Source organism: Acinetobacter sp. ME22, assembly GCF_022012315.1.
GTDB lineage: Bacteria > Pseudomonadota > Gammaproteobacteria > Pseudomonadales > Moraxellaceae > Acinetobacter > Acinetobacter brisouii_A.
Window position 1 is genome coordinate 173,015 of the sequence record NZ_JAKLTL010000005.1, and the last position, 57,671, is coordinate 230,685.

At 43.7% G+C, this 57,671-nt stretch carries 52 protein-coding genes and 1 tRNA gene (1 of these 53 cut by a window edge); 17 read left to right on the forward strand and 36 right to left on the reverse strand.

What is annotated here, in order from left to right:
- On the reverse strand, positions 1-1,136 hold the start of the coding sequence (locus LVY74_RS09180; protein WP_237814821.1) for an exodeoxyribonuclease V subunit gamma. Its footprint begins 2,527 nt before the window's first position; the window shows 1,136 of its 3,663 coding nt (coding positions 1-1,136); the start codon lies at positions 1,134-1,136; its stop codon lies beyond the left edge, outside the window.
- Positions 1,137-1,304: 168 nt separating this feature from the next.
- Between LVY74_RS09180 and LVY74_RS09185 the strand changes: the two genes are divergently transcribed.
- Positions 1,305-1,811: a hypothetical protein gene (locus LVY74_RS09185; RefSeq protein ID WP_237814822.1), complete on the forward strand. Its 507-nt coding sequence runs from the start codon at positions 1,305-1,307 to the stop codon at positions 1,809-1,811.
- 15 nt (positions 1,812-1,826) lie between these two features.
- On the opposite strand, the gene pap is transcribed toward LVY74_RS09185, so the two are convergent.
- From pap to LVY74_RS09240, 11 genes are all read right to left on the reverse strand, one after another.
- Complete coding sequence (gene pap, locus LVY74_RS09190; RefSeq protein ID WP_237814823.1) at positions 1,827-3,245, reverse strand: polyphosphate:AMP phosphotransferase; 1,419 nt, start codon at positions 3,243-3,245, stop codon at positions 1,827-1,829.
- A 192-nt stretch (positions 3,246-3,437) separates the two neighbouring features.
- Complete coding sequence (locus tag LVY74_RS09195) at positions 3,438-4,226, reverse strand: ABC transporter ATP-binding protein (RefSeq protein ID WP_237814824.1); 789 nt, start codon at positions 4,224-4,226, stop codon at positions 3,438-3,440.
- 10 nt (positions 4,227-4,236) lie between these two features.
- The gene (ssuC, locus tag LVY74_RS09200) at positions 4,237-5,016 is read right to left on the reverse strand and encodes an aliphatic sulfonate ABC transporter permease SsuC (protein WP_151777679.1); all 780 of its coding nucleotides are present in this window, start codon (positions 5,014-5,016) and stop codon (positions 4,237-4,239) included.
- Positions 5,013-6,188 (reverse strand): FMNH2-dependent alkanesulfonate monooxygenase, encoded by a 1,176-nt coding sequence (gene ssuD, locus LVY74_RS09205; protein ID WP_151710250.1) that lies wholly within the window; start codon positions 6,186-6,188, stop codon positions 5,013-5,015. The genes ssuC and ssuD overlap by 4 nt, the downstream gene beginning before the upstream one ends.
- Before the next feature lie 57 nt (positions 6,189-6,245).
- Positions 6,246-7,238: an aliphatic sulfonate ABC transporter substrate-binding protein gene (locus LVY74_RS09210; protein WP_237814825.1), complete on the reverse strand. Its 993-nt coding sequence runs from the start codon at positions 7,236-7,238 to the stop codon at positions 6,246-6,248.
- Positions 7,239-7,249: 11 nt separating this feature from the next.
- Positions 7,250-8,245 (reverse strand): sulfonate ABC transporter substrate-binding protein, encoded by a 996-nt coding sequence (locus LVY74_RS09215; protein WP_237814826.1) that lies wholly within the window; start codon positions 8,243-8,245, stop codon positions 7,250-7,252.
- A 469-nt stretch (positions 8,246-8,714) separates the two neighbouring features.
- The gene (locus LVY74_RS09220) at positions 8,715-9,200 is read right to left on the reverse strand and encodes a nucleoside deaminase (protein WP_237814827.1); all 486 of its coding nucleotides are present in this window, start codon (positions 9,198-9,200) and stop codon (positions 8,715-8,717) included.
- 306 nt (positions 9,201-9,506) lie between these two features.
- Positions 9,507-10,424: an ABC transporter permease gene (locus LVY74_RS09225; protein ID WP_237814828.1), complete on the reverse strand. Its 918-nt coding sequence runs from the start codon at positions 10,422-10,424 to the stop codon at positions 9,507-9,509.
- Positions 10,425-10,439: 15 nt separating this feature from the next.
- Positions 10,440-11,531, reverse strand: coding sequence for an ABC transporter permease (locus LVY74_RS09230; RefSeq protein ID WP_111895387.1), 1,092 nt, complete (start codon positions 11,529-11,531; stop codon positions 10,440-10,442).
- 10 nt (positions 11,532-11,541) lie between these two features.
- Entirely contained in the window at positions 11,542-13,083 is a 1,542-nt protein-coding gene (locus tag LVY74_RS09235) for an ABC transporter ATP-binding protein (RefSeq protein ID WP_237814829.1), read from the reverse strand.
- Between the two features lie 123 nt (positions 13,084-13,206).
- The gene (locus tag LVY74_RS09240) at positions 13,207-14,238 is read right to left on the reverse strand and encodes a BMP family ABC transporter substrate-binding protein (RefSeq protein ID WP_237814880.1); all 1,032 of its coding nucleotides are present in this window, start codon (positions 14,236-14,238) and stop codon (positions 13,207-13,209) included.
- Between the two features lie 278 nt (positions 14,239-14,516).
- Between LVY74_RS09240 and LVY74_RS09245 the strand changes: the two genes are divergently transcribed.
- On the forward strand, positions 14,517-14,981 hold the full coding sequence (locus LVY74_RS09245; RefSeq protein WP_237814830.1) for a hypothetical protein: 465 nt from the start codon (positions 14,517-14,519) through the stop codon (positions 14,979-14,981).
- Positions 14,982-15,057: 76 nt separating this feature from the next.
- Here the strand turns inward: LVY74_RS09245 and LVY74_RS09250 are convergent, their stop codons facing one another.
- On the reverse strand, positions 15,058-16,272 hold the full coding sequence (locus tag LVY74_RS09250) for an MFS transporter (protein WP_237814831.1): 1,215 nt from the start codon (positions 16,270-16,272) through the stop codon (positions 15,058-15,060).
- A 277-nt stretch (positions 16,273-16,549) separates the two neighbouring features.
- Here LVY74_RS09250 and LVY74_RS09255 point away from each other — a divergent pair, with 277 nt between their 5' ends.
- Positions 16,550-18,076, forward strand: coding sequence for an amidase (locus LVY74_RS09255; protein ID WP_237814832.1), 1,527 nt, complete (start codon positions 16,550-16,552; stop codon positions 18,074-18,076).
- A 31-nt stretch (positions 18,077-18,107) separates the two neighbouring features.
- Here LVY74_RS09255 and LVY74_RS09260 read toward each other — a convergent pair whose 3' ends face one another.
- The 8 genes from LVY74_RS09260 to tpiA form a co-directional block, all read right to left on the reverse strand.
- Positions 18,108-19,043: a LysR family transcriptional regulator gene (locus LVY74_RS09260; RefSeq protein ID WP_237814833.1), complete on the reverse strand. Its 936-nt coding sequence runs from the start codon at positions 19,041-19,043 to the stop codon at positions 18,108-18,110.
- A gap of 95 nt (positions 19,044-19,138) precedes the next feature.
- On the reverse strand, positions 19,139-20,476 hold the full coding sequence (locus LVY74_RS09265) for a D-serine ammonia-lyase (protein ID WP_237814834.1): 1,338 nt from the start codon (positions 20,474-20,476) through the stop codon (positions 19,139-19,141).
- Between the two features lie 18 nt (positions 20,477-20,494).
- Positions 20,495-21,745, reverse strand: a complete 1,251-nt coding sequence (locus LVY74_RS09270) for an NAD(P)/FAD-dependent oxidoreductase (protein WP_237814835.1) — start codon at positions 21,743-21,745, stop codon at positions 20,495-20,497.
- Positions 21,746-21,748: 3 nt separating this feature from the next.
- Positions 21,749-22,084 carry a RidA family protein gene (locus tag LVY74_RS09275; protein ID WP_237814836.1) on the reverse strand — a complete coding sequence of 112 codons (336 nt, stop codon included), beginning with the start codon at positions 22,082-22,084 and terminating at the stop codon, positions 21,749-21,751.
- A gap of 10 nt (positions 22,085-22,094) precedes the next feature.
- Positions 22,095-23,384, reverse strand: coding sequence for an OprD family porin (locus tag LVY74_RS09280; protein WP_237814837.1), 1,290 nt, complete (start codon positions 23,382-23,384; stop codon positions 22,095-22,097).
- Positions 23,385-23,753: 369 nt separating this feature from the next.
- Positions 23,754-23,838, reverse strand: a tRNA-Leu gene (locus LVY74_RS09285).
- Between the two features lie 52 nt (positions 23,839-23,890).
- The gene (gene secG, locus LVY74_RS09290) at positions 23,891-24,223 is read right to left on the reverse strand and encodes a preprotein translocase subunit SecG (protein ID WP_237814838.1); all 333 of its coding nucleotides are present in this window, start codon (positions 24,221-24,223) and stop codon (positions 23,891-23,893) included.
- Between the two features lie 11 nt (positions 24,224-24,234).
- Positions 24,235-25,032: a triose-phosphate isomerase gene (gene tpiA / locus LVY74_RS09295; protein ID WP_237814839.1), complete on the reverse strand. Its 798-nt coding sequence runs from the start codon at positions 25,030-25,032 to the stop codon at positions 24,235-24,237.
- A 290-nt stretch (positions 25,033-25,322) separates the two neighbouring features.
- On the opposite strand from tpiA, the gene pilB reads away from it, so the two are divergent.
- The 4 genes from pilB to coaE are packed head-to-tail and all read left to right on the forward strand — an operon-like array spanning position 25,323 to position 29,754.
- Positions 25,323-27,029 (forward strand): type IV-A pilus assembly ATPase PilB, encoded by a 1,707-nt coding sequence (pilB, locus tag LVY74_RS09300; protein WP_237814840.1) that lies wholly within the window; start codon positions 25,323-25,325, stop codon positions 27,027-27,029.
- 31 nt (positions 27,030-27,060) lie between these two features.
- Positions 27,061-28,287 (forward strand): type II secretion system F family protein, encoded by a 1,227-nt coding sequence (locus LVY74_RS09305; RefSeq protein ID WP_237814841.1) that lies wholly within the window; start codon positions 27,061-27,063, stop codon positions 28,285-28,287.
- Complete coding sequence (locus LVY74_RS17760) at positions 28,287-29,147, forward strand: prepilin peptidase (RefSeq protein ID WP_269090987.1); 861 nt, start codon at positions 28,287-28,289, stop codon at positions 29,145-29,147. The genes LVY74_RS09305 and LVY74_RS17760 overlap by 1 nt, the downstream gene beginning before the upstream one ends.
- A gap of 1 nt (position 29,148) precedes the next feature.
- Positions 29,149-29,754 (forward strand): dephospho-CoA kinase, encoded by a 606-nt coding sequence (gene coaE / locus LVY74_RS09320; protein ID WP_237814842.1) that lies wholly within the window; start codon positions 29,149-29,151, stop codon positions 29,752-29,754.
- Here coaE and LVY74_RS09325 read toward each other — a convergent pair.
- From LVY74_RS09325 to ppnP, 3 genes are all read right to left on the reverse strand, one after another.
- Positions 29,751-30,674: a DMT family transporter gene (locus LVY74_RS09325; RefSeq protein WP_237814843.1), complete on the reverse strand. Its 924-nt coding sequence runs from the start codon at positions 30,672-30,674 to the stop codon at positions 29,751-29,753. The two genes, coaE and LVY74_RS09325, sit on opposite strands and share 4 nt — an antisense overlap.
- A gap of 19 nt (positions 30,675-30,693) precedes the next feature.
- Entirely contained in the window at positions 30,694-31,443 is a 750-nt protein-coding gene (gene rlmB, locus LVY74_RS09330; protein ID WP_151709905.1) for a 23S rRNA (guanosine(2251)-2'-O)-methyltransferase RlmB, read from the reverse strand.
- 108 nt (positions 31,444-31,551) lie between these two features.
- The gene (gene ppnP, locus LVY74_RS09335; RefSeq protein ID WP_151709904.1) at positions 31,552-31,875 is read right to left on the reverse strand and encodes a pyrimidine/purine nucleoside phosphorylase; all 324 of its coding nucleotides are present in this window, start codon (positions 31,873-31,875) and stop codon (positions 31,552-31,554) included.
- A gap of 272 nt (positions 31,876-32,147) precedes the next feature.
- Here ppnP and recN point away from each other — a divergent pair, with 272 nt between their 5' ends.
- The 3 genes from recN (at position 32,148) to ruvX (ending at position 34,906) form a co-directional block, all read left to right on the forward strand.
- Positions 32,148-33,824 (forward strand): DNA repair protein RecN, encoded by a 1,677-nt coding sequence (gene recN / locus LVY74_RS09340; RefSeq protein WP_237814844.1) that lies wholly within the window; start codon positions 32,148-32,150, stop codon positions 33,822-33,824.
- Between the two features lie 94 nt (positions 33,825-33,918).
- A complete protein-coding gene (locus LVY74_RS09345; protein WP_237814845.1) occupies positions 33,919-34,473 on the forward strand; it encodes a YqgE/AlgH family protein in 555 nt (184 codons plus the stop codon).
- Positions 34,466-34,906 (forward strand): Holliday junction resolvase RuvX, encoded by a 441-nt coding sequence (ruvX, locus tag LVY74_RS09350; protein ID WP_237814846.1) that lies wholly within the window; start codon positions 34,466-34,468, stop codon positions 34,904-34,906. Before LVY74_RS09345 ends, ruvX begins: the two co-directional genes overlap by 8 nt.
- 99 nt (positions 34,907-35,005) lie before the next feature.
- Here the strand turns inward: ruvX and LVY74_RS09355 are convergent, their stop codons facing one another.
- From LVY74_RS09355 to LVY74_RS09365, 3 genes are read right to left on the reverse strand one after another with little or no spacing between them, the layout of a single operon-like run.
- The gene (locus LVY74_RS09355; RefSeq protein WP_237814847.1) at positions 35,006-36,022 is read right to left on the reverse strand and encodes an HlyD family secretion protein; all 1,017 of its coding nucleotides are present in this window, start codon (positions 36,020-36,022) and stop codon (positions 35,006-35,008) included.
- Between the two features lie 29 nt (positions 36,023-36,051).
- Complete coding sequence (locus tag LVY74_RS09360; protein ID WP_151709899.1) at positions 36,052-36,258, reverse strand: DUF1656 domain-containing protein; 207 nt, start codon at positions 36,256-36,258, stop codon at positions 36,052-36,054.
- A gap of 2 nt (positions 36,259-36,260) precedes the next feature.
- Complete coding sequence (locus tag LVY74_RS09365) at positions 36,261-38,327, reverse strand: FUSC family protein (protein ID WP_237814848.1); 2,067 nt, start codon at positions 38,325-38,327, stop codon at positions 36,261-36,263.
- A 416-nt stretch (positions 38,328-38,743) separates the two neighbouring features.
- Here LVY74_RS09365 and LVY74_RS09370 point away from each other — a divergent pair, with 416 nt between their 5' ends.
- Positions 38,744-39,532: an IclR family transcriptional regulator gene (locus LVY74_RS09370; RefSeq protein ID WP_151709897.1), complete on the forward strand. Its 789-nt coding sequence runs from the start codon at positions 38,744-38,746 to the stop codon at positions 39,530-39,532.
- Between the two features lie 74 nt (positions 39,533-39,606).
- On the opposite strand, the gene LVY74_RS09375 is transcribed toward LVY74_RS09370, so the two are convergent.
- The 5 genes from LVY74_RS09375 to lpxO form a co-directional block, all read right to left on the reverse strand.
- Positions 39,607-41,793: a solute carrier family 23 protein gene (locus LVY74_RS09375; RefSeq protein WP_237814849.1), complete on the reverse strand. Its 2,187-nt coding sequence runs from the start codon at positions 41,791-41,793 to the stop codon at positions 39,607-39,609.
- Positions 41,794-42,144: 351 nt separating this feature from the next.
- Positions 42,145-42,732, reverse strand: a complete 588-nt coding sequence (gene pgsA / locus LVY74_RS09380) for a CDP-diacylglycerol--glycerol-3-phosphate 3-phosphatidyltransferase (protein WP_237814850.1) — start codon at positions 42,730-42,732, stop codon at positions 42,145-42,147.
- A 180-nt stretch (positions 42,733-42,912) separates the two neighbouring features.
- The gene (gene uvrC, locus LVY74_RS09385) at positions 42,913-44,712 is read right to left on the reverse strand and encodes an excinuclease ABC subunit UvrC (protein ID WP_237814851.1); all 1,800 of its coding nucleotides are present in this window, start codon (positions 44,710-44,712) and stop codon (positions 42,913-42,915) included.
- Positions 44,713-44,784: 72 nt separating this feature from the next.
- On the reverse strand, positions 44,785-45,369 hold the full coding sequence (locus LVY74_RS17855; RefSeq protein ID WP_442862787.1) for a hypothetical protein: 585 nt from the start codon (positions 45,367-45,369) through the stop codon (positions 44,785-44,787).
- Between the two features lie 146 nt (positions 45,370-45,515).
- A complete protein-coding gene (gene lpxO / locus LVY74_RS09395; protein WP_237814852.1) occupies positions 45,516-46,433 on the reverse strand; it encodes a lipid A hydroxylase LpxO in 918 nt (305 codons plus the stop codon).
- 867 nt (positions 46,434-47,300) lie between these two features.
- On the opposite strand from lpxO, the gene fadB reads away from it, so the two are divergent.
- Together fadB and fadA are read left to right on the forward strand one after the other, a co-directional pair.
- Complete coding sequence (fadB, locus tag LVY74_RS09400; RefSeq protein ID WP_237814883.1) at positions 47,301-49,454, forward strand: fatty acid oxidation complex subunit alpha FadB; 2,154 nt, start codon at positions 47,301-47,303, stop codon at positions 49,452-49,454.
- Between the two features lie 12 nt (positions 49,455-49,466).
- Positions 49,467-50,639 (forward strand): acetyl-CoA C-acyltransferase FadA, encoded by a 1,173-nt coding sequence (gene fadA, locus LVY74_RS09405; protein ID WP_237814853.1) that lies wholly within the window; start codon positions 49,467-49,469, stop codon positions 50,637-50,639.
- 45 nt (positions 50,640-50,684) lie between these two features.
- On the opposite strand, the gene LVY74_RS09410 is transcribed toward fadA, so the two are convergent.
- Genes LVY74_RS09410 through LVY74_RS09425 form a run of 4 tightly spaced genes read right to left on the reverse strand, consistent with a single transcriptional unit; the run spans position 50,685 to position 54,022 of the window.
- Positions 50,685-51,824, reverse strand: a complete 1,140-nt coding sequence (locus tag LVY74_RS09410) for a hypothetical protein (RefSeq protein WP_237814854.1) — start codon at positions 51,822-51,824, stop codon at positions 50,685-50,687.
- Between the two features lie 37 nt (positions 51,825-51,861).
- Complete coding sequence (locus LVY74_RS09415; RefSeq protein ID WP_237814855.1) at positions 51,862-52,389, reverse strand: GNAT family N-acetyltransferase; 528 nt, start codon at positions 52,387-52,389, stop codon at positions 51,862-51,864.
- Between the two features lie 47 nt (positions 52,390-52,436).
- Positions 52,437-53,384, reverse strand: a complete 948-nt coding sequence (locus tag LVY74_RS09420) for a phosphatidate cytidylyltransferase (protein WP_237814856.1) — start codon at positions 53,382-53,384, stop codon at positions 52,437-52,439.
- Complete coding sequence (locus tag LVY74_RS09425) at positions 53,381-54,022, reverse strand: lysophospholipid acyltransferase family protein (RefSeq protein ID WP_442862788.1); 642 nt, start codon at positions 54,020-54,022, stop codon at positions 53,381-53,383. The genes LVY74_RS09420 and LVY74_RS09425 overlap by 4 nt, the downstream gene beginning before the upstream one ends.
- A 311-nt stretch (positions 54,023-54,333) precedes the next feature.
- Between LVY74_RS09425 and LVY74_RS09430 the strand changes: the two genes are divergently transcribed.
- The 4 genes from LVY74_RS09430 (at position 54,334) to LVY74_RS09445 (ending at position 57,647) form a co-directional block, all read left to right on the forward strand.
- Entirely contained in the window at positions 54,334-55,029 is a 696-nt protein-coding gene (locus LVY74_RS09430; protein ID WP_151710879.1) for a DsbA family oxidoreductase, read from the forward strand.
- A 171-nt stretch (positions 55,030-55,200) separates the two neighbouring features.
- Positions 55,201-55,386, forward strand: a complete 186-nt coding sequence (locus LVY74_RS09435; protein WP_151710880.1) for a hypothetical protein — start codon at positions 55,201-55,203, stop codon at positions 55,384-55,386.
- Between the two features lie 13 nt (positions 55,387-55,399).
- The gene (locus LVY74_RS09440) at positions 55,400-56,671 is read left to right on the forward strand and encodes a hypothetical protein (protein WP_237814857.1); all 1,272 of its coding nucleotides are present in this window, start codon (positions 55,400-55,402) and stop codon (positions 56,669-56,671) included.
- A 67-nt stretch (positions 56,672-56,738) separates the two neighbouring features.
- Positions 56,739-57,647: a hypothetical protein gene (locus LVY74_RS09445; protein ID WP_237814858.1), complete on the forward strand. Its 909-nt coding sequence runs from the start codon at positions 56,739-56,741 to the stop codon at positions 57,645-57,647.
- Positions 57,648-57,671 lie beyond the last annotated feature (24 nt).

A 57,671-nucleotide genomic window follows, 5' to 3' on the forward strand; every position in this document is an offset into this window, starting at 1 on the left:
TCCCCCGAAGACAAATGCGACAACAACGAGAAATGGTCACGTGCCTGCTTGCCAAAACGGGTCAATAAGGGATGACGGGATTCACGTGCTTCGGCATTAAAATTGAGGGTAAATTCATCAAAGAAACGTTGCAGATCGGCATCGGATGCTTGAGGATGCTTTTGCAAAAAGCGCTGTTTGACCCCAAGGTCATAGCGTTTTTTCCAGTTCGGATCGACACTGTCTGCCCAATATTCCTGTGATGGGTTGTAGTGCAAGATCACCACTTCCAAGTACTGTCCCAAACGACGCAAAAATTGCAGTTGAGTCGGTGGCAAATCCAGTACGGTAAATATCAGTAACTGTTGCGGCAAGCGTTTCAAAGCGACTTTGCGACGTTCTGGGTCATCCAAAATTGCCCAGAAATCTCGGTCAATCTGCTGCATCTGCACAAAGTCAGCATGAAAGACTTCCTGCCACAGCCAGCGTTGCCATGCTTCAAGTTGCTGTACCTGCTCCAGTTGATACAGCGCAATGCCATGTTCATCGGCTTGGAAGAGTTGCTCGATGTTCAGTTCACGGTTATTGCCCCATGCTTTTAACCAGTTTTGTGGACAGCTACACGGCTCATGCCAATGGTGCTGACATTGCCCCCGATAAATCATGTAGTGACTAAAGACCCGTGACACCTGCTCTGCCACCCAGTACAGCATGTTTTGTTTTTTCAGTTGCTGCTGTAGACCTTGGCTTAAATGTGCAGCACTGTCATAAATGCGCTGCACGATGCTATACAGCGGATGCTCAGCCGATAAGCTGAGCTGTTCAGGTTCAATGTACGGTTTCAGAGCTTCATAAATGCGCCACTGCATCACCAGTCTAGGAATGTTGGCTTGGCGGACTTGGTCTTTATTGTCCAAAACCTGTTGATAGGCATACCACTGAAACGTCTGTATACGCTGATGATAAAGCTGATTGGCACTAATCCCCTGATGCTGCGAAATTTGCTGCTCTAGCCACTGCTCGACGGCTGCACTCGGCACCACAAAATGCTGCTGTTTCAGCACCTGTAAGGGATGGCGTTCTGCCTGACTGATCTGGGCTAACAGAGTTTGCAACAACAGTTCTAAACGCTGGCTTTGACAAACATGAATCCCCATAAATCACTTTTCTCGCTGTATTTTGTAGAATGTATGCAATCTAAACAAATTGACACATAGATTAGACTATTTCTTCCACATCAATTATGTCATTTTAAAAAACAATATGTTGTGATCTCACTATCTGAATTGCAAGTAAAAAATAACACCGCTAAAGGTAACAATTTTATGAAAATTGAGCATATTCCCGAATCAATTGATCCAGATCTCAATTTAGACCAAGTACGCCGTGATTGCTTAGACATGGTCAAAAAACGCGCCTATTTGTCAGCAGGCGCAGCTGTGATTCCCGTGCCATTTTTAGATGTGGTGGTCGATGTCGGAATTTTATCGAAACTGATTCCTGAAATTAATGAACAGTTTGGACTCGATCGCGAGCACATCAGCGTTTATGACCCGAAAACCCGTGAAATTCACTGGCAGGAACTACGTAAACGTGGCGTACAGTTTTCAGGGTTAATGGTGGCACGCACTGGAGTTAAAAAATCCTTTAACGGCTTTGTCGGAAAAATGCTCACCAAACAGGTGTCCAAATTTATTCCTTTAGGAGGACAGATTATTGCGGCAAGTCTGGGCTATCTGGTATTTAAAAAAATTGCCGCAGCCCATGTTGAAGACTGTTATCAGATTGCAAAACGGATTCAACTTAAGCAAAAAGCTCAAGTTGTTTCCTAAGACAGCGTAAATGAGCTAGCCTGTTTTAAGCTGTTTTAACAAGGCACGCATAATTTCAAGGCGTGCCTGTCGTTTACTGTCAGTCGAAATAATATGCCACGGCGCATAAGCCGTATTGGTCAGATAAAACATATCCGAAGCAGCACTCAAATAATCGTCCCATTTTTCCCGATTGCGCCAATCTTCACTGGTAATTTTAAAACGCTTGTGCGGTGTCTGTTCGCGAATTTTAAAACGCTCTGCCTGCTCATCTTGACTGATTGCCAACCAAAATTTGATCACGATGGTTTCAGTATCGGCAAGGTCTTTTTCAAAACGGTTAATTTCTTCATAAGCGCGTTGCCACTCAAAATCTTGTGCCAAATTTTCAATACGCTCGACCAATACCCGACCATACCAAGAACGGTCAAAAATCCTGATTTGGCTAGCACTGCCGAGTTTCGTCCAAAACCGCCATAGATACGGATGGCGGAGTTCATAACGTTCAGGTGCTGCAATACAATTGATCTCATATTCACGTGGATCAAGTTTTTTGACAATTCGCCGAATTGCCCCACCTTTACCTGCGGCATCCATCCCTTCAAATACGATGACAATTTTACGTGGATTATTTTGTAAATAATCTGTGACTTTTCGGGTAATTTTTTTCAGCTCAGCTTTGTAATGTTTTTTGCTGATTTCTGGATGTGAAATATTCAGTAAGTTTTGCGGTATCGGTGCTTGTGTCCATTGATCAGCGACCCGCCCTGTATGTTTGGGTAAGTCTTTAAATGCGAGTAATAAATGCTCTGCAAACTCTCGGTTACGCTGATGCTTATTTTCACAATCCAACACAATCCAGTCATTGCTATAGCGCTGACGTAAGCGTTGTAAGTTGTCGTATTGTTTTTTATTGCGCCAGTCCAGACCATGTAATTTATGCCATTTTTCCTGAGATGGATTCATATTATCGAGGCGCTTTTGTAGAGATTTCCACGACAAGTCAAACCAGAACTTAATCACATCGACTTGATTATTTTTCAGATCTTGCTCAAATTTGCGCATTTGGTGAATATAGGCATCGAACATAGTGTCATCTAAAGGTTTGGACACATGCATGGCAGTATTCAACAGGTCGTTATACCAGTTACTAAACAGCACCACCACCTGACCCTCGGCAGGAATCACCTGTGCATAGGGCTGCCAAAAGGGTTGCTGATTGCCTAAAAGCTGTGGTGGCTCCGCATTGACATATAAATAACGCGGGTCGACCCATTCACGCAGTTGTTTGACAGCTTCGCCTTTCCCCGCAAGTTCAATTCCACTGACAATAATCAGGACACTTTTACTGTGGTCTGAACCACGGCTATTGCGTAGGCGGTATTGGGCTTCAATAAGATCAAAAGAAAGTTGATGATCATGTTTAATTTTTTCTGGTTCTACGCTCTGATGCATGCTCGGCGACCTGTGTTTATGCTGTTTTTATCTCTAGCATGATACTACAGCTACATTTAGCTTAGACAAATCAATCCAACGCTTTCATAACGATAAATACTCAAAACAGAAAAAGGCAGGAAATCTCCTGCCTTGCTGACTGTCTGCTCTAGACATGTTTCATCATCCTAACGAACACGATCAATTTTAAATTTAGGTGGCTAAAACTGCTTGCAGTACCTGTTGTTCAAGCTCTGCAAAACGCACACCTTTTTGACGTGGTCGGGGCAGATGGACATGAAATTGTTGAGCAATATGTCCTTTGTCGAGCAAGATGATACGGTCTGCCAATTGCACTGCTTCACTGACATCATGAGTGACTAAAATGGCAGTAAAGCCTTGTTCACACCATAATTTTTCGATCAGATTCTGCATGTCTAATCGCGTCAAGGCATCCAGTGCGCCAAGCGGTTCATCTAGCAATAAAATTCGTGGACGATGTGCCAGTGCCCGTGCCAATGCTGAACGCTGACGTTGCCCACCCGAAAGTTGACTGGGCCACAATTTGGCTTTTTCTTTAAGTCCAACTTTTTCCAGTAAAGCAATCGCCTGCTCAGACTGCTGCTTCGGCAAACCGAGTTTGACATTGTCCTCAATGCTTTTCCACGGCAGTAAACGCGGGTCTTGGAACATCACCCGAATATCATCGGGCTGAATCGCCGCCGTCTGTGCAGGTGCAGTAAAACTGATTTTGCCCTGACTGGTCTGTTCTAGCCCTGCGACTAAACGCAGTAAGGTACTTTTACCACAGCCACTACGTCCCACAATCGCTAGAAACTCCCCTGCCTGAATGTCTAGATTGAGGTTTTCCAGTACCGTGACACTGCCATAGTATTTATTGAGTTGTTGAATATGGATCTCGGCACCGGTGGTGGGTGCAAGCTTCGACTTGGGTGCAGTGACCAGCTCATCTGCATAATCTGCAACACTTAAATCCGTCATGATGCTCTCCTCAATCGTGTTGATAACCTGCATGCCAGCGCAGTAAATAACGTTCTAGATATTGGGCAAAAACATCCGCCAGTTTACCCAGTAAGGCGTAGAGTAGAATCCCGACCAAAACCACATCGGTTTGCAAAAATTCACGGGCATTCATGGTCATATACCCGATGCCTGCCTGTGCAGAAATGGTTTCCGCAACGATTAATAAGACCCAGACCAAACCCAGTGCAAAACGTAAACCGACTAAAATCGAGGGCATCGCGCCAGGTAAAATAATGTCTTTATACAACTGCCAACGCGTCAAGCCGTAGCTTTTGCCCATTTCAATCAACTGCGGATCGACGGAGCGAATACCATGATAGGTATTGATATAAATCGGGAAAAAGACACCAATCGCCACCAAGAACAGTTTTGCCGATTCATCAATCCCGAACCATAAAATCACCAAAGGAATGAGCGCCAGTGCAGGAATATTACGAATCATCTGCAAGGTGGTATCCAACAGCGTTGAGGCAATTTTCGATGAACCATTCAGCAATCCGAGCAACAAGCCCAAACCACCACCGACCAATAAACCGAGCAAGGCGCGCCCTGCACTGATCTTGACATGATGCCAAAGCTCACCACTCACAGACAATGACCAGAAGGCACTAAGCACAGCCGATGGCGCAGGTAAAATCCGACTCTCCAATAATCCTGTGACTGAAGCGACTTGCCAGAAAATCACCAGTGCCACGGGCACTAGCCAAGGCAACGTGCGTTGCCCAAGCCGTTTTACCACTTGGGTCATACAGCCTCCTCTGCCCGTTGACGTTTTTTGTCTTCATCAGGCACATAGTTGTTGGCAATAATCTCGCCAAAGGGTCCAGTCAAATTGGGCTGTGACAGTTTTTTACGGGTTTCTAAAGGCAATAATGGGAATACCAATTCAGCAAAACGAATCGATTCTTCCAAATGCGGATAACCCGAGAAAATAAAGGTGCTAATGCCCAAATCAGCATATTCTTGGATACGTGCTGCCACCGTTTCAGGATCACCCACCAAGGCTGTCCCTGCACCACCGCGCACTAAGCCAATGCCTGCCCATAAGTTGGGTGATACTTCCAGTTTGTCACGGCGACCACCATGCAAAGCAGCCATACGATGCTGACCCACCGAATCCATTTGCGAGAATTTCTTCTGTGCAGCCGCAATGGTGTTGTCATCGACATATTGAATCAGTTCATTCGCCGCTGCCCATGCCTGTTCATTGGTTTCACGCACAATCACATGCAGACGGATACCGTAATTTAAGCTGCGTCCTTTGGCTTCAGCTTTGGCACGTACCACCGCAATTTTTTCTTTAACCGCAGCAGGTGGCTCACCCCAAGTCAGGTAGGTATCGACCTGTTCTGCCGCCAAATCAATCGCCACATCGGAAGACCCCCCAAACCATAGCGGTGGATACGGTTGTTGTACAGGTGGATAAAGCAGTTTGGCATCATCGACATTTAAGTGTTTACCGTGGAAACTGAATGATTCACCTGTATGCGAACGGGTTAAAACTTCACGCCAGATTTTCACGTATTCATTGGCTGTTTCATAACGGGTGGCATGATCTTCATACAAGCCATCGCCTTTCAACTCTTGCTCATCGCCCCCTGTCACCAAGTTGAGTAGCACACGACCATTGGACAAGCGGTCAAAAGTTGCTGCCATACGCGCTGCCAAGGCAGGCGTGGTCACCCCTGGGCGCAGTGCCACCAAGAATTTCAGGTTTTGCGTGGCATCAATCAGGCTTGCCGCAGTAATCCACGGATCTTCACAAGAACGTCCTGTTGGAATGAGTACCCCTTCATAGCCCAAGTTATCGACCGCAACGGCAATCTGCTTCATATAGGCATGATCCACCTGACGCGCGCCTTTGCTCGTGCCTAAATAACGACTGTCACCATGAGTGGGAATAAACCAGAAAATTTTCATTGTGTTGTTCCTTTAAATGTTAAATATCGATTTTGGTCTGTGAAACCCTGAACGTGCTTAGTGCTGCGTCCAGATAATTTGGTTGATCTCGATCTGTTTAGGGATCAACTTCTCTTGATAAAAACGATCGGCAATCTCTTGCTGCGCCTTGACCACTTCAGGCGTGATCGGCTGGGTCAATGACGGCTTATAGCGTTTGTCGAGCACACGCTGAGCGATGTCCGCATTTAAACCTGTCGCGTCCTGATACAGTTTCAACGACTCCTGAGGATGATCGACAATCCACTGTGCGGCATGATTCAATGTGTTCAAGAACTGCTTGGTTTCCTGAGAATGGGCTTTGACAAAATCAGGATTGCCAATCACAAAGTTATAGGTGGTTTCAAACGCTGTGCCGTCAATGATCGGGCGGGCATGCCCTTGTACTTCAGCGGCGCTGTAGAACGGTTCCCAAATAGCCCATGCATCGACTGATTTTTTATCTAGTGCAGCACGCGCATCGGCAGGCGCTAACCAAATCGGTTGAATGTCATTCCACGTCAGATTGGCTTTCTTCAAAACTCGCCCAAGCAAGTCATGGGCACTTGAGCCTTTTTGTACTGCAATGCGTTTGCCTTTTAGGTCAGCAATGCTTTTGATCGGGCTGTCATTGGGCACCAAAACCGCTTGCCATTTCGGATGAACATTTTCATAACCGACATACACAATACCTTTATCAGCCGCTTGGGCAAAAATCGACGGCGTATTGCCGACTGTACCCAAATCCACCGCGCCCACAGCTAAAGCTTCGAGCATTTGTGGCCCTGCGGGGAATTCTTTCCATTCAATCTTGGTTTTTGGAAACTCTTTTTCCAGTAAATGCTGCTGTTTTAAAACAATTGAATTTAAAGATGATTTTTGAAAGCCAATGCTCAGGGTTTTCAGTTCATTGTTCTGACTGGCTGCGGGCGCAGCGGCTTGTGCAGGGGCAGTTTCAGACTTTTGGCATGCTGCAAGCAACACCGTGACGCTGCTCAATGCAATCAGGCTGGTGGTTCGTAAATAGCTCATGTCTGTCCCCGTTATTTGGCTGGTGCGCTTAAAATCGCATCTTGAATATGAATTTGATTTGGAATCAGTTTTTGTTGATAGAAGGCATCAGCCACTTGCTGTTGTTCTGCGATCACTTGCTTAGAAATCGGGGTCACGCCAAAGCCCATGCGTGAGATCGAGGTTTTCAGCACGCTATAATCTAAACCTGTTGGTTTTTCCAATAATTTTGCTGCTTCATCCTGATGAGTCTTGACCCATTCGGTGGTTTGGTTCAGCTCTTTCACCACAGTGTTAAACACTTGTGGATTGTTTTGTGCAAACTTGCGATCAGCCAAATAGAACTGGTGATTGCTGACCAAGTTTTGCCCTGTCGACAACACGCGTGCCCCCAGTTGCTGCTGCGCTGCGGCAAAGAACGGATCCCAAATTACCCAAGCATCCACTGCACCTTTTTCAAAGGCAGCGCGAGCATCGGCAGGTGGTAGATACACCACTTGAATGTCATTTAAGCTGAGATGATTGGCTTCTAGAACTTTGAGCAGCAAATAATGCACATTCGAGCCTTTATTCAAGGCAATACGTTTGCCTTTTAATTGCTGAATCGAATGGATATTGGAAGTTTTCGGCACAATCAGCGCTTCTGCCTGAGGGGCAGCAGGCTGGTTTGCGACATAGACCAGATTAGCGCTCGCCGCTTGAGCAAAAATAGGCGGCGCTTCGCCTGATTCACCAATCACCACACTGCCAACATTCAGACCTTCAAGTAACTGAGGCCCCGCAGGAAACTCAACCCATTTCACCTGAACGCCTTGTGCCTGCAATGTTTTTTCTAGGTCGCCACGCGCTTTGACAATCGGCAAAAGACCATATTTCTGAAAGCCAATGCTTAAAGTTTTTAGCTCGGTTTTCGGCTGAGATGCTGCCTGCGCATTGCCCTGTGGTTGTTCAGCAGGTTTGCTACATGCGCTCAGCGCCAAACTTAACCCTGTGCAACCAATCACTGACCACTGTTGAATACGATTCATCTTGTTTACATCCTCAATATCAAGTTAATTCAAAAATATGTTTATAAAATTCAGTTACATTCGTGCAAACTGACAACACATTGCTGGCATAACCGCAAAGGATGGAAGATGAATAGATGACACCGCGAAGGTGCGAAGTGGTACACAGCGATTCATGGCTTTCTGCGCTCTTTCGACAAAAACGATCTGGAAGCCCATACCTTAATGCTTTGTCTTTTTTAGCAAAATAAAGAAAAAATGGGATAATTATGAAATTTTCTGCATAAGAGATTTTCTGCAAAGTTTTACAGAATTCGTGCTAAAGCAGCTTTAGCCTAATTCAAAAAGTAGAATAAAAAATTATTGTTATACATATATTTAGATATCTTTAATTTTTATAAAGACGTTCCACATGAATGATAAGCCTCCTGCTCAGCCACGTTCCTTGTGGCTTTTTAAGCTATGCATAGCAGAATTTCAGATATAACTTCTAACGGCTTTGCCAAAAACTCAGTTGTAAATCAGCCGTTTCCTGCTCCAGTTCAGCCACAGGGCCAATCAATTCAATGTCTTTTTGTCCATGTGCAAACACATACGCTGAAGACACGCTCATGGTTGGGTTTTCACTGTGATTGCCTGTACATTCCAGTAACCGTGCTTCACTCATGCCATACACCACCCGCCCGATGTTCGCCCAGTAAATGGTGCCTGCACACATGCAACACGGTTCAACGGCAGTATATAAAGTGCATTGCCATAAATATTCAGGTGGATAATTTGTGGCAGCGACCCGCGCCAGTGTCGATTCGGCATGATTGACCGTATCGATATTGCACTGGGTCAGCAAAACCGTTTCGTGGTCAGGTGCGACCAGTACCGCACCAAAGGGATGATGCCCTAAAGAAATGGCGCGTTTTCCCACGTCATTGGACAAGCGTAAAAAACGTAAAATTTGTTCAGAATTGGGTGTCGACATGGGATTTCCTTGAGCTGAGCATGTGATGGCTCAGACTGATTCAATCGTATTAAAATTTTGTATGTAGATACGTTTCGATATAAAAAACAAGTTGTGAAAATTGAAGCTCTCGATATGAAGAATTTGAATCTTACCCACGATGAGCTTAGATGACAGGCGGCATGGATGCCGCCACGTTGTACTGCGTTATAGGGACATAACGTCAGTACAACAAAGGATTTTTGTTACTTTTCATCCCTGAAAAGTAAAGGAATACATTCACCTAAATATCAAATTGCTACCCCTAGATTCGATCATTAACTCAAACTAAGGCAAAAAGGTCTTACCCAACGAAGCAGGCAAATTCATCTTTAACAACTTCTTATCCCGAGAAATCAGCACCAACACCAAAATGGTCGCCACATACGGCAATGCCGCTAAAAACTCGGTCGGCACATTGATGCCGAGCGCTTGAGCATGTAGCTGCAAAATAGTCACGCCACCAAACAGATACGCGCCCAACAGCAAACGCGCAGGTTTCCACGCTGCAAATACCACCAGTGCAATCGCAATCCAACCGCGACCCGCCACCATGTTTTCAATCCACATCGGGGTATAAACCGTCGATAGAAATGCCCCACCAATCCCCGCCATCGCACCGCCAAAAAGCACAGCGCCATAACGAATCGCCAATACGTGATAACCCATGGCATGTGCACTTTCAGGCGATTCCCCCACTGCTTTGAGCAGCAAGCCCAAACGGGTTTTTGCCAGTACCCACCACACCAGCACAAAAGCCAGTAAAGACAGATACACCACATAGTTTTGCTGGAACAAAATTGGGCCAATAAATGGGATCTTGGACAGCACAGGTACATTCATATTTTGCAGCCCTGGCAATGCCTGACTGACATAGTTCTGCCCGATAAAAGAGGACATTCCCATGCCAAAAATGGTCAGTGCCAAGCCACAAGCCGACTGATTGGTGCTGAGGGACAAGCTGAAAAAAGCAAAAATCAGTGCCATCAACATGCCCGCACCTGCACCCACCCACAGCGCGCTAAATACACTCAGATCAAACTGAACCGAAAGTGCAAATGCGGCAATCGCGCCCACCAGCATCATGCCTTCAACGCCAAGGTTAATCACCCCTGTACGCTCTGCCACCAGTTCGCCCAAACCTGCAAAAATCAAAGGAGTCGCAGCAGCAACTGTGGTCGCTAAAATTGCGGTGACTTCTAACATATCCGTATTCTCCTTTTAGCCTTGGGTTGCCAGCACAGTCGGTTTGGTTTTCTTTTTCAAGAAGCGGTATTTATTTTCAATAAAGGCATCGGCTGCCAGTAAAAACATCAACAATAAACCTTGGAATACGCCTGCAATCGCCACAGGAAGTTGCAACTGCATTTGTGCCATTTCCCCGCCCAAGTAAATCAGCGCCATCAGAAATGCCGAGAGTACAATCCCGATCGGGTTTAAGCGTCCCAAATACGCCACAATAATCGCGGCATAGCCATACCCTGGCGACAAGTTTGGATTGAGCTGACCAATCGGCCCTGCCACTTCACAAATCCCTGCCAAACCCGCCATCAACCCCGATAAAATCAGGCTAAACCACACGGTTTTTTTCGCTGAAAAACCTGCATATTGCGCTGCCGCAGCGGCTTGTCCACTGACTTCGAGCTGAAACACCTGCATGCTTTTTTTCACGAAAATCCAGAACACAATCACCAACAGCAAAGTCAAAAATACCGAGGCATTAATCCGTGTCGTTTCAGTAATCAACGGCAATAAACTTTGATCACTGAACATCACCGATTGCGGGAAGTTCATGCCATTTGGGTCACGCCAAGGGCCATTAATCAAATACAGTAAGATAAAACCTGCGACATAATTCAGCATCAGCGTGGTCAGGGTTTCTTCAGCATTAAATGCGGTTTTCAGTAAGGCTGGAATTGCGCCCCAGACTGCGCCACCAAGTGCGCCCATCATCAGCATCAGTGGCAATGTCCACGCGCCTTCATGCCCATAACACAAAATGGCAACGCCACCACCAAAGATCGCGCCCATGGTCAACTGACCTTCCGCCCCGATATTAAACAGCTTGGCACGAAAACCGATTGATAACCCCAAGGCAATTAAAATCAGAGGACTGGCTTTGACCACCAGTTCACTCCAACCGTACATGGTGGTGAGTGGCTCAATAAAGAAAATGTATAAGGTTTTCAGCGGTGCATAACCAAGAAAACGAAACAGAATCATGCCGACCAACAAGGTAAAGACAATCGCTAAAACGGGCGACAACCATTTCATTAAACGTGATGGATATTCGCGGGGTTGTAATAAATGCATGTCCTTGTCCTCAACTCATCTCAGCCACAGGGGCAGACTGCATCTGCTCGTGCTGGTTTAATCCTGACATCAATAAGCCGATCTGTTCGGCATTGGTACTGGCGGTTGGCATGGCAGTCGACAGTTTGCCCTGTGCCAATACACAAATTCGGTCACTAATTTCAAATAATTCTTCGAGTTCTTCCGATACCACCACAATCGCCACGCCTTGTCGGGACAGGTCAATCAGGGTTTGCCGAATAAACATGGATGCGCCAATATCGACCCCCCATGTGGGTTGGGAGATAATCAACACTTCAGGGTTTTGCAGAATTTCACGCCCGACAATAAATTTTTGTAAATTCCCGCCTGATAAGGAGCGTGCTTCTGCGGCTGCACTGCTGGCTTTCACAGTAAATTTCTCAATGCACTGTTCGGTAAAAGCTTTGACTTTGGCAAAGTTGATCAGCTTAAAACTCGTCAAACCTTTACGATGCGCAGTCAGCAAGGCATTTTGCGAGAGGGTCATATTCGGTACTGCACCGCGTCCCAAACGCTCCTCGGGTACAAAACCTAGACCAATATCACGGCGTTTGCCTGCATTCAGCGAGTTGATCCGTTGACCTTTCAACAGAATTTCACCGTGTTTGGCGAGAGTTTCTCCCGACAACAAACTCAGTAATTCTGCCTGACCATTCCCCGAAATGCCTGCGATTCCTAAAATCTCACCGGTGTTGACACTCAGATTGACCTCTTTGAGTGGCATGGCAAATGGATCATCCGAGGTAAAGCTCAGTTGCTTGACCTGAAAAATCTGCTGTGGCTCACCTGCATAAGCGGTATGGCTATAGGTCGGCAATTCACGTCCGATCATCAGGCTAGCGAGTTCACTGGTGGTCTTTTGCTTAGGATTGACATTGCCTGTGACTTTGCCTGAACGAATAATCGTGGCTTCATCACACAGCTCCTGAATTTCATGCAATTTATGGCTGATGTATAAAATCGAGACATCTTGTGCTGCAAGTTTTTTCAGGGTTTTAAACAGTTGCTTCACCGCTTGCGGAGTCAGCACCGAAGTCGGTTCATCCAAAATCAGCAACGACGGGTTTTGCAATAAACAGCGAATAATCTCGACCCGTTGTCGCTCACCCACCGACAAGCTATGCACCTCACGGCGCGGATCAATTGGCAAGCCATATTCTTCAGATACGGTTTTGATTTTTTCACTCAGCTGTTTCAGGTCAAGGCTTTTGTCTAAACCCAAATAAATATTTTCAGCAACGGTCAGGGTTTCAAACAGCGAAAAATGCTGATACACCATGCCAATGCCCAACTTTCGCGCCATCGAGGGGCTGTCGATGCTTTCTTCTTTACCATTCCAAACCAGCGAACCTTGGTCGGCTTTGACTGCGCCATAGATGATTTTCATCAGGGTGCTTTTACCTGCACCATTTTCACCCAGTACCGCGTGGATCTGCCCTGGCATTACCTTTAAATGAATCTGGTCATTGGCTTTGAGGGAGTTATAGCTTTTGCTTACCCCGATAAGCTCTAAACGTGGAACTGTGGTCATTGTCTAAATCACCCATGCTTTCAATTTCTTCATTCGTACTTGTTGTTCTAATTTGCAAGCTCTATGCCAAAAAAATGCACCCAAGTTGCGGACAACTGGGTGCAGGAGTAAAGCGCTGAGTGATTATTTTGGTAGGGATCCTTCGACACCTTTCACGTAAAAATTCATTTTACTTAAAGTATCATCGGAAAGTTTGCTGCCTTTGGCAACCACCACAGCACCTGCTTGGTTATAGATTGGGCCATCGAATGGATGTTTTTGACCTTTATGGATCGCATCACGCACAGCCAATGCTTTGGCTTTTAAAGGTGCAGGTACGGCTGGGCCAAAGTTTTCGATGTCGATCGCCCCTTGTGGTACACCCCACCAGATTTTGCTTGGTTTCCAAGTTTTATTGGCAATCTGGTTTAACAGCGGCACATAGATTTTTTCCCAGTGAATCACCGAAGCCGCCAATTGGGCTTTTGCACCGAACTTGCTCATGTCGGAATCCCAGCCAAAAGCATAAACGCCTTTTTGCTGTGCAGCCTGAACCACGGCTGGCGAGTCAGTATTTTGCATGAGGACATCAGCGCCTTGAGAAATCAAAGCCAATGCCGCGTCACGTTCTTTGCCTGGGTTAAACCATGAGTTGACCCAAATCACTTTGGTTTTGATTTTTGGATTGACGCTTTGCGCACCTAAAGTAAAGGCATCGATGTTACGCACCACTTCAGGAATCGGGAACGATGCCACCACCCCTAAGGTATTTGATTTGGTTTTGCCACCTGCCACAACCCCGAGCAAGTAAGCCCCTTCATAGGTACGTACATCGTAAGTGCCCATGTTTTTACCCATTTTGTAGCCTGTTGCATGCATAAAAATGGTGTTTGGGAACTGGCGAGCAACTTTTTCCATTTGGTTCATATAACCAAACGATGTCCCGAAAACCACTTTATTGCCTTGCTGTGCAAGGTTACGGAACACACGCTCCGCATCGGCAGTTTCAGGAACATTTTCAATATGCGATGTCGTAAATTTTCCACCTAAAGCTTTCTCTGCTTTGATTCGCCCTTGGTCATGCGAATAAGTCCAACCGTGATCGCCCGTTGGCCCGATATAAACAAATGCTGCTTTTTCCGCAGCATGGGTTACTTGCAGGCTGCCTACGCACATAGACCCGACTGCTACAACCGCTGTAGCCAGTTTTTTTAACTTCGATGAAATTGGCATTCTTGTCTTTCTCCTCATAATGTATGTCTTGCAAGCTGAAGCATTCACGACATGTGTGACAGGATTAAAGCAATATCCATTCCAATATTTTGTACTCTGCTGTTTATTGTTTTTATCATTTGGTCATGTTGAAATTACTGCTTTTTTAGAAAAAATTGCTAAAATGAAAGAGAAGTTTCCAATTATTAGAAACAATATTTTTATTACTTCTGGGGTTAAAAATGAGTCATTTCAATACATCAAATTCAGCCATTGTTGCTCAAGCCAAACAGTTGGTACTTGAGTCATATCAGCAACAATTTGATGCTGTCCCTACTCAGTTTTCTCAAGCAGATCAGTATCAACATCAGTGTATTATTGCGCTGAACATGAAAGATGCAATGGAGCTGTATAATGATCAGCAAACCACTCGCTTAGAGCTTCCGCCTATTGCCCAAATCGCAGCTTTATTCGATGTTTTTATAGACCGTGATTTAGATGAACAACTGGGCAATGACGCTTCGGACTTGGCACAGCACTTTATAGAAACACTCTCTGACACTGTTTTTTTCCAACTCAAGGCAGCCAATGGTCACGATCTTGATGACGTGATTGCTCAAGTTAAAACATTCTCGTATTGGTCACCTGTTTGGGTCTATTTAACAGGACAATGGCACGATACTTTTAAACAAAAATGCTCTGCCTAAATACACAAAAAAAAGCTCTTATCTAACAATTGATAAGAGCTTTCAACTGAATCACTTCCTTGTTTTAAATCCTATTTTAAGCTTGCGATAACTCTTTAAATTGAGGAGTTACGTTGCTTTTAACCCAGAAGCTCATAAAGAGTGAGAACACCACTGCACCAATCAAGAACATAAACACTGCTTGATACCCTGACCAACTTACCAACGCACCAATCACTACAGGGGCAACAAAACCTGCTGCCATACCACCTGTGTTGATAATGCCAAGACCACGACCAATTTGTTCTTGCGGTAATTTTTTCGCGGGTAATGCAATTACGAGTGCAAAGATCAATGATTTGAACAGGTAGACAAAACCTTGAGCAATAATCACTTGAGCAATTGTTACTGCTGAGTACATTTCATACAAACCTAAGCACATCAAGATGCAGCAAGGAATAATCAAACGGCGTTCTTTACCATCGAAGTATTTATTGACAATCCAACCACCCGCTGCGGTTGCCAAACCTGCAATCAGGAAAGGAATCGGCAACAACCAACCCACTGCTTTGAGGTTCAGACCACGCTCTGTCATCAGGTAAATTGGCATCCAAGTGTCCAGACCTTTATTGACAATACTGATACCAAACCACATCGCACAAATCGTCCATAAATATTTGTTTTTTAATACAAGGCTTGACGCAGTTTTGCTGTGATCCACTTGTTGACGAACCGCTTTGCTCGATGGTGTCAGGAAAGCAAACAAGAAAATGTAAATAAAGCCAATACCGCCAATAATCATAAAGGTATTGCGCCAGTCAAACGCCAAAATCAGGGGAGCCACAATCAAGGGTGCAATCATGCTACCAATATAGTTAGATGACACCATGGCACTGGATGCATTAGAACGTGCCACACCTGAAAAGTTTTCCGCGACACTTTTAAACGACGCGGGTGGAAAGCCGCCTTCACCCAAACCAAACAGTAAACGAATCACTAACAATGCCATTAAGGATTCAACCATGCCTGTCAGGATAGTGAACACCGACCAAAGTGCAACCGCCACTAAAATTACTTTTTTCGAGCCAATCTTATCGGCGAGCCACCCCCCAGGAATCTGCATGATGGTATAGCCAATATAAAACATACTCAGCACTGCCCCCATTTTTATAGGAGAAATCGCCAAATCTTTAATAATATGTGTTGCGCTAATGCTGATCGCGGTACGGTCAATAAACGAGATGCACCACCCCAAGTACAACAACAGAAATACTAGATATTTTCGAGCCCCAATTTTCTCGATCATCGTCATTGCCTGCCTCTCCATTGATTTAAAATTCGTCATGTTCAATATCAACATAAGTAGGCAACCCTCTTTGCTCAAGCGCATTTTACGCAATCGTCCATTGCCAAAATGGCAAGGCGCAGGCGAATCACAGCGCATCGCTAGCACCTTATTTTTCCAAATAAAAGACATGCACAAATGTTGCCAAATCAGCAATGGGGAGTTCTATTTATTCTAATTGTGAGAATCTGGAAAATGACTAAGATTTGAAGATAACGATCATGTAAACGCAGGATATTTCAGCATGTCCAAATCTTCAGAACTGGCGTATCTCAGCGCAGTTAAAATTAAACAACTCATTGAAACAAAACAAATATCTCCCGTTGAAGTTACCCAAACCTATATTGACCGTATTATTGAAATTGACCCAAAAATCAATTCATTTTGCGCTAAAAATTATGAGCAGGCACTTGAAGATGCCAAACGCCAAGAACAGCAACTTATGGCGGGGCAAGCTCAAGGCTTATTGTTCGGTTTACCGATTGGGATCAAAGACTTAGAAGACACTCAAGACCTCAATACCACCTACGGTTCAATGGCCTATCAACATTATGTCCCAAAAGCCGACAATGAACTGGTACAACGCGTGCGTAACGCAGGTGCGATTATTTTGGGCAAAACCAATGTGCCTGATATGGGTGCAGGGGCAAACACGCGTAACCCTGTGTGGGGTGCAACAGGTAACCCGTTTAACCCAAGTTTAAATGCGGGAGGTTCATCGGGGGGTTCAGCCGCAGCTTTGGCTGCCAGTCTTGCACCACTCTGTACAGGTTCAGATACAGGCGGATCGCTGCGTATTCCTGCGGCACTCTGCGGGATCTATGGTCTCCGTCCATCGGCAGGTTTAGTGCCCAGCCAGCGTAAACCGTTGGGCTGGACACCCATTTCTGTGGTCGGCCCAATGGGGCGTAACGTGGAAGATACATGGCTGCAACTGGCGGCAACCATCGGTTTATCTAAAAATGATCCGCTCAGTTACGATGCGCACATGCCTGCCGATATTCGTGACCTCCCACCGATTGACCTGTCTAAACTGAGAGTGGCTTATACCGAAGACTTTGGTTGCTGTGAAGTCGATAACAACATCCGTCAGGTCTTCCGCAACAAGATTCAAAAAATTGGCAAGCTGTTCCAAAGCTGTGAAGAAATCCAGTTCAATCTGGACGATGCACACCGCTGCTTCGATGTACTGCGTGCCGAAGCGTTTGTTGCTGGCCTGCAAAGCACCTATGAGAAAGATCCTGATCTGCTGGGGCCAAACCCGCGCATGAATTATGAAATGGGTGCGAGCATGAAATTGACCGACTGTGTCTGGGCGCAAAAAACCCAAACCCAGTACTTTAAAGATTTCCAGAAACTGTTCGATCAATACGACCTGATTTTGTCGCCTGTTACACCTGTTAGCCCATTTTCATGGCAAAACCTGTACTTAAGTGAAGTGAATGGCAAACCGCTAGAAAATTACTACCGCTGGTTATCGCTGACTTATGTAGTGACGCTAATGACCAACCCTGCACTGTCTTTCCCGCTCGGGCGTGATCATCTCAACATGCCATTTGGGTTACAGATGATCGCAGGCTTCCGCGAAGACACCACCTTGCTGCGTATGGCGGATGCCTTGGCACAGCACTGTGAAAACGATCCTGATTTGGCACAGCCACAACTCGATCTCAGTGTATTAATGCAAACGCATACCGACTTTAAAACAGGCATTGTCAATACCAGTCAGATCCGCAAGATTGAACACGATCAAACGGCATCTGCGGTTTAAGCTCCCCCCGCATAGCAGTCGTTCGCGGTTGCTATGTGTCCTGATCTTCAGTCACCATTTCAGGCACAGCCAGTTCATCATATAAATATTCTAAGAATACACGTGCTGCGTCAGGCAGGATTCGCCCACTCAACTTACACACTTCAATCGATAAAGAGTTATTTAAAATGTTGTCTTTTAACGGAATCGCCTTAATCAGATTTTGATTGAGATAAGATTTTAAAACCAGTTCGGTCGAGAGCGTGACACCTCCTGCCAGTACATAAGACAAAATCGCGCTAATAGTATTGGAGGTAAAAATCGGCTCAATCACCCCACCCTGATGACTACAACGCACATCAAACACATCACGCAGCACAATGCCGCGCGGTGGCAATGCCAAACGTACCGTTTCAAGCAGCGGTAAAGTAATACTTTTTCGATCCGCCAGTTCATGCTGCGGGGTAACAATACAATAAATCGGGGCATTTAAACGGTGTAGCACCGAAATATCGGACTGCGGCACATGATTAAAGGTCACGCCAATATCGGCAGTGCCATCTTTAAGCTGTTTAATGACATTTTTACCGCTATCGGCATGTAGAAACACTTGAATACCGGGGTAATCTGCCTGAAATTTGGCAATAATCGAGGGTAAAAAATCCAGTGAAAAACCTGTCGAACAGGCAATTTTGATACTGCCTTTATCTAAGCCTTTCAGTGCATTGATTTCATTAAAGACCCGCTCGCTATCGAGTTGTAATTTCAGCGCATAGGCCGCCAAAATTTCCCCTGCGGAGGTGGGTTTCATGCCACGGGTTTTACGCTCGAACAGCAACACATTCAGATTGGATTCCAAATGGGCAATTTGCCGACTGATCGCAGATGAAGCCACATTGAGTTTAAGCGATGCCTCGGCAATTGAGCCACAGCGCACCACTTCCAAAAAATAGCGTAACGAGGTTTCCTGAAGAATTTTAGAGTTCATTGTCCAAACTCGGGTCAATCCATGATGATTCACCCATCTTAAAAGATTGTTGCTGCACGCAGAAGCTTTTCTACGCGCAACAGTGATCGATTAAGTTAAGCAAAAGCTGTGCCTTGTGCTAAATATTTTTGCATTTCAGCTTCAGGCACCATACCACCACCTGTTGCCCAGACCAAGTGAGTGGCATTCTGTAATTGTCGTGCTGAGAAATGTTGTGCGTCCAGATAGTCTTGCGCCTGTGATACCACAACCGCACCATACATGCCTGCCAAAGCCGAAGGTTCCAGTTGAATATCTTCAACATCACTGAGTAAACGCAACATGTCATACAGACGTTGGTCATCGAGAGTGTAATAACCATCAATCAACCGCTGCATGGCACGCCCCACAAACCCCGACGCACGCCCCACCGCCAGACCATCGGCGGCAGTCAGGTTGTCAATGCCCAAATCCTGTACTGAAATCGCATCGTGTAAACCTGTACGCACACCCAGCAACATACACGGCGAATGGGTTGGCTCAGCAAAGAAACAATGCACATGATCACCAAAAGCTAGTTTCAATCCAAACGCCACGCCACCAGGGCCACCACCCACCCCACAAGGTAAATACACAAATAATGGATGATCCGCATCGACCACGAGATTCTTGTGCTGGAATTGCTGCTTTAAACGTTCGCCTGCCACCGCATAACCCAAGAACAATGTCCGTGAATTTTCATCATCAATAAAAAAGCACTGCGGATCTTGAGCCGCTAAAGCACGTCCCTGCTCCACAGCCACGCCATAATCCTGTTCGTATTCAACCACAGTTACGCCGTTGGCACGCAACTTGTCTTTTTTCCATTGACGGGCATCTGCCGACATGTGCACCGTGACGCGAAAGCCCATCTTGGCACTCATGATGCCAATCGACATCCCTAAGTTGCCTGTCGAACCGACTGCAATCGCATACTGGCTAAAGAACTGTTGAAATTCAGGTGTATATAACTTGCGATAATCATCTTCAATGCTGAGCAATCCAGCATCCAGTGCCAGTTTTTCAGCATGTGCCAACACTTCATAAATGCCGCCGCGCGCCTTGATCGAACCCGAAATCGGTAAATGGCTGTCGAGTTTTAACCAAAGCTGCCCAAAAATCTCTTGCTGAGATTGCTGTTGTAAAGCGCGTTGCATTGCAGGAATCGCCACACACTCCGACTCGATTTTGCCTTGTGTCGCTTCAAGTTCAGGAAATGCCAACATCAGATATGGGGCAAAACGCTGTAAACGGGCATGCGCCTGTGCTACATCTTCTGCGGTCAAACCCACATCTGCCAGTGCCACATCCAAGGTGGTGCTAGCAGGATTAAACCACACCGTTTCTTCTAAATTCTGTAGCTGTTTCAGCAACGGATACTCGGCAATAAGTTGATCGATTTGAATAGGTTGCATAACAGATTTCGCTCTTGATTAAACTGCAATTCGGTTCGGTGAAAAAATATTTGGATCCGCAATCAGTTGGACTTGTCCTGTCATCATTTCCGCCAATAAACGTCCACTGGCTGCACCCAAAGTAAAACCTTGGTGTCCATGCCCAAAGTTAAACCACAACCCTTTGTGTCGTGGTGCCGCACCAATATACGGTTTCATATCGACACTACACGGACGGCGACCGAGCCATGCAGGACTTGGTAAAGCTTCACCCAAGTCTAGCCAGTCACGGGCACGTTGCTGGGTTTTCTCCAGTTGCACAGGGGTTGCAGGTGCAGAAAAATGGGCAAACTCCGCACCTGTGGTCAGGCGGGTACCTTTTTTCATCGGGGCAAGCACATAGCCATATTCGGCATCGAGCATCGGACGGGTCAACTGACTACCCTGCGTATAATGTTGATGATAACCACGTTTCACAAATAACGGATTGTCATAACCCAGTTCGCTAATAAATTTCGATGACCACGGGCCGAGTGCAACAACAACATCTGGCGCAGTGAACGTCTGCCTATCGGTTTGGACTTGCCATGCATGATCTTGCTGTTTGAGTTGTTGAGTCTGGGCTTGAACCATTGTGCCACCAAGTTGTTCAAACAATCGTGCATAACGCTGCACCAGTTCACCGGGTTCAATCACACTCCACGGTTGTGTCCAGTGAATCCCACCTATTAAAGGATGATTGGTTTTCAGATTCGGTTCAAGCTGACTGATTTGACTGGCATTGAGAATCTGACTGGGTACGCCGTAACGCTGCTGACGATGCTCGGCATCACGAATCCCATCTTGCAAGGCTGCTTCACTACGATACAACTGAATCCAGCCATTTTTTAAAATCAGATCTTCCGCTTGTGCCTGAGCAATCAATTGCTGATGCTCTGCCAGTGCCACCCGAATCAGCACAGCATAATCCTGCGAAATCGCCTGATGGGTTTCTGGACTAGAATTACGCCAATATTTCAACAATGGCGCAGCATATTCAGGCAAGGCATTGAAGTGATAATTCACCGCGCTGTCTTGTTTTAGCGCAACTTTAAACAAGCTTGCCCATTCCCGCGGAAAGGCATACGGCTCAACGGCTTCACTCTGAATAATCCCTGCATTGCCATAGGAAGTTTCTGTGCCCGGCGCGGACTGATCAATCACCGTAACCGTATAGCCTTGCTGTTGCAAATGGATTGCGGTGCAAATTCCGACCATGCCTGCACCTAGCACCAAAACTTCTTTAGACATTGCTTATCCTTTTTTGGCAATCACAGTAATTTCAATTTTTGCATCAATCACTAAACCTGCAATCACGGTGGTTCTAACAGGATAAGGCTGTGCAAAAAAACGTTCGTAAACTTGGTTAAATGCCGCAAAATCTGATTTATCGGTCAAATACACGGTGACACTGATCACATCATTTAAACTGGCTGACTGCTGTGACAACGTCTGTGCAATCTTATTCAGCACCAATTCAGTTTGTGCTTCAATCCCTTCAGGAATCGTGCCATCGGCATTTAAAGGCACTTCACCTGACAGGAAAATAAATCCATGACTTTCAACGGCTTTAGAAAATGGAAGTTGCATCAGTTTTATCCTATTTTAAATGAAAGGTATACGTCAAAATAACGCGGGTTTGATCGATTCCACGATCTAGACTGGAACGAAAAGATGCCTGACGTAAGCGTAAAGATAGATTTTTAAATTTACCCGACTGTACGATATACGCCAGTTCAGTGTCACGTTCCCATTCTTTCTGCTCGGCTGAATTTCCTGAAATTTTGGCATTTGAACCATGTAAATATTTATTGGACAAGACCAAACCTGGCAAACCTATACCTGCAAAGTTATAGTCATAGCGTAACCACCACGTACTTTCATGCGGCAAGATAAAATAACTAACCATCACCGTAGTTGGTGTATAAGGCCCTGCACCTTTTAAGTAAGGCAAGGCTTCACTGCCATCAACTTTTTGATAACCCACATTAAATAAATGATGCTTGAGCTGATAGCTAAAACTCGAGGTGTACATCTGGTTGCTGATGCTGCCTGCCAGTGCCTGCCCTGAATCATAAGAATTGAAATAACGTAAATCGCTGGTGAATTTACCCTGCCCTAAGGGTTTGGTAACTTTTAACCCCAAATAATGCTGGTCATAAGTATCTTTGAGCTGACTGAAATAGTAAGAAGCCTGTACGTCTGGACTGATTTTATAGTCCAGTCCTGCATAGCTAAAGGCATCACTCGGGCGACTTTGTGTGTAACGGGTATAGCCTGTATCAATGCCCAAGTCGGTATAATCACTCGAATCCCGCTGCATGACCCGATCAATGCGTCCCATACGAAAATTCACATCTTGTAACTGGGTCGATTCAAAACTCCAACCCCGAAAGGTTTGTGGAAACAAACGAGCAGTATTGGGTAGTAACACAGGTAAATTATCAGGCTGTAACGTGCCATATTTTAAAATATTATTTTCATATTTCACTTTAGCAGTGATACCAAGTCGTGCATAACCATCTTTTGAATGATGTGCATAACTCGGTTCACCTGCCAATGTTGCAGTCGAGGTTGGCAACAACCCTGTACCACTAGTTTCTGCACTCGAATACAATTTCGCACCAAGCATAGCACTGACATCTAAACCAACACCGACTTTGCCTTCGGTATAGCCTGAATTAAAATTTAAAGTTGCTCCCTGTGCCCACTCTTCTTTTTTACTCTGCTGTGGACGGGTTGCCGTTTTTTCATTACGGTAATCTGAATCAAAATAATAATTCTGTAAAATCAGATCTGATTTAGCATCTTGGAAAAATTCTGCATGTGCTGCCGATGCCATCATCCCAGTTAAACCACTTAAAACAAAAATTGCCGACCGCCGATTCATCCCCATTCCCCAATAAAAAATTCAATGGCTTGAGGATTAAGATAGAAGCGATCTTGCATTCTCGACAATCACTTTTTTCGCAATAAACCCTTGCCAAATTGGCAACTTAAAGTAGCGTAGCCACGCTATTGAGGATGGATTTAAGTCAAGGTTCATCAATTTAGATGCAATAAGACAATAGCCTCATCAAAAAATATTAATCTTAGAATAGGTCACTGATTAGACATTAAATTTTATATTTATTAATAAAAATCAATGTATTAAAATAGAGATATACGATTATTCATTTTTAACAGACAACAAAAAAGGCTCAGTTTTTTCAAACTCAGCCTTTTTGTTTGGTAACAACATTTTATATTTCTAAAATGTTGGTGCGGAAGGGGGGACTTGAACCCCCACGCCCGAAAGCACTACCACCTCAAGGTAGCGTGTCTACCAATTCCACCACCACCGCATGTGCGTGCATTCTATTCGCTTCATTCAAAAAAGAAAAGTCTTTCTTGAGATTAATTTGCAGTTTTTTGCGTGGTTGATGAAGTTTCAGTCGAATTATTTGCAGGTGCTGTTACAGGTGCATTTGTTGCGCCCAAGCTATACGCATCTGCTGTTTGCTTCTTGGCAAATACCGCCAATGTAATACTGGTGACAAAAAACAATGCGGTTAAAATAGCCGTTAAACGAGTCAAAAAGTTCCCTGATCCCGAAGCACCAAATACAGTTGCAGCACCGCCGCCACCAAAAGATGCACCCGCTTCAGCGCCTTTACCTTGTTGTACCAAGATCAAGACAATCATCATCACTGCCAATAAAATATGCACAACCAATACAAATGTATGCATGTTAAATCTCCTTAAGATTGGCTTGCAGCAAATGCTTGTGCAATTTGATAGAACGATTCTGCATTTAATGAGGCACCGCCCACTAAAGCACCATTAATATCTGGACATGCTGCAAGCTCTTGAGCATTTTCAGGTTTAACACTACCACCATATAAAATGGCAATGTTTTGACCTGCTGTGCTTAATTGTGTCAAACCTGCACGAATTTTTTCATGCATGGCTTGTGCATCTTGTGCTGATGCTGTTTTTCCTGTGCCAATCGCCCAAATGGGTTCATAGGCAATCACGATTTGCTTTTGCCAATGTTCCTCACCAATAACTGGAGCAACATCACAAATTTGTTGTAGCACGATCTGTTCAGCTAAACCTTGTTCACGTTGCTCAAGTGTTTCACCAACACAGTAAATTACGGTTAAGCCTTCAGCTAATGCCTGTGTAATTTTGGCTTTCAATACATCTGGGGTATCAGCAAGCAATTCACGACGTTCAGAATGTCCAATCAAGACATAACCAATTTGACTATCTGCAAGTAAAGTGGCACTCACCTCACCTGTAAATGCGCCTGTTGCCGCAAAACGTGAAACATCTTGTGCCACAGTATGCACAGTCCGTGGTGCATTGTCTAATTGCACCTGTACCCGATTTAAAGCAATTGCAATCGGCGCAACCGCTAAATGACATTGTTGTTCTGAGATCGGAGCTTGCTGCAAATATTGTTTAAATTGTTCAATCCATTGCAGGGAATTCGCCCAAGTAGGGTTCATTTTCCAGTTACCAATCACCCAAGGTACAATTGCCGAACCCGACATACACGACACCCTTTCAAGAAAATGGGCTTATTTTACACAGTTTTTTTTAAATTGAAGCTTTTTTTGCTTTTTTATACAATTTAATCTCACAAGGCTGTTTTTTCTGTCAAAATAAGCAACCTTGTATATATTCAATTTTTTTGTTTTTTATAAAGGGTTAAATGCTTAGAATTGGAAACATCAAAATACCATGCCTTAAATTTGGGCTTAGCATTTTGAGATAACAAAAGTATAATTTATCCAATACCAAGTATGAGCAATACGATCACATCAATAAGGCAAATACATTTATGGCAGACACACCTATTACGCCACGCTTATCAGGCTTTGCCCGTCGTCTAGTTGCGGAAGGTCACGCTTCTGAAGATAAAATGTTGCAAGCAATTGATGCAGCAAAAAAAGCACAGCAAAAAATAGTCCCTTATCTGATTGATCATCTTGCAATCTCACCATTAACGATTGCTGAGGCGATTTCTACCGAATTTAGCGAGCCATTATTTGATCTTTCGAGTTACGATATTGCTCAGCTGCCACGTGAATTAGTTGAAGAAAAACATATTTTAAAACATCGTGTTGTACCACTAATGCAACGTGGTCACAACATCTATGTTGCTACAAGCAACCCGACAGATATCGAAGCGATTGATGCCATTCGCTTTAACAGCAAACTCAACCCCGAAATGGTGATTGTTGAGCATGATAAACTTGAAGGCTTTATTAATCATCATTTTGCAGAAGAAGATCGATTTAATTTTGGTGATGAAGAGCTTGATATCTCTGTAGATGACAATCCATCTGATGACAATAGCGATGATGAAGTCAAAGAAGATGAAGCACCGATTGTTAAATACATTAATAAATTATTGGTTGATGCGATTCGTATGGGCGCATCAGATTTACATTTTGAGCCTTATGAAAAATCTTATCGGGTTCGTTACCGAGTCGATGGTGTCCTACGCCAAATCGCAACACCGCCTTTACAGTTAGCCAACCGCCTTGCTTCACGTTTAAAAGTCATGTCACAAATGGACATCTCAGAAAAACGCGTTCCTCAAGATGGTCGTATCAAACTAAAACTCTCAAAAACAAAAGCTATCGACTTTCGTGTTAACTCCTTACCGACCTTGTTTGGTGAAAAATTAGTTCTCCGTATTCTCGATCCTTCGAGTGCCATGCTGGGTATCGAAGCCCTCGGTTATGAAGATGATCAAAAGGCACTATTTTTAGAAGCCTTACATAAGCCTCAAGGCATGGTACTGATTACGGGACCTACAGGTTCGGGGAAAACTGTTTCTCTATATACAGGTTTAAATATTCTTAATACTGAGAACTCAAATATTTCAACAGCAGAGGATCCTGTCGAAATTAACCTTGAGGGGATTAATCAGGTCAATGTTAACCCCAAAGTGGGTTTAAGCTTTGCAGCAGCATTGCGCTCTTTCTTGCGTCAAGATCCAGACATTATTATGGTCGGGGAGATTCGTGACCTTGAAACGGCCGAAATTGCGATTAAAGCAGCGCAGACAGGTCACATGGTGCTATCAACACTCCACACCAACAGTGCACCTGAAACCTTGACCCGTTTACGCAATATGGGGGTACCCTCGTTTAATATTGCAACTTCTGTTAATTTGGTGATTGCACAACGTCTTGCGCGACGCCTATGTTCAAAGTGTAAAATACCACTCGATATTCCAAAAAACAGTTTATATGAAATGGGGTTCTCCACAGAAGATGTAGCGGATCCTGAATTTCAGATTTACCAACCCGTTGGTTGTTCCGAATGCCGTGAAGGTTATAAAGGACGTGTCGGGGTCTATGAAGTCATGAAAATTACGCCAGAAATCTCTAAACTGATTATGGAAGATGGTAATGCCTTACAAATTGCCGAGACTTCAGCCAAATTGGGTTTTCATAGCCTGCGACGTTCAGGTTTAAAGAAAGTGATGCAGGGGGTGACTTCTTTACAGGAAGTCAATCGTGTCACAAGTGATTAATGCATAGAGAGATTAGAAAAAGGATAACACTATGGCGGTTAAAAAAGCTGAGGCGATTCCGACATTTGCCTATGCGGGGGTTGATCGTAAAGGTATAAAAATCAAAGGGGAGCTATCTGCACGTAATATGGCTTTAGCCAAAATTATGCTCAGAAAGCAAGGGATTGATGTTCAATCTATTCGTGAAAAACGTCGTAACATCCTTGAAAACATCTTCAAAAAACGCGTTTCGACACTGGATATCACTATTTTTACACGTCAGCTTGCCACAATGATGAAAGCTGGTGTGCCTTTAGTACAGAGCTTTGAGATTGTAGCAGAAGGCTTAGATAACCCTGCTATGCGTGAAGTCGTTCTAGGGATTAAAGGTGAGGTTGAAGGAGGAAATACCTTTGCGGGTGCTTTACAGAAATATCCTCAATACTTCGATCGCTTATTCTGTTCATTGGTAGAATCGGGTGAGCAATCGGGTGCACTTGAAACCATGCTCGAACGGGTCGCAATTTATAAAGAGAAAAGCGAACTTTTAAAGCAAAAGATCAAAAAAGCCATGAAGTATCCAATGACAGTTATTGTAGTTGCAATTGTCGTGACGATTATTCTAATGGTAAAAGTGGTTCCTGTATTCCAAGAACTATTTAGCTCTTTTGGCGCTCAGCTACCAGCCTTCACCCAAATGGTCGTCAACATGTCCAAATGGTTACAAGCTTACTGGTTTGCCCTCATTATTGGGATTGGTTTGGTTATTTTTGCCTTTTTAGAAACCAAAAAACGGAGTCAAAAGTTCAGAGATGGGCTTGATAAGCTGTCCTTAAAACTTCCAATTTTTGGCGACCTTGTTTATAAAGCAATTATTGCGCGTTATAGCCGTACTCTTGCCACTACTTTTGCTGCAGGCGTGCCTTTAATTGATGCACTAGAATCAACCGCAGGTGCAACCAATAACATCATTTTCGAAAGAGCTGTCATGAAAATTCGTGAAGATGTTTCAACAGGTCAACAACTTCAATTTGCAATGCGTGCTGCGAACAAATTTCCTGCAATGGCAATTCAAATGGTGGCTATTGGTGAAGAATCGGGCGCGCTTGACTCAATGTTAGATAAAGTTGCAACTTATTATGAAAATGAAGTGGATAATGCTGTTGATGGCTTAACATCAATGATGGAACCTCTCATTATGGCCATTCTTGGGGTTCTTGTGGGTGGTTTAGTTGTTGCCATGTATCTTCCAATCTTCCAAATGGGTTCCGTGGTCTAATGTCTGAGTTGCTTGATTATTTCATTCACAATCCGACAGCACTATATATTGCCATCGGTTTGCTCAGTCTATGTATTGGCAGTTTTCTCAATGTCGTAATTTTTCGCACCCCAAAAATGATGGAACAGGAATGGAAACAAGAATGTCAACTTCTCCTACATCCTGAACAACCCATTATTGAACATGAAAAACTCACCCTGAGCACGCCACCCTCCACCTGCCCAAGCTGCCATTCTGCAATTCACTGGTATCAAAATATCCCTGTAATCAGTTGGTTGTTACTTCGTGGACGTTGTGGGAGTTGTCAACATCCAATTAGTAAGCGCTATCCATTGGTTGAATTATTGACCTGTGTCTGTTCCATCGTTGTGGTTGCTGTTTTTGGTGCAACTTGGCAAATGCTGGCAGGTGTTGTTTTAACTTGGGTACTGATTGTACTGACTTTTATTGATTTTGATACTCAGCTTTTACCCGACCGTTTTACCCTGACGCTGGCAGGTGCTGGTTTAGCTGTAAACAGCTTGAGTTTATATACCACCCCGACACTCTCGATTTGGGGAGCCGTGATTGGTTTTCTATGTCTATGGGTGGTTTATATCCTCTTTAAAGTCGTGACAGGCAAAGAAGGTATGGGCTATGGTGACTTCAAGCTACTGGCAGCTTTAGGTGCATGGATGGGACCATTGATGCTACCACTGATTATTTTATTATCTTCAGTGGTTGGAGCTATCATTGGAATTATTCTGTTAAAAGTCCGTAAAGAGAATCAGCCTTTTGCCTTTGGCCCATATATTGCAATCGCAGGCTGGATTGCCTTTCTTTGGGGTGATCAGATTATGAAAGTCTATTTGGGTCAATAACATGTACGTGGTTGGTCTAACAGGTGGTATTGGCAGCGGTAAAACCGTTGCCAGTGACTGGTTCTCTGAGCAAGGCATTGGAGTTGTTGATGCAGATGTGGTTGCACGTGAAGTCGTGCAAGTTGGGCAACCTGCTCTCTTCCACATTCAACAGCAGTTTGGAGACTGGGTTCTACTTGAAAATGGTGAACTGAATCGACGTGCTTTACGTGAGCATATTTTTCAACATCCTGAAGCGAAAAAGATTCTGGAAAATATTACTCATCCCATTATTCGAGAAAGCATTATTCAAAAGCTAGCGTCTGCACAGAGTCCATATGTGATTCTGGTTTCCCCTCTGCTATTTGAAACTGAGCAAACCCATTTAACTCGACGTAATTTACTGATTGATACGCCAGAACATTTACAGCTTGAGCGTGCAAGCCAACGCGATCAAAGCTCGCATCAGCATATTCAAACCATCATGTCACATCAAATGCCCCGTCATGAAAAACAACGGCGTGCCGACGATGTTGTGATGAATGATGGTCAACTCAGCCATCTCTATGCACAGCTTGAACCTTTGCATCGACAGTATCTAGACGATGCAAAAAAAACAGCTTCTTAATGTGAAGCTGTTTTTTTCTGTGCAGCAAGTTGTTCCTGCAAGGCATCTTTACGCTTAAACCAACGCCAAGGCTGCAAGGCTCCAATCCCCATGCCAATCAAACCACAAATCATTGCAGTATTTAAGGGTTCACCCAACAATGGCACAGCCACAATTGCAGCCATAAACGGTGCAAGGGTGACAATACTTCCTGTTTTAAAAGCCCCGAGACGTTCAATCGCAGCCACATAACTCAAGGTTGCAACAATCACCACTAAGATACCGTGAAAAAAGCCTTGAATGGCTAAATGCATAACACTGGCTTCTTGAAAATGCTTCGGTAAGAACAGAATATAGATTGGCAAGTAAATCAGCGCTGACCAGATCGCCACCCCACTCATGGACTGCCAAGCGGACAGTTTCCAGTGTTTCAACAAGACAGTAAATACGCCCCACCAAATCGCCGACAGGAAAAATAGACCATCGCCAATATTCAAGGCAACATGGGTTTCTTCATACATCATCACACTCATCGCCGAAATGGCTACGAGCATAATGATTAAACTGATCCATGTATGTTTATCAAAAGGCTGCTTAAACAGCAGATACCCTGCCACCGCGGTGCATAATGGGATACAACCATTTAGAAAAATGGCTGCGTGGGCAGCAGGCACATAATGAAAAGCAGAATAGGACGTCAAGCAATAAGCAACACCGCCAAGCAGTCCCAAAATGAACGGCTCTTTTTTCCACAAAAATGCAGTTTCTCGACGCCAGATTAAGATCGGCATCAGAATACTAAAACCTATCGTGAAACGTAGAGCACACACATCCCATGCGCTGATATGCCACTGTGCATTGAGTCTGGAGAAGATCGTAAATCCTCCCCAAATCAACATGGTGATTGCAACAAATAAATAGCCTTGATTACGTGAGGTCATCGCTCGCTCGAATGATCACTTAAATGCTGTTGCGCTGGCGACAAGCCTCATACAGTGCCATTCCTGTTGCAACGCTCACATTTAAGCTTTGTAGGTTACCTGACATGGGAATAAAAACGGTTTGATCACACTGACTTTGTGTGATTGGGCGAAGACCCGTATCTTCTGCCCCCATGACAATCGTCACAGCACCTGTAAAATCAAACTTTTGAATCGGGAGTGCTTTTTCATCCAGCATCGTACCCACAACACGCACATGATGTTCTTCTTTAATATGTGCCAAAGTACGCGCCAAGTTGGTCACCTGAATAAATGCCACTTTTTCTGCGCCGCCAGCCGCAACTTTACGCGCAGTTGGCGTCAAACTTGCAGAGCGGTCACGCGGAACAATCACCGCTTGCACGCCCATTGCAGCTGCAGTACGAATACATGCACCCAAGTTATGTGGATCGGTGACTTGATCGAGTGCCAAAAGCAAAGCATTTGGATGTTGTTCAAGCAGTTGATCGAGATCTTTTTCATTTAAAGTTGGATGTGCACGTACAGCAGCCACAACCCCTTGGTGAAATGGCAAACCTGCCAGTTTTTCCAAGCTGTCACGACTCGCCTTTTGCACACTGATGCCAAATGGCTCAGCCAACTGCAAAATACGTTGCAAACGTTGATCATCACGACCTTTAAGGGTAAATAAAGTCAGTACTCGTTCTGGCTCAAGTTCCAACAGTGATTCCACTGAATGTACGCCATAGTAGTATTCTGGTTTTGCCATGAACGGATGACCTCAAAAAAACGATGCAAATAAAAAAATAAAATCCTGCAAAGCCAACTTTACAGGATTGATGATGAGCATAGTTTAACGGATTTTAGCGGGTTTTGCTTAACCTTCTAGGTGGCAAACGTAGTCCAAAACTTCATCTGTTTCGATTTTGAATGTACTGTTGCCTGGTACATAGAAAGACTGACCTGCACGGAACAGTTCACTCGTTTCACTGTCTGCGATTTTGACACGGCATTCACCTGAAATAATTTCCATACGTTCAGGGACATGTGTTTCAAACGTTAAAGCTTGTTCTGTAGGTAAGATAACCCCGAGCGTTTTTTTCGTTCCATCTTCAAATTGAACTGTATGGCTAATACATAAGCCACCAAAATAAACATTTGATTTTTTTACCACTGAAACATGATCATACTGAGCAGACATGCGTATTCTCCAAATAATGCGCATTTATTTTAAATAAAGTGGGTCTAGTTTAATTAGGGCTGAGTCTTGAATCAATCATCATCTAATTTTACTGTGAATTAGCAATTTTTATACCGTAAGCGATTTTTTAGCGTCAGAATATACGATTGATATAAAAATCTTATTTACAGCGTCAAGATGTTTTGTATGATCATGGTCAAACGATGAAACTGTTGTGACTCAAAACTCGATTCATTTAAACATCATTTTTCGCAGTCTGGATGCGTCCATATATGTTGACTCACTTAACTCTAATTAATTTTGCTTTAGCTGATCATTTAGCCTTAGATATTGAGGCAGGCTTTCATGTCCTAACTGGGGAAACAGGCGCAGGAAAATCCTTGCTGCTCGACGCCCTTTCTGTTTGCCTTGGTGAGCGTACCGATAGTCATATGGTGCGCTATGGCACAGATAAAGCCGATGTCACTGCAATTTTCAGTTATGCAGAACATTCTTTGGAAGCACAGTGGCTCACCGCACATGAGCTTGCAGATGAATCTGGTGAAATTCACTTAAGACGTGTTATTTTTGCCACAGGACGCAGTAAGGCATGGATTAATGGACGCCCAACCAGTCTGGCTGAACTCAAAGATTTAGGGCGCTTATTGGTTCAACTTTATAGTCAGCACAGCCAGCAGAAATTGCTTGAACCACCCTATCCAAAACAATGGCTCGACCGCTACAGTAACTTTGCCAAACCTGCTCAAGCGACTCGTGATGCCTATAGCACTTGGCAAAAAGCCATTCGTCAGCATGAACACGCGCTACAGGCTCAAGCCACACGTTTACAGCGAATTGCGACGCTTGAATTGCAACTCGAAGAACTCGAAGAACTCCTGCCTTATCATTACACTGAAATTGAACAAGAATTTGATCGACTCAGCCACCATGAGCACATCATGCAAGACTGTGCCTATGGTCTCAATGTGCTGGACGAAGCAGAACAAAATCTAACGCAAGAACTGGCAAGCGTGGTGCGCCGCTTTGAAAGTCATGTTGGGCGCAGTGAACAACTTTCCAATATTTATACCGCACTGGTCAATGCGCAAAGTGAACTTGAAGATGCAGCGAGCAACTTACGTCAGTTTATTGATCGTCAGAGCTTTGACCCTGAACGGATGGAACAACTTAATCAGCAGCTTGAAATCTTCCATCGTTTGGCACGCAAATACCGTACTCAGCCCGATGCGTTGCTTGCAGAATATGCCACATGGCAACGGGAACTTGAGCAGTTACAACAACTTGATGATCCTGAAACCCTTGCAGAACATGTCAAAGAAACTGAACAGGCATTTTTAGCATTGGCAGCACAGCTTGATCAATTACGTCGAGATGCCGCCACACCACTGGCTAAACTACTGACTGAACAGGTGAAGCCATTGGCACTGCCTGAAGCCTATTTTGAATTTAAGTTTGAAGCTCTGGAACAGCCAAGTGCTGAGGGTTTAAGTTTCATTCAACTGCTGTTTACAGCCAATAAAGGGATTCCTGCACAACCATTGGCACGCGTTGCTTCAGGCGGTGAGTTGTCACGGATTGCCTTGGTGATGCAAGTCATGAATGCCGAAAAAACCGATGCTGAGGTGTTGGTATTCGATGAAATTGATGTCGGAATTAGTGGCGGGACGGCTGAAATTGTCGGGCGCTTGCTCTCAGATTTGGCACGACATGTGCAGATTCTGTGTATCACCCACCAAGCACAAGTTGCGGCACAGTCTGATCAGCATTTACTGGTTCAAAAACAGCAAACCGACCCAGCAAGCAGTACCATTTTTGCCCTCAATGAAGAACAGCGCATTCAGGAACTGGCTCGCATGACAGGTGGTGTCGAGATCAACAATACTACTTTGCAACATGCCAAACAGCTACGCCAATTGAAATTCCAGCATACAAAGATCGGAAAATCCTAAAGAAAAAACTATTGGCGAAAGCGATTTCGTCTTGTATGTTGATAAAAGGACTCAATATAACATTGATACAGCGAATTTTAGGAGAATGGCTTAGGTGAGCAAACAATATTTGACGCATCGTTGTCTGATTGCTCCCCCTGACATGGCAGATGATTTTTTTGCCAACACCGTGATTTATTTGGCTCGTCACGATGCCGATGGTGCACAGGGAATTATCATTAACCGCCCAGCAGGGATTCAGGTCAAAGAATTACTCAATGACTTGGAAATTGATGCAGACAATGTACAGCCACACGAAGTCTTGCAAGGTGGACCTCTACGCCCTGAGGCAGGCTTTGTTTTACATACAGGACAGCCAGTTTGGCATTCCTCAATTGCGGTTGGTGAAAATATCTGCATTACCACCAGTAAAGATATTTTGGATGCGATTGCTCACAATGAAGGCGTTGGACGTTATCAAATTGCTTTAGGTTATGCCAGTTGGACTAAAAATCAGCTTGAAGAAGAAATCGCTCGCGGTGACTGGCTGATGTGTGATGCTGATATGGACCTGATTTTTAACTTGCCTTACCCTGACCGTTGGGATGCTGCCTATAAAAAAATCGGCATTGATCGTAACTGGCTCGCTTCCGAGATTGGTCATGCTTGAAGACACCATGCAAACGTTAATGGCTTTTGATTTTGGCACACAGAAAATGGGCATTGCAGTGGGTCAAACTGCCATCCAAAGTGTCAATCCGCTTTCGCTCTTTCCTATGAAAGATGGCATTCCCAATTGGGATGAACTGTTAAAACTGGTGAAACAGTGGCAACCCGATGTCTTTTTGGTGGGCTTACCGTTGAACATGGATGATTCAGAATCTGATTTGTCGATGCGTGCGCGTAAATTTGCCCGTCGCTTGCGTCATCAAACCAACATTACGACTTGGATGCTGGATGAACGCCTGACCACACGCGAAGCCCGTGAAGAACTCAGTGCCTTTCAACGTCAGGGACGTGCTAAACGTGTGGCTGCCGATAGTTTGGCTGCGGGATTACTGCTTGAAAGCTGGTATCGTCAGCCAGAAGGCATTACCCCTTAGCATTTCGACTCAAAATAAAAAAACCTGCAACAATGCAGGTTTTTTTTCTTGGGCATGTCGGATAAACACAACTTTTAGGTGATGTGCCCAAAGCGTGATTTACTTTTTGGCAGGCTGATTCTCTAAAATATGAATGGTTGCGGTACGCCCTGCCACAAATGCCAATGGATTATGTGGCTCTTCATCCAAAATAAACTTGACGGGAACACGCTGTGCCAAACGCACCCACGTAAAAGTTGGATTGACATTTGCCAATAATGTCGAACTGGTTGAGCGCTCACGGTCATCAATCCCTGAAGCCACACCTTGAACATGGGCTTTAATTTTTTGCGAATCACCCACGAGCTGAATGGTCGCGTGATCGCCCAAATGAATTCGGTTTAGTTTGGTCTCTTCAAAATAACCCACGACATACAACTGCTTACGATCAATCAATGCAGCGACATTATCCCCAACTTTGATATAACTGCCTGCACGTAAGCTAAAGTTCGACAATGTCCCATCCGATGGCGCAACAACCTGAGAACGATGTAAATTCAATACCGCCAAATTTAAAGTGCTTTGTGCAACATCAACAGCCGCTTTTTGCTGCTGAATATTGGCTTTGGCTTCTTCAATTGCAGCTTTGAGTTGTCCTTCTTCGGCATGTGACTCATCACGCGTTGCAAACATCTGATCTTGTTCTTGCTTCGATACCGCACCTTCCATCAAGTTAGCATAACGACTGGCATTTTTTTCAGCTAGACGGGTCGTTGCTTGGGATTTCACCAGATTGGCATTGGCTTGTAGTAGATTTGCCTGCATTTGTGCCAAGCCTGCTTTGGATTTGGCAAGATCAGCACGTGCCTGTTCAACATCTAACTGCTGACGAGCCACATCGATTTTAAATAAAACCTGACCTTTTTTGACGGTCTGGTTATCTTGTACCAAAACATCCGTGACCAAACCCGATACATCTGAAGAGACTTGAATGATATCACCTCGTACACGACCATCACGTGTCCACGGTTCAGCATTATAGTAGTCCCACAAATGTACCACAGCATAAATTGCAACGAGCAAGGTCACCAGTGTAACCACGGGTCGAACAACTTTACGTGCATCAAACGAACTCATAACTTTATCCTAAACTTACATCACCTAAATTAATACGAGAACTGGGCAAACACCCAGTGGGTCAGCAATAGGCAAACCATATACAGACTGAGGTTAAACACCCCAGGAAAGGCGATCCAGCCTTGTTGAATCAGTCGATCCGTGCCACGTCCTAACAGAAGAAAACCGATATAGGCTAAAATTGCCTGAATCAGAAAGCTTGGCACAAACACGCCATATAGATTGAATTCACCCATGTTTATGCCTCTGCCTGCATCGTTGGACGATGAAAAATACTGCTGCGAATGTTGTTTAAACTAATCTGTAAACGCTGTTGCAGATCGTGATCATTTGGCTGTTGTAATTGTTGCTCAATCTCAGTAATTTTCATCATCACCTGCGCTCTGATCTCTTCATCCAAGTGCAACTGCTTCTCTTGATTACGAAAGGCGTCATCCAGCAAATTTTGTAACTCACCGATGTGTATTTTTAACTGCTGACTGATGTCTGCACGGTGTGCCAATTCATCGAGTCGACTCAAATCCACAATGGCACTGGTTTCAATCAAGGCCAAGTTCATGGCTTGTTTTAATGCTGCTGATTGAACCAACTTGGTATTGAGCAACCCGATCCGATCGAGCATGCTGCGTAAATGAATATGAAATTCAACACCATACGGTAAATATAGCGCTTCACGCATAGCTTTATAATGTTTAGACAACAGCCTATTGACACTTTCCTCAGGGGAAATTGCCCGAATAAAATATACCGCCATGACCGCAATGACAGGTCCCGCAACACTCCCCAAACATGCTTCAAAGGACTTTAAAGGGTCAATACTATAACGGTTCTGTAAGTTCAAACTCATGATGAAGGACACCATGGTTGGAAGTGCCAAACCTGTGAGTGGCGGATGTGGATACATCATCACAAAAATAATCAGGGTCGGTGCAAGCACCAGTGCCAACTGCCAGAACTCTTTCACCTCAGGCATGATGCCCAAAATATAAATAATGGTGAGAATCCCTGCATAGATACTGCCTCGAATAAACATCTTTAAGGCAGGTACTGGGTTATCCATTGCCGTTAAAATACACGCTGAAACGGCGGCAAGCTGCGCCATCATATAACCTGCATTCCAACCACTATAAATCCACAGTGAAAAGGACACAAAAATTGCCACCACAGCCGCCAATGCACCACGCAATGCCATGCCGTGGTCACGGTGTAAGCTAGGATAGCTGGTGGTTAAGGTAGCGATTGATTCTGGAATATGCTTTTCACCACGTTGAATCAATTGCCAAATCAACTTGACAGTGAAAACATTTTGAATCAAATGACGAATGTCCATTTTCAGACCCGCCAAAATAATCTGCTGCTCTGGACATGCCAACCGCTTTAAATGCTGAAAATCTTGTTCAAACTCAGGGGGCAATGCCGTTAAATCAGCTTCTTGAATCTGTGTCTTACTGACAATAAATGCCCGAATATGTTGATGTAAGGTCAGCACCCCTTGCTGATAGTGCCCATCAATCGCGTTGAGTTGACGAATACGCTCTGCCGCTGCCGTCAGGTTTGAAACAATCATGGTGATCTGATGCAACAATTCCTGAATTGGCTTGGTCATGCCTTGCAGCTCACCTTTTTCATAGTTCAAATGCACAGCCAAGGCATGAATATCTGCAATATCTCGGGTAATCGCACCTAACAATTCACTATAGTTATTGTCCTGATGATGTTCCGTTAAAATCTTTTGAAAAATCTGGCGAGTATCATTTAATGTCTTATCAACACGTTGCTGAATCGCAGGGCCAAGATGGACAGGGAAAATCACTGAAAAAACCACCGCTGTACAAACCACTGCCAGTGAGATTTCCAAGACCCGCCCGAGTGCCATATCAAATACACTGACTGTTTCAATATTATTAATCGAGTTACAGGCAATCATTGCAGTGGTATAACCCGCTAGCATAAACACATAACTACGCGGTGTTCGATCAAGCAAAGAGATATATAAACAAAAGCCCACCCAAACAGCCAACACTGACATAAATAAAAAGGGGGTATTGATCAAATGCGGGGTAATGATGGTTGCCACAATCGCACCTGCGGCTGTCCCAAACAGACGATAGACCGCTTTAGAAGACACCATGCCCGAATATGGATTGACAATGATCATCACTGTGCCAATCGCCCACATCGGATAAGTCAAATCTAAACAAAACGCGATATACAGCGCTAGCATCCCTGCAATAAAGGTTTTTACCGCAAAGATAAAATCCATTTTTGAAGGACGAAATGCCAACAACTGTTTATAGAGCAACATGCCTATCTCTCAAGATAATGAAAATAGTGTTCTCTTCGCCAAAATCACAGACAGCACCTCGCCCACATTTGCTACACAAACAGCAAATGTACAATCTGTCACAATGCTATAGCTCGCCCAGCCCATAGACTCATCTATAGGAGTGAGATGTGATTCGGAGGTTTTCTCGGTTGTTTTAACAACGAGAATACGAAGAGTTGAATTCAGTTAATGCACAAAAGATGTGATTTAACGTCTTCATTCGATATTTGATTTGTCAATTTTTTCAAAAAAAAACATATTCGTCAACAATAATATCTTCATTTGATAATTTATGTTATTTTAGACGAATATCTTACGTTTTTTTCATGCGAAAAGATGTGCCGTTTTATAAACTATAACGACTTCGCCACTTTTGATTGGGAAATCTATTCTCTATGGCCGTTACGAGCTTTGGTAAAATTTTAACCGTTTTGGACTTATTCTCCATTTCTCGACATGTCATTAATGTCGATATTATTAGTCAGGAACTCGGCTTATCCCGACCGACAAGCTATCGCTATTTAAAAGAGTTGGTTTCAGCCGATTTATTACAGCGCATTAGTGGAACTTCGGGTGACTACACCCTTGGCCCTAAAATTGCGGTACTGGATTATATTTCGCGTACTACAGACCCACTGGTTCAGGTCAGTATTCCCTATATGAAAGATATTGTGGAACATACCGAACTCAGCTGCCTACTGACCTTTTTGAATCATGACTACTGTATCGACATTCACGATGAGTCTTTTCAAGGCAATCTGCTGGTGTCTTATGGTCGTGGTAGCCCGCGCCCTGTGTATATTGGTGCATCACCCAAAATTATTGTGGCGCACATGAACAAGCAAGGGCTGCATAACTTTTATGAGCGCTATGCCGAGCAACTCGGTCAAGTCGGTTTTGCTCAGGATGAAAACCAGTTTATTCAGCACATGCGTAAAATTAAGAAACAGGGCTATTACTTCTCGCAAGGCGAAGTCAATCCACTGTATTCGAGTTTATCTGTACCGATTAAATATTCGAATAAAATCGCGCCTGTAGCTTTAACGGTAGTCGGCTCGAAAAACCGTTTTGAATATGTCAATCTGGAAAAAATTATTCAGACTTTAAAAGAGCATGCCACTGAGATTGAGAAAAAATATCTGAATCTTGCTGAGCAGGTCGAGCAGCAATCGAGCCAACACTAAAGCTAGATAAATGCTCAATCACTAAAAATGTCACAAGGCGGATGCAAGCATCCGCCTTGTGATTTTAAGATCAATTATAAGAAATCAACTTGACCTGTTTTTACATCGTAAATTGCACCGACAATCCCAACTTCACCGTTCTCGACCATTTCACGCAGGACATCGCTGTGTTTTAAAATATAGGCGATGTTGTTTTTGACATTCATCATGGTGACTTCATCAATAAAACTGCGTGCCAGTTGATAATCGGTCATTTGCGTTTTGACGGTTTCAATCGCCGACATGATCGGTTTCAACACATACTGAATGTTCGGGGTATCTTTGGCTTGACTGACATCAAGCTGCTGCTGATACATCTTACATGCCGCTGTCACAGCGCCACAGTCGGTATGCCCCAACACTACAATCAGACGAGAACCCTTACTCTTACAGGCAAACTCCAAAGAACCTAAAACTTTTTCCCCTGCAATATTGCCCGCAATTCGTAAACTAAATAGATCTCCTACCCCAACATCGAACAACATTTCGGTTGGCGCACGTGAATCCATACAGCCCAAGACTGCCGCAATTGGATGCTGCCCATATTTCGCGGTAATCTGAATTTGACGAGCAATATCATGTTGTAAACGCTGCTGCGATACAAAACGCTGATTACCTTCTTTGAGTTTTTGCAAAACCAGTTCTGGGGTCAATTGCTGCTGCATTTCACGGGTACTGACATCGACATCAATCGCATCATCTTCATGTAATTCAGGATAATGTGCCTGAAAACCCACAAGTTTGAGATCAATCTGACGTTGTGCAGCTTTTTCCTGCTGAAATTCCTGAATCACCTGATACAAATCAGGGTCGATATACGCTGTATTACTGGCATCAATCACCACAGTTTCATGACGCTTAATTTTATTCAGCACCGACAGCAAAGCGACACGGTTTAAAAAGCTGACATTCTGTGCCAGTTCAATTCGAGTCAAGTTGCCATGTAAATGCTTTTCATGAATCACTTTGACACCGCTATGCATATTGCTATGTAAAATAAACAGTGTGCTGAGCACCAAGCCAATCATAATTCCAATCAGCAAATCGGTCAGCATGATGGCAATCACAGTGACAATAAATGGCAGGAACTGCTTCCAACCCTTTTGATAAAGCTGAATAAACAATTTTGGCTGTGCCAGTTTATAACCTGTCAGCAACAAAATTGCAGCCAATGCCGAGAGTGGCACGACATTGAGTAATGGGGTTAAAAACAGAATTGCCACAATCAGCAAAATGCCGTGAAAGATCGTAGCGACCTTAGTCTTTGAGCCACTGGTCGCATTGACTGAACTCCGTACAATCACTGAAGTCACAGGCATGCCTCCAACAAAACCCGACAAGGTATTGCCGATGCCTTGCGCCAGTAATTCACGATTTGGCGGTGAACTGCGCTTGTGTGGATCCATCTTGTCAGCAGCTTCCAGATTAAGCAAGGTTTCTAACGATGCCACCACCGCCAGAGTTACTGCACCGATATAAATTTGCGGATTATTCCAATGTGAAAAATCTGGAAAATAAAAGATTTGCTCTTGTGAAGTAAACAGGTTCGGTAAATCAATTAAATGCCGCTCACCCACAGCCAAACTTGAACCTGTCTGAATCAAGATCCAGTTCAGCACCCCAGCAAAGACGACTGCAATCAGTGCTGACGGCAATGGTAACTTCTTTAAAGGCGTTTGATCCCACAACAAAATCAAGGCAACGGATAACACCCCAATCAGGGCGGCACCGACATCGACATGCTGTAAAAGTTGTGGAATCTCTTGAATCCCCAAATCTTTCACTGTTGCCATATGCAAACCGAATAAATTGGGTAACTGATTAATAATTAAGATTAAACCAATCGCAACCAATAAACCCAAGATCACATTGGTTGGGACAAAATTGGCAAACGTCCCCAACTTTAAAAAGCCAAAGACCATTTGCAACAAACCCGCAAAAATCACACACAGCAAAAATGCCGAATACTGACCATCGAGCGCCATTAACTGCGCCAAAATAATTGCGGTTAGACCTGCTGCGGGGCCTGAAACACTAATATGTGAACCACTAAATGCACCAACGACAATTCCGCCGATCACACCTGCAATTACACCTGACAATAAAGGCGCTCCCGATGCATGAGCAATGCCCAAACACAGTGGCAACGCCACCAGAAACACCACCAAACCTGACATTAAATCGCTCGGATAAAACTTCCGATCTAAAAACATTGTTTTCATAAACAACCGTCTAAAATGAAATAATAAGACAGCTCGTTATTTTGTTCCTATCTATTCCTTGTGGTTACCACACATCATCCCTAATCCTTGAAGGAAAACTTCACGTGCCAAGATCATCTTGACAGAGGAATTTTTTCAAATAGTAGTTTTTCTCATTACAGTTGTCAGCATGTGTAATGTTATACAGTTTTATTGCTAACCGATCTTGCCTAGCTTTAATTTTTATAATATGAATTTTAAAATTTTTATTTTTAAATCATCAATATATTTTTCCCATACGCACTATTTTAGTGATTGGATTTGCACAATCATTGGGCATAAAAAAGCCCTGAATGATCAGGGCATTGTATTTTATGGTTGCTTTAAATACGGCCATGCGGCTTTCAAATAAATAAACATCGACCATAAAGTCAAAATCACAGCGGTATACAGCAAAATATAGGCAAAAGTTTCTAATGGCTGCCAATTCAGCAAAAATACGCTGATTGCGATCATTTGAAATGCAGTTTTATATTTCCCAACGGTGGATACGGCTACACTGGTGCGTGCGCCAAGTTCAGCCATCCATTCACGCAGTGCCGATACGGTAATTTCACGGGAAATAATCACAATCCCTGCAAATGCCATCATAATCGTCGGTTTCCACTGCACTAAAACCACCAGTGCCGCAGCAACCATCAACTTATCTGCGACAGGATCGAGAAAACGTCCAAATGCAGACGTTTGATTGAGCGCACGTGCCAAATAACCATCGAACCAATCTGTGATTGCTGCCAAAATAAAAATTGCAGTCAAAATAAGATGACGGGTGAAACTGCCTGAATGCCCTGCAACACCAATCGCAGGTGCCCAGTAAGCGACCAGTAAAAATACGGGAATAAGCACGATTCGTGCAATGGTGAGAATATTTGGAATGTTCAGGATTCGCCCTGTTGTCATAGCCACCGCCAATTTAGCCCTTGCAAGTCTGCATCGAGTGATTTTTAAACGTATTTTTGACTGTTCAATACTTGCATCACTTTATACGAAATGTACAGATGTGTCGACCATAAAGCCGTCGTGATCTTACAAAACCTTCTGATTGCAAGCCTTATAGCAGCATGCTTTGAATGCCCTGCATTATTCGTGTAAGACCTGATAAATGGTGCGTGCCATCACATTCCCCAAACCGGGGACTAAGGTCAATTCTTTTTCGGAGGCTTTGAGCACCCCTTGTATTCCACCAAAATGAGTCAGTAAATCACGGCGGCGTTTTGGCCCAAGTCCCGGAATCACTTCAAGGACTGAACCCGCACGGCGTTTATCACGTTTTGCGCGGTGCTTGGTAATCGCAAAACGATGTGCTTCATCTCGCACCTGCTGAATCAGATGCAGCGCTTTATGATCTTCTGCCAACTGGATTTTATGTCCATCAGTAAAATGCAGGGTTTCCAGTCCTGGTTTACGCCCTTCACCTTTCGATACGCCAATCATGAAGGCATCTAGACCCAAGTCTTGCATCACCTGCATCGCCATATGCAACTGACCTTTACCTCCATCAATCAACAGTAAATCAGGCAATGGCGCTTTTTTGTAACGGCGGGTCAAGGCTTGACGCATGGCTGCATAATCATCGCCTGCCTGAATATCTTCAATCGCAAACTGGCGATAATCGCGCTTACGTGCTCCGCCCTGATCGAATACCACACAAGAAGCAATCGTGGCTTCGCCCATGGTATGACTGATATCAAAACATTCAATCCGATCGATCGGACGATCAACAATCTGTTCCAATTGATAGAAGCGCTCATGCAATTCCTGATGCTGATTGAGCTGACCCTGAATCGCATGTTGTACATTCATTTGCGCCAACTCAAGCCACTCGGCACGGGTTTCTCGGACATTGGCTTTGATCTGGATTTTCTTCTGAAAGTGCTGACTGAGTGCCTGTTCCAATTCCAAACGGTCTGGCAACTCCGTATTCACAATCAATTCTTGTGGAATTTCGTCGGCGACCTGAAAGTAGAAATTCGCCATAAAGTCACTCAGCATTTGCCCCAAGTCATCACTGAGCATGTCTGGGAAATAACTCTTTCCACCGAGCATTCGTCCATTACGCACATACATCATTTGTACGCAAGTCACACCTGCCTGATGGGCAATCGCCAAAATATCCGCTTCACCTTTGATTTTATACACCGCTTGCTGTGCCGAGACTTCACGCAGCAGCGCCAAACGGTCACGGTAAAACACCGCTTTTTCAAACGCCAATTCGGCGGCGGCAGCTTCCATTTTGGCAATCAGTTCTTGGTTAAGTTCTTTGGTGTCGCCTTGCAAAAAGCGAATCGAATTTTGCACATCTTGCGCATAATCTTGTGGGGAAATCAGCCCAACACAGGGCGCAGTGCAACGTTTAATCTGATACTGCAAACACGGACGTTTACGCTGGGAAAAATAGCTGTTTTCGCACTGACGCACATTAAATAGTTTTTGCAAAATCAATAAAGTATCACGCGCTGCATAAGCACTCGGATACGGCCCAAAGAATTTTCCAACCTGATGTTTGCCTTTACCGCGACCACTAGCAATCCGTGGATAGGGCTGATCGGCAGAAATAAAAATATAGACATAGGATTTATCGTCCCGCAGCATGATGTTATACGGCGGACGATGCAGTTTAATCAGGTTCTGTTCAAGCAATAAGGCTTCGGTTTCCGAGCGTACTACCAGCGTTTCAATATCATAAATCCGTGCCACCAAAGCTTGGGTTTTCGGATGTTCAATGGTTTTAACAAAGTAGCTCGATACCCGATTTTTTAGATTTTTGGCTTTGCCCACGTACAGCAATTCACCATCCTTGCCGAGCATTTTATAGACCCCGGGAAGCAAGGTCATCTTGGCAAGCAGTTGTTCAATGTGTTCGCGGGCGTTCGGGTTCACGGCTGGCTCAGTAATCAAAACAGGTATGACAGTATGTAGCGCCTGAACCCACAGATTTCAAGAATAAATAGTTTAACGTGCTGCGGCATTACAGCTTGCCAGTTCTCGCGAGCCACTACGCCACTCTGCACCTGCCGAGTTGCTATAAGCACCAATCCGACCAACTTTTGCAGCCAGATTACGGCAGGATTCAACTGACAAATCATTGCCCCAAGGGCCAGACATGCTGCATTCATGTCCGTTACATTCCCAAATTACCCATGCACCCCCTGAAATTTGAGTCTGAACTTTGCCACGATACTGCGTTGCCGCATACCATACGGTTTCCCCACGATTGCTTGGGCGGCTCGCTGCCTGATTACACTGATTCAGCGCAGGAGAACCTGCTGCCCACATTCGCCCCGCAGAGTTGCCGTAATAGCGTAGCTCGCCCACTTGTGATGCCAAGTTCTGACAAGACTCTAGTGATAAATCATTGCCCCAAGGGCCAGACATTTGACACTCACGACCATTGCAGTCCCATGTCACAGGCGCACCGCCTGAAATACGAATATTCACATTGCCCCGATATTCCGTTCCTGCAAACCACGTGGTCGCATGCCCCAATACGCTTAAACTCAGCGCCCCCAATAGCACTGCAAGTTGTTTGGTTTTCATCGCTCTTTTCCTTTAGATTATTGTGATGACTTGATTGATTATTTTATGGATTATTTATTTTTAAACAATTGATTAAATATTGTCTTTCCCAATAAAAAAACGCCCGTGATTGGGCGTTCTTAAAGTTATGCTTTTATCTGGATATTTTATTTAAACACATAAGGACGAATAAAAATCAGGAAGAAAATTCCAAGCATCAGTACCCATTTCAAAATGTAGTACAACTGACGATTGGATTTTTTCAGTGCTTTGGCTTTTAAACGAATTTGATAGACATAAGCAAACGCTTTATTTAAGCCCCCTGTACGGTCACCCGTATCATTCGGTGAACTCGCTGCCGTCATGACATTTTTACCAAACCAGTGGTTAAATTTTTCCATCAGCCGGCTTTTCAGTGGACGCTCAACGTCTGCAAAGAAAATAATACGGTTCTGATCCGTCGCATTTTCAGCATAGTGAATGTAGGTTTCATCAAACACCACACTTTGCCCATCACGCCATGCATATTTTTGTCCATCGACATCAATAAAACAACGCTCATCATTCGGGGTCATTAAACCCAAGTGATAACGCAATGAACCCGCATACGGATCACGGTGACGAACCAGACGGCTATTTGGCGCGAGTTCGGTAAACATGGCTGCTTTAATGCTTGGCAAGGTTTTGAGTAATGCCGTGGTTTTTGGGCAAAGTTCTGCCGCAGAAGGATGAGCCGAGTCATACCATTTTAAGTAAAAACGTTTCCAGCCCGTTTTAAAAAATGAGTTAAAACCTAAATCATTATAGGAATCCGCAGCTTTAATGTTGCCTTGTGAATATAAAGCTTTGGCTTCATCGCGAATCATTTCCCAGTTTTCATCGAGAACTTTAAGATCTTTAAAGCGCTGCGTTTCGATATAGGGCTGATTCGGCACTTTCGAGAAGGCGTACATTAAAAAGTTAATTGGTGCGAGCAGCGTTGAATGGTCAAAAAATTGACGATAAAACGAATGCCGCACTTTACCACGATATTGGATATACAATGCAGATATCACAAAGATCGCCAAAATGATCCATTTAATCATAAGGTTACTCAGAATTAATCAACGATTACACCAGTGATAAATACCAACTGATTCTCACTTGGCGATATTTTAACAAAAATATAAAAACTTACTATAGACAGCATTACTCTGTTGAAAGTTCATCGTGATTATTTTTAAACAATTCATGTTTTTATTTTCTATAAAATCAGAAGACTAGGGTATTCTATGCAACGATTGAGCAAGAAAAACCACCCCAAACTGTTATAGTAGAAACAATGACTTTGGGCTTTTCTTGTATCTTTTAAATTTAAGTATTTGTTTTATATTCTTAAATTAAAAAACCCTTACAATAGACACGATCCATTCCAGTAAGCTTCATTTCACCTCTTTCCATTACAGAGATGGTCGGCACTTTTCTATATGTTTTACAGGACACAATGTTTCAAGCTAATTTGATCACAGTGACCTTTACAAAGTATTCAGCCTGTTAAAACCGTCATGTATGCATCAATCGTGTCTCATGCTGGGTCTTGAGGTTTCACTGCAAAACTCTGTGAATTTTTGTATGAATCTGACTCTAAACAGCAACAAAGCATTGACCCAAATGACAAAAAATACATTTTCCTAAACTTTCTGAATTACACTTTCATCCATTTAATAAACCAATGATTTAAATCATGATAAATCAGTATAACCCTCATTTTTTGTGTGCTTATTCAACAAAAAAACTGCCCAGTTCGCTTTTGATGCAAAAAATCAGTGACCATTGCGTCACGGCTTGATACAACTCGAAGCATATTTTTTGTTTAGAGTTATCGTAAGATGAAAAGCACTCCAAAGACGTGCTTTGCACAGCAACCCAATAACATCAACGAACAAGTCCTCCAGAATAAAGGAGATCAGGGCATGATCCACGCAGGCAATGCCATTACCGTCCAAATGCTACAGGACGGAATTGCAGAATTCCGCTTTGACTTACTCGGTGAGTCGGTTAATAAATTTAATAAGGCCACCATTGATGACTTCCAAGCCGCGATTGCTGCGGTACAGTCACATCCTGAAATTCAAGGCTTGGTGGTTACATCTGCCAAATCGACGTTTATTGTCGGTGCAGATATCACCGAATTTGGTGCAAACTTCGCGCAAGGCGAAGCGGTCATTCAAGAATGGCTGGTAAGTATTCACCAGATTTTTAACAGTTTTGAAGATTTAAATATCCCGAAAGTTGTGGCGATTAATGGCATGGCTTTGGGTGGCGGTTTTGAAATGTGCTTGGTGTGTGACTATCGTGTCATGGCGAAGTCAGCGCAAGTCGGTTTACCTGAAATCAAGCTCGGTATTTTCCCAGGTTTTGGTGGCACAGTCCGTCTGAGCCGCGTCATCGGCATCGACAATGCTGTTGAATGGATGGCGATGGCTGTACCGAAAAAGCCTGATGCTGCCCTTAAAGATGGCGCAGTCGATGCTGTGGTTGCCGATGACCAAGTAGTTGCTGCTGCAATTGATTTAGTCAAACAAGCGATTGCTGGTCGCTTAGACTGGAAAGCAAAACGCCAAGAAAAACTGGAGCCAGTCAAACTCAATCAAATTGAACAGATGATGGCATTTACCACAGCCAAAGCTGCGGTACTCTCTAAAGCCAATCCTGCCCAGTACCCAGCACCAAAACTGATGTTGGACTCACTACAAGCAGGCGTAACCTTAACCCGTGATGAAGCGGTCAAAGTCGAAGCACAAGGCTTTGCTAAAGCTGCGGTGACACCACAAGCAGAAGCCTTGATTGGTTTATTCATCAACGATCAGGTGGTGAAAAAAGCCGCGAAGAAACACGAAAAAGGCGCGCATCCTGTCAATCAAGCTGCGGTATTGGGTGCAGGGATTATGGGCGGTGGTATTGCCTACCAAACCGCGAGCAAAGGCACACCAATTATCATGAAAGATATTGGTAATGCTCAACTGGCACTCGGCATGTCTGAAGCCAACAAACTCCTCACTAAACAAGTTGAACGTGGCAAATTGACTGCGGCAAAAATGGGCGAAACCCTGACCCGCATTCGTCCATCTTTAAGTTATGACGAATTTAAAGATGTCGATATCGTGATTGAAGCAGTGACTGAAAATCCAAAAGTCAAAGAAGCGGTTTTGGCGGACACTGAAAGTAAAGTCCGTGACAATACGATTTTGGCATCGAACACCTCGACCATTTCGATTACCCGCTTAGCCAAAGCACTGAAACGCCCTGAAAATTTTGTCGGTATGCACTTCTTTAACCCTGTACACATGATGCCATTGGTTGAAGTCATCCGTGGCGAACACACCTCAGAAGAAGCGGTTGCAACAACTGTGGTATTGGCACAGAAAATGGGTAAAACCCCAATCGTGGTGAATGACTGCCCAGGCTTTTTGGTCAACCGTGTGCTGTTCCCTTACTTCGGTGCATTTGATCTGTTACTCAAAGACGGCGCAGACTTCCAGCAAATCGACAAAGTCATGGAAAAATTTGGTTGGCCAATGGGCCCTGCCTATTTGATGGATGTCGTCGGGATCGATACAGGTGTGCATGGTGCTGAAGTCATGGCGGAAGGTTTTCCTGACCGTATGAAACCTGATTTCAAAGGTTCTATCGAAACCCTGTATGAAGCCAAACGTCTGGGTCAGAAAAATGATGTCGGCTTCTACAAATATGAACTCGACAAGAAAGGCAAAAAAGCCAAAACCGTCGATGCAACGGCGTATGACGTGATTGCCCCAGTGGTCACAGGTGAAAAACGCGAGTTTGATCCACAAGAAATTATTGACCGTATGATGTTGGCGCTGTGCAACGAAACCGTTCGCTGCTTAGAAGACAACATTGTTGCCACCCCTCATGAAGCAGACATGGCGATGATTATGGGGATTGGTTTCCCTGCCTTCCGTGGTGGCCCATGCCGTTATATCGACCAGACAGGTGTGGCTGAATACGTGGCACTGTGCAACACCTATGCCCACTTAGGCAAAGCCTATGAAGCACCGCAATTGCTGCGTGACATGGCTGAAAACAACAAGAAATTTTACGGTTAAGGAGCAGCGTGAATGACTACTTTAAATCCACGTGACGTTGTGATTGTTGATGGTGTACGTACCGCCATGGGCAAATCCAAAAACGGAATGTTCCGCAATGTACGTGCCGAGCATCTTTCAGCTGCCCTGATTCGTGCTTTGGTGGCGCGTAACAGCTTCGATGTCAATGAAGTTGAAGACGTGATCTGGGGCTGTGTCAATCAGACCCTTGAACAAGGCTGGAACATTGCACGTAATGCAAGCTTGTTGGCTGGCTTACCAAAAACTGTGGCAGGTCAAACCGTCAACCGTTTGTGTGGTTCATCCATGCAAGCGATTCATACGGCAGCTGGGCAAATCGCCACACATCAAGGTGATATTTTCATTATTGGTGGTGTCGAGCACATGGGTCATGTCAACATGATGCATGGCGTTGACCTCAACCCTGAAGCCTCTAAACACTATGCCAAAGCCTCAAACATGATGGGCTTGACCGCAGAAATGTTGGGGCGCATGAATGGCATTAGCCGTGAAGAGCAAGACGCGTTTGGGGTTGAATCACACAAACGTGCTTGGGCAGCGACTCAAGAAGGTCGTTTTAAAAATGAAATCGTCGGTGTCGAAGGTCACAATGCCGATGGTTTTAAAATCTTCTGCGATGTCGATGAAGTGATTCGTGCCGATGCAAACTTGGCAGCATTCCAAGCGCTTCGTCCTGCGTTTGACCCGAAAGGTGGGACAGTGACGGCAGCAACTTCATCGGCTTTGTCTGATGGTGCATCTGCCATGTTACTGATGTCTGCTGAACGTGCTAAAGATTTGGGGCTTAAACCGCGTGCCGTGATTCGCTCAATGGCAGTTGCAGGTTGTGATGCAGCGATCATGGGTTATGGCCCTGTCCCTGCGACACAAAAAGCCTTGAAACGCGCAGGTTTAACGATGTCTGACATTCAAACCATTGAACTGAATGAAGCTTTTGCTGCACAAGGTTTGTCGGTCATGAAAGGCTTGGGCATTTATGACAAGCAAGACATGATTAACCTGAATGGTGGTGCGATTGCGCTCGGTCACCCACTGGGCTGTTCAGGTGCGCGTATTACCACGACTTTGCTCAATGTGATGGAGCAAAAAGATACGCAAATTGGTCTTGCGACTATGTGTATTGGTTTAGGTCAGGGTATTGCGACCATTATTGAACGTATCTAATTTCAGATTTAAAGAAAATCCCCGCTCAGTGCGGGGATTGCTTTTTTAGGACTTAATCGATTTCAATAAACTGGTTAATTGTTCCATGCCATCGAAAGTTGCAGGAATTTTTTCATCAGTCGAAACGATGGAAGAAAAAATAAGATTCTCAAATTTTTCAAAACCTTCTTTATTATTTTCTTTTAAAGTTTTGGAATGTTCAGCATAACTTTGAATAAATTGGCACAAGGTCATTCTGAGTTCGAGTTGTAAAATCTGCGAACGAATCGAATATAAATTATTTAAACAAACCTTTAATAAATAAAACAAAATAACAAGCATCGATATGGTTGGGAATGCAATAAATCCAATAATACTCGGATTATTTTTAAGACTCTCTATATTCAATAAAGCATAGATCAACTCAGAACAAGGTAATAAAACCAATAAACCACCCAACAAGTAAAATCTTTTATTTGCCCAAACCAAAGCCTGATCTTTTACTTCTTTTAAACTGGCAAAACCCTGATATAAACCGACAAAATTAAATGCCGTAGTATAAGTATCTAACTTTTCCTTTAAGGCATTAACCTTTTTTTCTTTATCTTCAAACTCTGCTTTCCAGCTTTCTATTTTAGAAAGTGCCTCATCTTTTGTGCTAATAAACTCTTGTACTTTGCCTATCTCGATACTCGGCAATGCTTTTGCAAGTGCAATCGCATGTTCTGAATGAAATTCAGCCTGCATAATTAAAGTAGGTAAATCATCATAAAAATCTATTGCCCAGTATGACTTCTCTGAAAATCTAGTTCTATTTCTAAGGAAAAAATTTAAGAGAGGATAAAATCCATGACTTTGTTGAACAATAAAATTTCCTCTAAAGCTAGCTTCTCGCAGATAAATGCATAAACAGATCAATATTCGTTCTAAACGAAATAAATTATCCGCATCTTGAAAATTATTAAATCCACCATCCCAAGCGCGTTGAATCTTACAATATGTATGCTTTTTAATCGTAGATAATTCACGATTTAATTGATCGAGATACTCTTGGCGAACACAAGAATCTTTAAAAGGAATTAAAACCCGAGCGATTTCACCTAAAAACCCATCACTGTTTTTATTCGCTTCGGCTACATCAAATAATTTTCTTAACGCCTCTAAATCTTGATGATCAAAGAAATCATCATGTGCTGGTGTTGTCATTTTATCCCCTATTTTATTTCATAAATTTTATAATTATTTAGTGCACTAATTTCACCAAATGCAACACTCGAATATCCTCAACTAAAGGCTGTCCGACATTGGCATCAATTGGATAATCCTCAGTTTCACCTGTCAGCACATAACCCCGACGTAGGTAAAATTCAATCAGCTCGGTTCGGCAAGACAACACCGACATTTCAAAGCCTGTGACTGCAAAATTGGCTTGAGCAAAATCTTCTGCAAGCTGCAATACCTGTTTACCCAAGCCCTGATTTTGTCGCTGTGGGTGTGTGGTCAACATGCCAATATAGGCATGATCTTGCTGTTTCTGAACATGTACGCAGGCAACTAACTCCGCAGCATCAAACATCAATAAAATTTTAGAATCAGCAACAAATAAATCCTGAAGCTGTTCAGCATAAATTCGATTTCCACTGACCACTTCAGCTTCCGATGTCCAACCACGCAGTTCTTTGGAACGGTAAGATAAATTCACCAATTCCACAATCTTAGGAATATGGCGTAATTCAGCTTCAATCAAATTCAGATCATTGTTTTTATTCATTGCATTCTTCTCAAGTTAATCTGATCAATCTGTGGATAATTCAATTTTTATCCACTCCACCAAAACCGCAAAATATGAAAGAAAATCGGTGCAGAAAAACAAATCGAATCAATCCGATCCAGCATACCCCCATGCCCATGAATCAGTTGCCCCCAATCTTTCACCCCACGATCACGCTTAATCGCAGACATCACCAAGCCACCAAAGAAACCAAACACACATAAAATAAAAGCAATCAGCGCGGCTTGCCACGTGTTAAACGGCGTGAGCCACGACATGGCAACACCGACCAACACCGCTAAAAATATGCCGCCCAACAGCCCTTCTACGGTTTTCGATGGCGACAACACAGGTGCAACTTTGTGTCGACCAAACAACTTGCCACAGATGTATTGCAACACATCCGAAATCTGCACTACCAGTACCAACCAAATCACTAGCCAAACATTCGGTTTCCCAAAATGCGCCACATGTAAATTCAGCAAAGCAGGCACATGCGAAATACAGAACACTGACACCATTAAGCCCCAATGAATCTTGGCACTGCGCTCCAAAAAGCGCGTGGTGTCTTCATGTTTTAAGGTGGCAATCGGAATCAGTAGAAATAAATACAGTGGAATAAAAATGGTAAATAAGCCGTACCAGTCGATATACACCAAGTAATACTGATACGGAATCACGATATAAAACGCGATCAACAACGGCAGATAATCCCCGCGCCGCGTGGGTAATAAACTGATAAATTCACGCAAGGCAAAAAATGAAATCAGGGCAAACAGCACAATGACACTGACTTGCCCCAAGTAAATCGCAATACCGAGCACCAACAACATCACCCACCATGCATTGATGCGCATGTTGAGATTGTCGATCACCGCATGCGGGGCAAACTGAATCCGATATTTCAGATAACCACCGATCAGCGATGCAATCAGTAAAATCACTGCCAGTGTTGCGAACAGTGCATTGGTGGTATGGAACTGTTCTAAATTCATTGATATTCAAACTCTTTTAATTTCAATAATTGCTGCTGTGCGTAGGCTAGAAACTCATCTTTGGGCATCTCTTGGGTATGCTGCAAGGGTTCACCAAAAATTACCGTAGACAATAATGGTAAGGGAATAATCGCACCTTTGGGCATCACCCGCTTTAAGTTAGAAATCCACACAGGCACAATTTCCACCTGTGGAAACTGTTGCTGCAAATGATATAAACCACTTTTAAACTCAAGCAGCTCACAATCATCATTCAGGTTACGTGTTCCTTCAGGAAAGAAGATGATGGAATCCCCTTGCGCTAAAATATCTTTCACAGGTTGCAAAGGGTCATCCTCCGCATGTTGCCGATGGCGCTGAATCACCACGCCTGAAAAAGTATCCTGAATAATAAAACGGCGAAAACGGTTTTTCAGCCAGTAATCTGAGGCGGCAATCGGATGGGTTTGATGGCGTACACGACGTGGCAGAGATGACCACAACAAAATGAAGTCAATATGGCTATTATGATTGGCAAAATAAATGCGCTGTTTCAGTTCAGGCTGACAGCCCCGCCAAATGCTGCGCGCACCTGTCAGGAGTCGCGCACTATAGCGTGTCATGATCGACAGCATTTCTGCCATTGCACGCGTCAACATATTGTTCTCCAGCTTGTTTTTATTGCATATTTTTCAGGATGATAATTTTTCATGCCAAGTGATTCGCTGCTCATTGTAGAGAAGCGCCTGCATTGATAAAAGTATTTTTCAACTGATCATGGTATTAGAACAAGCCTATTTTCCCTCTAAGAACATGATTTCTTTGACTATTTTATTCTCTAGTCGGCTTGCATCAACAGGTATCAACCTACTCCACGTTGCAGATTTAACAATCTGTGTTGCAGTCAGTCGCTTTTCATTGCCAACCACAAGGCTTACTATGCTCAATCGAAAGCAAAGAGATGATGAAAATGCGCGTAGATATTTGGTCAGATGTGGTCTGTCCGTTTTGTTATATTGGTAAGAAACGCCTTGAACATGTGGCAGAACAAGCAGGTATCGAACTTGAGATTCACTGGCACAGCTTTGAACTCGACCCAAATGCCCCCGTGAAACATAGCGTAAGCAATACTGAGCGTCTGGCACAAAAATACGGTCGTAGTTTTGCCGAAATGCAGGACATGGAGCGAAATGTTGCAACACTAGCTGCCAGTGAAGGGATTGACTTTCAATGGGAAAAAGCCAATTCAGGTAACAGTTTCAACGCTCACCGCATTATTCACTTGGCGCAAAGTAAAGGTTTAGGCAATCAAGCCAAAGAAGCGTTCTTTCATGCTTATATGACCGAAGGTCTTGCGATTGGCGAACGTGAAGTGATTGAAGAAATTGCCTCTCGAATTGGTTTAGATCATGCTGAAGTTGAGTATGTGCTCGATTCAGATGAATTTGCCGAATTTGTTCGCCATGACGAAAAAATTGCCCATGAACAGCTCAATGTGACAGGCGTTCCATTTTTTGTTTTTGAACAAAAGTATGCGCTATCTGGCGCACAGCCCCGTGAGGTTTTTTTACAAGCATTGCAACAAGCTGAGAAAATTCAGGCAGATACTCATGCAGCACAGTGTGATGATCAACAGTGTGATATTCCCCCTTCTTCAGCGCAGTAATTCTGCGCTTTTTCAAAATAAGAAAAACGTCACATTATTTTTTTTATATATTAAACATATCACTTAATTATCAACTATTTAAATATAGAGTAATGTTTTTCTACAACATGCCTTTTAAACCCAAAGAACTTGTTTATAATTAAAATTATCTGTGCTTTTCGTTGGACTGCTATGCAACGGTTACAAGAATTCCTACAAGAAAAAATTCGCTATGATCAACTCAATTTGGATGAGTTAATCGAACTTGCCAATGAGCATACTCATCCTGACACTGAGGAATACCGTATTTTGGAGTTGGCACTCAATCAACTCTTAACTCAATATCTGAACAAAGCTAAAAATTATATTAGCAAGTGATGTGGCTGAAACGATGAATTTATTAGAAAAAGCGTTACTCATCAAGGATATTCAGCAGACTATTCTGATTATTGATAATGATCGGGCACCCATGATTCAGCGTGCTCAAGCCATTCATCATTTAAAAGAAATTTTCCAAATCTGTGAAAAGCCGATTACGATTCAAGCCCCCAAAGGCATTAGCTCACCTGAAATTTATATTCATTTAAGTAATGAGCTGCTGAAGCTGTCTAAATTTAAAAACAGCTATCGGGGATTATTTCAAGATCGCTCTTTGTTATTGCAAGCGCTCAATCAAAATCCCAATATGGGTTGGGCAATTTTATATGATCAAGAACAACGCTTATGGCAAATTTGGTTGATTCCTCAAGCACGGCGTGGAGCAATCCATAGTAGTTGGCGCGGGCATCTCAATGAAACCTATCAGTGGATGTTACAACAACAAAATCTTTTACAATGTTTGTTAACCGATGATGAATTTAATCAACGCCTAGGGATTTCACCACCTGCACGCACTGATCTGACAGCAGCAGAAACGGCTCAAGCCAATCAGGTCATACAGGAACAGATTGAAGCCAGTGAAGAACCTGTGAAAAATCAGCTCAAGATTCATCAGGTTCTGCCGATTCGTATCGAAGGCTTTAACCAGCTTTGTTTTGAAATTGTATTTCATCATCAAAGTAACATTTCCCGCTACCTGACCTGTTTTAGCTTGTCACAAAGTATTGATGAGATGCACCAAACCCCAACCGTGATTGTAGAACGCATGAATACCCATGGTCAGTTCTTGGGTTATATCGCGATTTTAGGGATTCGTGATCTGCAGACTTCGGCTCAACTGGCACAGCAATATTGCCTACAAACCGATACCATTCTTGCCAGTGTCAAAAGCCTGAGTTGGGGGCAATTTCAAGCCAGTTATGACAATATTGATCTATTATTTGCTGAATATATTCAAGCCAAAAATCTTTGGCAGCAAAAACACACCTACCCCTTTATTCCTGCATCCATGATTTTACCGCAGCGCTTTATTCCTTTTGAAGAAGATGAAGCCAGCTCGACAACGCCATTGTTATTGATTAAAGAACGACAAAAATATCGGGTGGTACATGGTGAAAAACGCTTACAACTATCTCCTGATGAATTAGGCTATCCATGTATTTTATTTTCACGCAATGATGGTGTCACATGGCAGCTGTTCCGTGAAATTGTGGAAACACTACCACAACCGATCCGCGCAGAAACCTTATATGCCCAAACCCAAAAACTACTTTCAGAACGTTAAACTTTTAAGCCACGATTAAAATAGCAACATTAAACTGGCATCATAAACAGATGTTTTTGATGCTTTTATGCTCATGATTCATTGTCAATTTCCTAAATTTATTTTGATGGCTGTGCTAATTTCTAGTGCAAACTGTGCAAATGCGTCTATTCAACGACAGCCATGGCAAAGTTTTTTTAACTTGGCAAGTGATCAACGTTGTCACTTACGGCATTCGCACACAAAGCACCTCTGGCAACCTGCATCCACAAACCCTGATGCACCAGAATTTAACCCAGAATCACCTCAGCTTATTCAAGAATTAATGGCTCCATTTACGCAAGATTCTTTAGCAGAAAAAGCGCTTAAATCTGAACAGAGCCATCGTAAACCGCGTGTTTTCGGCATCAATCACAATAAAACAGCCTCACACAAAAAGGTCAGTACAGACAGCCATTGGGTCAAGCATGTCCTGTCTGATTTATCTAAAATGCTGCCTTTTCAAAATGATATGAATCTCGGTTCAAACTCAGACTCGGATGTTTATGTTGAACTCAGTGCCGAGAAAAACTGGAAACTCAGCCCAAAATTTAGTTTTAATGCCACACAAACTTTTCGCTATGGTGCTGAAAGTCGCAACTATTCTGAAACTAATTTCAAACTGACTCAGCAAGAATCCAAAACTGCGCTTGCTTCGACTCAGTTTTCGGTGATTAAAACTTACGATGAAGCTTATATTTGGGACAATCACTTATTTCGTCAGCAACAGCTCCCCAATGACCGCCGCTTAACCTATGGCATCTATTCCAATGGGATTTATGACAAAACCAAAGGCGACATCGAACTACAAAGTTGGGGGCCTTATCTTTCTTGGCGTCGCCCACTTTGGCGAAAATGGATTTATATTGAAAATGAAGTGTCTTATTACAAAGACTTAACTAGCGATGATGGTCGGCATATCTTTACAACTTCACTGCAGTTTGAAGCTAACTTTTAGTGATCAAGGATTGGGAGATAAGAT

Excerpts from the sequence above, each read along its gene's own strand:
- LVY74_RS09185 (WP_237814822.1), top strand. The coding sequence starts at position 1,305 with ATGAAAATTGAGCATATTCCCGAATCAATTGATCCAGATCTCAATTTA.
- pap (WP_237814823.1), bottom strand. The coding sequence starts at position 3,245 with ATGCATCAGAGCGTAGAACCAGAAAAAATTAAACATGATCATCAACTT.
- LVY74_RS09195 (WP_237814824.1), bottom strand. The coding sequence starts at position 4,226 with ATGACGGATTTAAGTGTTGCAGATTATGCAGATGAGCTGGTCACTGCA.
- ssuC (WP_151777679.1), bottom strand. The coding sequence starts at position 5,016 with ATGACCCAAGTGGTAAAACGGCTTGGGCAACGCACGTTGCCTTGGCTA.
- ssuD (WP_151710250.1), bottom strand. The coding sequence starts at position 6,188 with ATGAAAATTTTCTGGTTTATTCCCACTCATGGTGACAGTCGTTATTTA.
- LVY74_RS09210 (WP_237814825.1), bottom strand. The coding sequence starts at position 7,238 with ATGAGCTATTTACGAACCACCAGCCTGATTGCATTGAGCAGCGTCACG.
- LVY74_RS09215 (WP_237814826.1), bottom strand. The coding sequence starts at position 8,245 with ATGAATCGTATTCAACAGTGGTCAGTGATTGGTTGCACAGGGTTAAGT.
- LVY74_RS09220 (WP_237814827.1), bottom strand. The coding sequence starts at position 9,200 with ATGTCGACACCCAATTCTGAACAAATTTTACGTTTTTTACGCTTGTCC.
- LVY74_RS09225 (WP_237814828.1), bottom strand. The coding sequence starts at position 10,424 with ATGTTAGAAGTCACCGCAATTTTAGCGACCACAGTTGCTGCTGCGACT.
- LVY74_RS09230 (WP_111895387.1), bottom strand. The coding sequence starts at position 11,531 with ATGCATTTATTACAACCCCGCGAATATCCATCACGTTTAATGAAATGG.
- LVY74_RS09235 (WP_237814829.1), bottom strand. The coding sequence starts at position 13,083 with ATGACCACAGTTCCACGTTTAGAGCTTATCGGGGTAAGCAAAAGCTAT.
- LVY74_RS09240 (WP_237814880.1), bottom strand. The coding sequence starts at position 14,238 with ATGTGCGTAGGCAGCCTGCAAGTAACCCATGCTGCGGAAAAAGCAGCA.
- LVY74_RS09245 (WP_237814830.1), top strand. The coding sequence starts at position 14,517 with ATGAGTCATTTCAATACATCAAATTCAGCCATTGTTGCTCAAGCCAAA.
- LVY74_RS09250 (WP_237814831.1), bottom strand. The coding sequence starts at position 16,272 with ATGACGATGATCGAGAAAATTGGGGCTCGAAAATATCTAGTATTTCTG.
- LVY74_RS09255 (WP_237814832.1), top strand. The coding sequence starts at position 16,550 with ATGTCCAAATCTTCAGAACTGGCGTATCTCAGCGCAGTTAAAATTAAA.
- LVY74_RS09260 (WP_237814833.1), bottom strand. The coding sequence starts at position 19,043 with ATGAACTCTAAAATTCTTCAGGAAACCTCGTTACGCTATTTTTTGGAA.
- LVY74_RS09265 (WP_237814834.1), bottom strand. The coding sequence starts at position 20,476 with ATGCAACCTATTCAAATCGATCAACTTATTGCCGAGTATCCGTTGCTG.
- LVY74_RS09270 (WP_237814835.1), bottom strand. The coding sequence starts at position 21,745 with ATGTCTAAAGAAGTTTTGGTGCTAGGTGCAGGCATGGTCGGAATTTGC.
- LVY74_RS09275 (WP_237814836.1), bottom strand. The coding sequence starts at position 22,084 with ATGCAACTTCCATTTTCTAAAGCCGTTGAAAGTCATGGATTTATTTTC.
- LVY74_RS09280 (WP_237814837.1), bottom strand. The coding sequence starts at position 23,384 with ATGAATCGGCGGTCGGCAATTTTTGTTTTAAGTGGTTTAACTGGGATG.
- secG (WP_237814838.1), bottom strand. The coding sequence starts at position 24,223 with ATGCATACATTTGTATTGGTTGTGCATATTTTATTGGCAGTGATGATG.
- tpiA (WP_237814839.1), bottom strand. The coding sequence starts at position 25,032 with ATGTCGGGTTCGGCAATTGTACCTTGGGTGATTGGTAACTGGAAAATG.
- pilB (WP_237814840.1), top strand. The coding sequence starts at position 25,323 with ATGGCAGACACACCTATTACGCCACGCTTATCAGGCTTTGCCCGTCGT.
- LVY74_RS09305 (WP_237814841.1), top strand. The coding sequence starts at position 27,061 with ATGGCGGTTAAAAAAGCTGAGGCGATTCCGACATTTGCCTATGCGGGG.
- LVY74_RS17760 (WP_269090987.1), top strand. The coding sequence starts at position 28,287 with ATGTCTGAGTTGCTTGATTATTTCATTCACAATCCGACAGCACTATAT.
- coaE (WP_237814842.1), top strand. The coding sequence starts at position 29,149 with ATGTACGTGGTTGGTCTAACAGGTGGTATTGGCAGCGGTAAAACCGTT.
- LVY74_RS09325 (WP_237814843.1), bottom strand. The coding sequence starts at position 30,674 with ATGACCTCACGTAATCAAGGCTATTTATTTGTTGCAATCACCATGTTG.
- rlmB (WP_151709905.1), bottom strand. The coding sequence starts at position 31,443 with ATGGCAAAACCAGAATACTACTATGGCGTACATTCAGTGGAATCACTG.
- ppnP (WP_151709904.1), bottom strand. The coding sequence starts at position 31,875 with ATGTCTGCTCAGTATGATCATGTTTCAGTGGTAAAAAAATCAAATGTT.
- recN (WP_237814844.1), top strand. The coding sequence starts at position 32,148 with ATGTTGACTCACTTAACTCTAATTAATTTTGCTTTAGCTGATCATTTA.
- ruvX (WP_237814846.1), top strand. The coding sequence starts at position 34,466 with ATGCTTGAAGACACCATGCAAACGTTAATGGCTTTTGATTTTGGCACA.
- LVY74_RS09355 (WP_237814847.1), bottom strand. The coding sequence starts at position 36,022 with ATGAGTTCGTTTGATGCACGTAAAGTTGTTCGACCCGTGGTTACACTG.
- LVY74_RS09360 (WP_151709899.1), bottom strand. The coding sequence starts at position 36,258 with ATGGGTGAATTCAATCTATATGGCGTGTTTGTGCCAAGCTTTCTGATT.
- LVY74_RS09365 (WP_237814848.1), bottom strand. The coding sequence starts at position 38,327 with ATGTTGCTCTATAAACAGTTGTTGGCATTTCGTCCTTCAAAAATGGAT.
- LVY74_RS09370 (WP_151709897.1), top strand. The coding sequence starts at position 38,744 with ATGGCCGTTACGAGCTTTGGTAAAATTTTAACCGTTTTGGACTTATTC.
- LVY74_RS09375 (WP_237814849.1), bottom strand. The coding sequence starts at position 41,793 with ATGAAAACAATGTTTTTAGATCGGAAGTTTTATCCGAGCGATTTAATG.
- pgsA (WP_237814850.1), bottom strand. The coding sequence starts at position 42,732 with ATGACAACAGGGCGAATCCTGAACATTCCAAATATTCTCACCATTGCA.
- LVY74_RS17855 (WP_442862787.1), bottom strand. The coding sequence starts at position 45,369 with ATGAAAACCAAACAACTTGCAGTGCTATTGGGGGCGCTGAGTTTAAGC.
- lpxO (WP_237814852.1), bottom strand. The coding sequence starts at position 46,433 with ATGATTAAATGGATCATTTTGGCGATCTTTGTGATATCTGCATTGTAT.
- fadB (WP_237814883.1), top strand. The coding sequence starts at position 47,301 with ATGATCCACGCAGGCAATGCCATTACCGTCCAAATGCTACAGGACGGA.
- fadA (WP_237814853.1), top strand. The coding sequence starts at position 49,467 with ATGACTACTTTAAATCCACGTGACGTTGTGATTGTTGATGGTGTACGT.
- LVY74_RS09410 (WP_237814854.1), bottom strand. The coding sequence starts at position 51,824 with ATGACAACACCAGCACATGATGATTTCTTTGATCATCAAGATTTAGAG.
- LVY74_RS09415 (WP_237814855.1), bottom strand. The coding sequence starts at position 52,389 with ATGAATAAAAACAATGATCTGAATTTGATTGAAGCTGAATTACGCCAT.
- LVY74_RS09420 (WP_237814856.1), bottom strand. The coding sequence starts at position 53,384 with ATGAATTTAGAACAGTTCCATACCACCAATGCACTGTTCGCAACACTG.
- LVY74_RS09425 (WP_442862788.1), bottom strand. The coding sequence starts at position 54,022 with ATGTTGACGCGTGCAATGGCAGAAATGCTGTCGATCATGACACGCTAT.
- LVY74_RS09430 (WP_151710879.1), top strand. The coding sequence starts at position 54,334 with ATGCGCGTAGATATTTGGTCAGATGTGGTCTGTCCGTTTTGTTATATT.
- LVY74_RS09435 (WP_151710880.1), top strand. The coding sequence starts at position 55,201 with ATGCAACGGTTACAAGAATTCCTACAAGAAAAAATTCGCTATGATCAA.
- LVY74_RS09440 (WP_237814857.1), top strand. The coding sequence starts at position 55,400 with ATGAATTTATTAGAAAAAGCGTTACTCATCAAGGATATTCAGCAGACT.
- LVY74_RS09445 (WP_237814858.1), top strand. The coding sequence starts at position 56,739 with ATGCTCATGATTCATTGTCAATTTCCTAAATTTATTTTGATGGCTGTG.